The sequence below is a fragment of the Paraburkholderia dipogonis genome, from assembly GCF_042680985.1.
GTDB lineage: Bacteria > Pseudomonadota > Gammaproteobacteria > Burkholderiales > Burkholderiaceae > Paraburkholderia > Paraburkholderia phytofirmans.
This window is the reverse complement of sequence record NZ_JBHUFR010000006.1, coordinates 838,776-894,610: the sequence shown is the minus strand read 5'-3', so window position 1 is coordinate 894,610 and position 55,835 is coordinate 838,776. Positions and strand designations below refer to the sequence as shown.

Sequence of the window (55,835 nt, the reverse complement as noted above, 5' to 3'; positions counted from 1 at the left end):
AACACGCAGCCGATAGAAAGCGCCATGGCGGCAAGACGTAAATGGATCATGATGGTTCTCCGAAAACTAGATGGGGCCGCGGCCTGCGAGTTGCAAGCCGCGCGGCTGAATAGCTACTGGATGCGCATGAACGAAGCAGGCGCCGCACACAAGCCGGCCGGCTTCATGGCGGGCTGTCGCGACCGGCGCCGCGACCGTCGTTGCCGCCGGTCGCCACGTCGAGCCGGCTCACGTCGCAAGACGTTTGACTGAAGCCCGAATAAACCACCGACCAGTTGCCGATAATCGCGGCTTGCGCTTCGGCGAGGCTCAGTTTGCCTTCGCAAACGCAGCGCTTGAGCATGACCGCCGCGCGCGCCTTGCGGCGCTCGCCCTGGTGGCCTGCCCACGGCAAAAGATCGAGATTGGCGGGCGCGTCAGGCGAGCCGCCGAGCACGATCGGCACGCGGCGGTCGAGCGCGAAGGTGGCGCCGTTGTCCGCGTCGATGCCGCGCGCGGCAAGCATGCGGTCTTTGTGCGCCATCAGTTCGTCGAACGGCGGCGCGACTGTGTGCGCGTAACCAGGACGGCAAATCGTGTCGCCGACCGATTGCTGCGTGACGCGTTGGTCGAGCATGCCTGCGTCGTGCGCGCGAGCGTCGCCCATGCGTAGCATCACCAGCGCGGCGAAACCAAGCGCGAGCGCGAACCGCATATTGCCGCGAGGACGCGTAACGCCGCACCGGCGCGCGAGCGCCGGCAAAGCCGTGTCGTACGTACTGCTGGTCGCGTCGCTGGAATACCTGGCGCGACGCCTGTCTGCAATGCCTGCGTTCATTCGTCGGCGCACCGGGAGCGGCACGCAATAGTTCAATTCGCAGACTAATTAAAACACATTCAATATGGTTAAGTAAAAAGCCTGTCTATGCGCGGTGCGCGCATAGGCCGCGTTTAGCGGATTTCGCAGGCTGAGGAAACCGGCGGCGCTACCGTCACGCTTCGTCAGTCCCAAGCGGCTGATTGCCCGCCGACGTCGCGATGCCAGGGCATCCCGCACGCGCACGCGCCGCGTCTGCGACGCGGCGCGATGCGATGCGATGCGATGTGTCAACCCGCAGCTACTGCGCCACACGCGCCTGCAATGCGCGGATGCGAAGCAGCGCCTGCGTGTTGGACACCGTCGTGTCGTACATCTTCGCGAGATCGGCCTTCAGCGCGGTGCGCGATCCGCCGTCGAGATAAACCATGTGCCCCGACGGATAAAAGCGCGCCGACAGGTTCTGCCGGACCTGCTGGCTGAGCAGCGGCATTTGCTGCAGATCGAGCACGGTCTGATAAAACGGCGTGACGAAATCGAAGAAGCCGTTGGCCGACAGCACCTTCAGGTCGGGATTGAGGGCCATCACGGCAGCCAGGTCGCCGGCGGTGTACAGAATGATGTTGCCCTTCGAGTCGACGCCCTTCTGCGCGCCAGTCGGATCGATGTGACTGAAGTCCCAGTACTTGAAGGCCTGGTCGTTCAGATCCGTGAACGATGAATTCGACGTGTACTTCAGCTGCTCGTTCAGATACACGTTCCACATCGTCGTGTAGACGCCGGTCACCGCCGTCATGGTCGGGTCGTTGCCGCCGGAATTCGGGTCGATCTTGCCGGCAATGCCCGTGCCGATCGCCGTCACACGGCCGTCGTATTCGCCGAGCGCAAGACCCTTGGATTTCAGCAGCGTGGTGAGGAACAGCGAATTGCCCCGGCTGTCGTACGAGGCGACATCCAGACTCCATGCAAGCAAGGTCGTTTTGTCGATGCCCGTGTATTCGCTGAGCTTTTCGACCGTTGCGGCATCAGTGGTCGGAAACTTGCGCAGCGCGGCCAGATAGTCCGTGCGCGCGAACTGCGCGACTTCTTCGGCGAACGTGCCGAGGTCGGTCGGCCGCGGCGCGATGCCGAGCTTCTTGTGATACCACGCGTCCGCGGCCGCCGTGGGCAGCGCGCCCACCGGGTTGCCGGCCTGCGCGTAATCGAGGATCGACGATTGCAGCGTAATGCCGTTCAGATCCACGCCATCTTCATGCAAACGGTACGCCAGCACGCAACTGCGCGCCGTGCCATACGACTCGCCGAACAGGTACTTCGGCGAATTCCAGCGGTTGTTCTTCGTCAGAAAACGCTTGATGAACTGCTTGATCGAGTCCGCGTCCTGGTCGACGCCCCAGAAGTCGCGGTTCTTCTTCGGCGCGATCGCCGCCGAGTAGCCGGTGCCGACCGGGTTGATGAAGACGAGGTCGCTCTTGTCGAGCAGGCTGTCCGGATTGTCTTCCATTGCATACGGCGCGGGCGGCGTGAAGCTCGGCATCGACGTCTTGATGCGGCGCGGCGCGAACGAGCCCAGCAGCACGAAGACCGACGACGACCCAGGCCCGCCGTTATAGAAGAACGTGACCGGCCGGGCTTCCTCCTTCTGATTGTCCTGCGTGAACGCCACGTAGAACATGCGGGCTTCCGCCTTTGAACTGCTCGGGTCGACGATCACGAGATGGCCCGCCGTCGCCGTGTAGTCGATCTTGTGTCCGCCGATGGTGACCGAGTGGTGCGTGATCGCCGCGCTTTCATCGGTTTCGGTCACGGAGTCGTCCGGCCCGTTGCCGTAAGCAACCGGGTCGAAGAACGGCTGATCTTTGGTTTTGTGCGGCGCGCTGGCCGGCGCGCCTGAAGCATGCGAATTGTGCGACGGCTGCGGACTAACAGAAGCTGACTCGGTATTCGTCATGATCGCTCCATGGGTTCGTTCACGTCTTTTGTGCCGCCCCGAAGGATTTCCTTCGGGGTGCGTGTTGCAGACTATAGTGCGGCCGCCACCTTCTGACCATTGGGACTGCCGAGCCCCGTGCAGGCATCCCAACCCGCGGATGCCGCGAAACTGCCGTTGTTGCCTTGCGTGATGTCGTTGCACGCGCCCGTCGCCTTATACAGCTTAGGGTTGATAAAGCCGGCCGGCTGCCCTTTCGCCGCGTTGATGCGCGCGATCAGCGCGGCCCACAGCGGCGCGACCGCACTGGTGCCGCCGACCACCGTCTGCGTGCCGTCGATCAGGACACTGTAGCCGGTCACGGGCGATGCGTCGCCCGCCACGTCGGGCACGCCGCGCCCGCCGAGCGCTTTCTTGCCACCCTTCGTCGACGTGGCCGATAAGCCCTTCTGCCACACCGGCACCGTAAAAGCCTGGCTCACACCGCCGCCCGTCGCGCCGCCTTGCGCGCCGTCGTTCCAGACCGCCTCGTGCGAGATCGAGGTGCCCGACGCGGTGAGGCTCGTGCCGCCGCAGGCCAGCACATAGGGGCTCGACGCCGGAAAATCGACCTGATCGCCGCTGCCCGTGCCGTCGCTCGAACCGCTGTCGCCCGAGGCCGCGCAGACCGTCACGCCCAGTGTCGCCGCCGACTGCAGCACGCTGTTGAAGGCCTGCATAGACTGGCTGGTCCAGTTTGACTCCGGCCCGCCCCAGCTGATTGAAATCACCGAGGGTTTGTTGGTCGTGTCGTGCACCGCGCGGCTCACCGCGTCGATGAAGCCGGCGTCGCTGTTCTGCGTGAAATACACAGCGATCTCCACCCCGGGGGCGATCGCGCCGACAATTTCGATGTCGAGCGTGACTTCGCCGTCCGGCCCGTTCGGATCGCCGGTGGGCTGGTTGCTGCCCTGATCGACGCCGACCGACTTCACTTTGGGCGAGGCGACGCCGAGGCTCGCGAAATAGGACTTGAGGTCGCCGGCGTTATACCCGCCGCCCAGCTCGATGATGCCGACGCACTGACCGCCGCCGTCGCCTTGCGGGAAATGGTAGAGCGACGCGAGTTGCGGCGGCGTGAACGAAACCTGATGACCGCGAGCCGGCTGGAACGGCGGCCGGATGCGAAAGTGCGGCCGTGCCTGCGGACGGTTGTCGAGGCCGAGCACGGCCTGCACCACGCCGTGCAGATCGTCGGGCACGCTGATCGTGCCCGTGCGGCCGCGGAACTGGCCGGACGTGTGATGTTCGTAATGTTCGAGCTTGACGGCGAACGCGTCCTGAAACTGGGCAATCGTGCCGCTCAGCAGGACCGTGCGCGCGGCCGGATCTTCGCGCACCACCGTCAAACCGTGTGCGGTGGCGAAGGCCTTGACCTTGGCGATGTCGTCCGGCGCGGCGCCGTAGTCCTTGGCGAGCGTCTCGCGCGACAGCGGCTTGACGCCGGGATCGCCTGCTTCGATCTTGCTCATCAACGCGTCGAACTGCGCCTGCTGCTGACGGCGCAGCATGACGAATACTTCGATCCGCTCCGCCGGATCGCATTGCCCCACGACTTTCGAACCCTGTTCCACTGTTCGTTCACTGCCTGGCAGCGGTTGCTTATTGACCATGGTGTCGACTCTCCAGTTAGCGTGACGGCGGGTTCCACGAGCTGGATCCACGCGCCACGCGCCTCTCACGACCTCAGCGCCTGAAGGCGGCGGCAAGTTTGCTGTTTCAACAACGTCAGTCGGTCCGACCAATCCATTCAAACACAGTTCCGGCGTGGGCGGCAGTTGTCCGAATGGCCAACGCCGCGTCGCCTCGATGCGCATCTCTCGCCGCTCGCGCTATGATGCTGCAGCGGCAATCCAGCCGTTACGTTGCCTCGCGCGCCGTGCGCGCGCACGATCAAAGAATCAGAGGAAGCCCCATGTCAATTTCGATGTATCAAGCATCACTGCCCGTGCTGATCCGCGGCCTGACGAACCTGCAGGTTATTCTGCGTAAGGCGGAGGCGCATGCCGCCCTGAAACAGATCGAGCCCACGGTGTTCACCACCGGCCGGCTCGCACCGGACATGCTGCCGCTGACGCGCCAGGTCTATATCGCGAGCGACACCGCGAAGGGCTGCGCCGCGCGTCTGGCCGACGTCGAAGCGCCGAAGTACGAAGACGTCGAACAGACGTTTGAAGAACTGATTGCCCGCCTTCAAAAGACGATCGATTATCTGAAGGAATTCAATGCGCAGCAGATCGACGGCTCGGAAGAGCGCCCGATCACGCTGAAGCTGCGCTCGGGCCCGGTCGAGTTCACCGGGCAGTCGTATCTGCTCGGTTTCGTGCTGCCGAACTTCTATTTTCACGTCACGACGGCGTATGACATTCTGCGTCACAACGGCGTCGATCTCGGCAAGCTCGACTATCTCGGCGGCATCAAGTAAGGCGCGAGCCAGCGCGGACTCGAGGTTGGCGCGGAGCGGCAATGTGCGCTTAGAAAGAGATGCTTCGGACGCGGCAAAGATCCGGTGCCCGGCCGGCTCAAACGCGCGGCTGGAACGCGATGATCGCCATGCCGGCCAGCGTGAAGGCCACGCCGGCGGCGTCCCACAGCGTGGGCCGCACCTTGTCGACGCACCATAGCCAGGCAATCGCCACCGCCACGTACACACCGCCGTAAGCCGCATATACGCGGCCTGCGGCGGTGCCGTGCAAGGTCAGCAGCCAGGCGAACAGCGCGAGGCTGAGCGCGCCCGGCACCAGCAGCCAGATGGAACCGCCCTCTTTGAGCCAACGCCATGGCAAGTAGCAGCCGACGATTTCAGCAATGGCGGTCACGGCATAGAGCAGAAAAGTTTTCATTGAGCAGGAAAGCGAGTGATTGTGTTGCCACGAATAAGGCATGGCGCTCTATTGGCTTTATTAACACAATCACTTTGCGTGCGGGCATGGCGCATGCGAGAGTCTTCGCACTTACCTTAATTGCCAATCGTCATGAGCATCGCGTCGCCCTGCATCGACATCTGCAAGTTCGACAGCAAAACCGGCTTCTGCATCGGCTGCATGCGCACGCGCGACGAATGCAAAAGCTGGAAGAAGATGAAAGACAAGCATCGCCGGAAAATCATCGAGGACCGCTCGCGGCGCGAGCACAAGCTGAGCAAGTAAGCGGCCGTTTCTGCGCGGTCCAGGCCAAGCGGCGTCAAGGCGCGCAGCTGACGCGCGCCTCCAGCCGGAATCAGTCCAGCGAAAGCCGCAACGCAAAGCCGATCAACGCGGCCGAGAAGGTCCAGCGCTGCAGCGTCTGCGCAAGCGGATGGGCGCGCATCCAGCCGGCGATCCGCGCGGCGCCGATCGCGTACAGCACGTCGAAACAGGCGCCGATCGCGAGCAGCACCAGACCGAGTTCGACCATCTGCAAGGCCACCGGCCCCGCCTCCGGGCGCACGAACTGCGGCAGCAGCACCGAGCAGAACAGCAACGCTTTCGGGTTCAGCAAGTTGGTCAGCAGGCCTTTGACAAAAGCGGCCCGCAGCGGGCGTGACTCGACGCTCGCCGCAGCATCCGCGTTGGCACCCGCGGCGGTAGCGCCAGGCAGCGCAAACACCGGCGAACGAAAAATCTGAATCCCCACCCACGCGAGATAAACCGCGCCGCCGTAGCGCACCGCTTCGTACAACCACGGCGCGCTGCGCAACAGCGCGGCCACGCCGCATGCCGAGAGCGTGACATGCGTGGCGCGCGCGAGACCGAGGCCGCCGGCAGCCGCGAAGCCGCTGCGCACGCCGCGTCCGATACTGGTTTGCAGCACCAGCGCCATGTCCGGTCCCGGCACGGCATACACGACGAAAAGCGCCGCGATATACACGGCCAGCAGATGTGCGGAAATCATCGAATTCTCCTGTTTTCAAGGCTCTATCTTGCTATCGTCGGCGGAGGGTTTGCTGGCGAATTGCTGAGCAGGAGAGCGCACCCTTGGAGGAATGCGCTAATATTGCGGCCCGAGCATTGGCTTTCCTCCAATTCGTCATCAGCATCACTGAGCCATGACAACCGACCTCGATAAAACGGACCGCGCGATCCTCGCCGCGCTGCAGAAAGATGGCCGCATGTCCAACGCGCGGCTGGCCGAAACGGTCGGCCTGAGCGAAACACCCTGCGCGCGCCGCCTCAAGCGCCTCGAAAACGACGGCTACATCGACCAGTACCGCGCAATGCTGTCGCGCTCCGCGCTCGGCTTCGGTGTGGTCGCCTTCGTCTACGTGCGCTTTGCCGTGCACGACCGGGCGGTGGCGACACGTTTCGAGCGCGAGGTGCAGGCCATCCCGCGCATCCTGGCATGTCACAACGTATCGGGCAGCGCGGATTACATCCTGCAGGTGGTGGCGCGCGATCTCGACGACTACGGTACGTTCATGCGCGACGAGATGCGCAGCCTGCCGGGCGTGACGTCGGTAGAATCGGCGCTGTCGTTGCGCGAAGTGAAGGCCAACGGCGGCTTGCCGCTGTCCTGATCGCTGACGTGGCATAGTCACCCCTTTGAAACGGCGCGAGCCGAGAGTTGAATACGGAGTTTTCATGGATCACGAACAGGCGCGAGCCGAAGAAACCGCGGCAATGCAGCGCGTCTTGACCGCGACGCAGCGCGTGCAATCGGCGTTCGCGTCGCTGCAATCGCAATTCCCGCCGGCCGGCAGCGGCAAGCCTTCGCAGTTCGCGCTGCAAACATTCGACGCCGCGCTGCAGGAACTCGAAGACGCGCAAGCCGCGTTCGACGAACTGCTCGGCGATCTGCTCGACGGCAATCGTTGAGACGCCTCGGAGCGTGCTTCGCGGTGTAGCGGACAGCGAAGCGCGACCGAAAATCGACGCCATCGCCCAGGCTCGCTCGCGTGTATTCGCGCGTCACCAACGCGCGCCAAGCGCCTCGTGTTTTCGTCAGTCCGGGCGTCCCATCGAGACAAGTTGCACACGGACTCGCAGCCGTAAAATTCTGGCTAAGCCTCTTCTCCGGCAGCGGCAAAAAACACCCTTCATTAGCCTTTCTTTCCTGTCGCGCCTGAAAGACAAGACGCCTCCCACAACCACAACGTGGCCTAACCCACGCCCCATCGCAGAATATTTGCTTCGTTTAACGAAGCATGTTGACTTCCGCTGGCGGCAGTGCCTAAAATTCGCCGTCTTCACAAACGGGGCCCATGCCTTGGACACCAGCAGTAGTCGACTTTCGAACAGTTTCGCTGCCTGACCGGCCCGACGCCCGCGCTCCCTTTTACTAGCCGCCGTCTTGCCAGCAGGCAGACGGTGCGCGCCGCAGTAACCCTTTCCGTGCACCTTGATTAGCGCCATCCGGTCGCGCCGTGCTTGCGCACGTGCGTTTCGCCGAATGGCATCGCGTCGCGAGCCTGCGCTCGCGGCAGCGTTCGCTCGCGCCGTTTCGATTCGTTCGAAACGCGGCGCGTCCGAACGCGTGGACAAACACGTGCGTACTGAACGCCGATAAGGAGCCGCCATGGACAGTGACAGTTATCCCATATGCCGCCTGGTTGCCGTTCAATTGCCGCTCAGTCACGACCGAGCGGGCCGGCAAACAATCATTTGCAAAAGGAAAGCAGGTAGACCTGATTCGCCGCGCGCCTGATGCGCCGCGCTCCGTGTCTGCCGGCTTTCCGCAATCCGCGTCAAGCCATACGCCCGGAGAAAAAAACATGTACCTCGCTATCCTCGTACCGACACTGCAGCAAACCCACACCCACAGCGACGCCGCTCTCGCATTGCACGGCATCAAGCCGCATTGGCTCACCGTTGCCTGGCACCGAGCCAGGGCGCTCGCTTCGCGTCCTGTCCCGCGGCCCGCTTCGTAAACACACACGCTCAGCGCGTCTTCGCGTTTCCGCCGCAGCGCCGCCGTGTTCGGCCGCGCACACCGGCAGATCCAGAAGACACCCCGCTCAATCCAATCAAACCTACTCAGGCGGCTAGCATGTCCACTCCAATCAACGTCTCACCACCCCGCAGCGCGGTTCTCGACGACGCGCATCTCGGCGACATCAAGGGCGCGCTCGGCACCATCGCCCATCACGACACGGGGGCGCGCAACAGCTGGTGGGCCCGCGTGCGCACGCTGCTCGCGATTCTCGGGCCCGGCCTCATCGTGATGGTCGGCGATAACGATGCCGGCGCCTTCGGCACCTACACGCAAGCGGGACAGAACTACGGCACCACGTTGCTGTGGACCATGCTGCTGCTCGTGCCCGTGCTGTTCGTCAATCAGGAGATGGTGCTGCGTCTTGGCGCGGTGACCGGCGTCGGCCATGCGCGGTTGATCTTCGAGCGCTTCGGCAAGTTCTGGGGCGCCTTCAGCGTCGTGGACCTGTTCATCCTGAACGCATTGACGATCGTGACCGAGTTCATCGGCATTACCTTCGTGCTGCAGTTCTTCGGCATTTCGAAAGTGGCCGGCGTCTGCATCGCCGCGGCGGTGACCATGGCCGCGGTCAGCACGGGCAATTTCCGGCGCTTCGAACGCTTCGCCGTGGTGCTGTGCCTGATGAGCCTGTTGCTGGTGCCCGTGCTGGTGTCGATCCACCCGCCAGTCAGCCAGATGGCGCACGATTTTCTGATTCCGGGCTGGCCCGCCCACTCGAAACTCAGCGACGTGATGCTGCTCGTGATCGGCATTGTCGGCACCACCGTCGCGCCGTGGCAGTTGTTCTTCCAGCAGAGCTACATCGTCGATAAACGCATCACGCCGCGCTTCATGAAGTACGAAAAGGCCGACCTCTGGATCGGGATCGTCTTCGTGATGATCGGCGCCGTGGCCATGATCTCGTTCTGCGCGGCGCTCTACGCGGGCAAGCCCGAATCCGGTCATTTCATCGATGCGGGCGGCGTGATCGCCGACCTCGAAAGTTATGCCGGCCGCACGCCCGCCGTGCTGTTCGCCGTGGCGCTGCTCGACGCGTGCATCATCGGCGCGGCGGCGGTGTCGCTGTCCACCGCCTACGCGATCGGCGACGTTTTCAAGATTCGCCACTCGCTGCATCGCGGCGTGTCGGATGCGAAGGGCTTTTACCTCGTCTACTTCGGCATCGTGGCGGCCGCGGCGACGCTGGTGCTGATTCCGGGCAGCCCGCTCGGCCTGCTGACGGAAGCGGTGCAGACGCTCGCCGGCGTGCTGCTGCCGAGCGCGACCGTGTTTCTGCTGTTGTTGTGCAACGACCGCGCGGTGCTCGGGCCGTGGGTGAACTCGAAGAAGCTCAACGTCTTCACAGGCGCAGTGGTCTGGGTGCTCGTCATGCTGTCCATCATTCTCACGGCTTCCGTCATGTATCCGGACATCACCGGCGAAGCGATGCTCGAAGTGCTCGCTGGCGGCACGCTGATGGCCGTGGCCGGCTATGCGGCGACCGTCGTGGTCCGCAAGCTGCGGCGGGAATCGGGGAACCCGGTGGCTCATGAAAGCGAGCTCAGGCTGTCGAAGGAAACGCGCGCGGCCTGGCGCATGCCGCCTCTGGACGAGTTGCCGGCCCCGCAACTGACGATGTCCAAGCGGGTCTGGATGGGCGTGCTGCGCGGTTATCTGATCGTGGCGGTCGCGCTGGTGATCGTGAAGGTCGTGCAGATGGCGCTGATGCATTGAATGGATAGCACCCGGCCACCGCCCGCGTCTTCGGCAAGTGGCGGCCGGGCCGTGCGTCGCTCAATCAGCAGCCGTTTCAATGACCGGCTCGCACAGAATCGGAAAATTGACCGAGTTCGCGATATAGCACTTCTCATGCGCCACGTGATGCAAGTGCGCGGCGAGTTCGACGTCGCCGCCCGCGCGAATCACGACGCGCGGGCGCAGCACGAACTGTGAAAAACGGCCTTGCCTGGGATCGTCGAGCATGGTGCCTTCGGCGTCGTCGCGATACGCAGTCACCGTGATGCCGGCTTCCGCGCACAGATGCAGATACCAGAGTTTGTGACAGGCGCTGGCCGAGGCGACCAGCAGATCTTCGGGATTCCAGCGGTTGGCGTCGCCGAGAAAGGCCGCGTCCGATGAGCCTGGAATCTCGGGCTTGTTGCCCGCCGCTATCACATGATCGCGCCCGTAATCGCGATAGCCGGAAGTGCCGCTTCCGCGATTGCCGGTCCATTGCACCGATACCTTGTATTTGTGCTCGCCGTACGCCATGCCAATCTCCTTGCTGTCGAATTGGTTCTGCCTGCTGAGGCGTGCATTTTATCCGCGGCGATCATGCGATGGACGCACCTACCTTGCTGACTAATTCCGCGGCGCCGCCATGCCCTTGCCGGCGAAATTCGGCACGCGCGGGTCTGGGTTCGCGTTCAGGCTCGTGCCGTTCGCCCGCATGGTGTTGAGTGCGGGACCCGCCCTTACGCCGCCCACCGTTCCCGCGCCCGGCGCCATCGGGCTCATGCCGGCGGCCGTTCCGGGGCCCGTTCCCGCTGTGGCGCCCGCGTTGTTGGTCATGCCGGAAGGCGCACCATTGACGGCGGCCGCACCGGTGGTGCCCCGCTGCGTGAGCGACTGCCCATTCGCTATGGCGACGGCGCCGATCATCAGTGCCGACGCCACGATACTGCCCCTTGCGATCTTCATAGCCCACTCCGTTACGTCGTCGAATTGCGCGACCGCGAGGTCCGAGTTGCCGGCCGCTCAAATAGTAAGACGACGCGCGGCCCGCTTCGTTCGCCGCCGCCAAGCCGAAGCTCGACGGACGATGCGCGATAATCGACGGCTTTCTTCACAGGCCGCACCGATGACCCAAGCCGCTTTCGCCCCCTTTCAGGACCTTGCCCGCACCCTCCTGCCGCACGCGTACGACGACAACGGCGACGGTTCGCACGACACCTCGCATCTGCAACGCGTCTGGAAAAACGCCGCGGCCATTCAGGCGCAGGAAGGCGGCGACGCGCAGGTGCTGTTCGCCGCCACGCTGCTGCACGATTGCGTAGCGGTCGAAAAGAATTCGCCGCTGCGCGCGCAGGCGTCGCGGCTGTCGGCGGAAAAGGCGGCACGCGTGCTGACCTCGCTTGGCTGGCCGCAAGCGCAAGTCGAAGCCACCGCGCACGCAATCGAGGCGCACAGTTTTTCCGCCAACGTCACGCCGACCACGCTCGAAGCGAAAACGCTGCAGGACGCCGACCGGCTCGACGCGCTCGGCATGCTGGGCGTGGCGCGCTGCTTCTACGTCGCCGGACGCATGGGCCGCGCCTTGTACGATCCGGCCGATCCGCACGCAACCCGGCGTCCATTGGACGACACGCGCTACACCCTCGATCATTTCCGCACCAAGCTGCTGAAACTATCCGCAGGTTTTCAAACGACGGCCGGCGCACGTCTGGCCAGCATCCGCCACGACCGTCTGCAACGTTTCCTCGACGAATTCAGCGACGAAATCTGAACGTGTAACCGCCCGCGCGAAGTCGTACAAATCCTTACAAAGCAGCACGCGACCCGTGTCCACCGGGCGCACTTTGGCGGCGTTATTGCAGGCATCTACCCGCGGAGTCCGCCATGAACACGAACCTCACTTCCAGCCAACCGCAACGCAGCCGTATTCATCCGCTGGTCGCCGGCGCGGCTGTCGCTGTCATCCTGGCGAGCGCAACCGGCATCGCCGCGATGACCGGTCTCCTGCCGGTTTCGCATGCCGTCACCGAACCCGCGCCGCCGGTTACGGCAACGGCGGCACCGGTCGCCAACGCGCCGGTCGCGGCCCCGCAACCGGCTCCGGTCCAGCAGACGGCACAGCAAGCCGCTCCCGCCAGGCCGCCGGTTCATCATCCGCACCGTGCAACCCCGGCGGCCGCGCCGAACTACGCGAACAATCAGGGCTACCAGGCACCTTATGAAGCCGCGCCGCCGCGGCCGGTCGCCGCCGACCCGTACGCGGGCGAAGTCGTCGCCATCAATACGGTGCAGGCTCCCGAACCGACCACGGGACTCGGCGCGCTGGGCGGAGCGGTGGCGGGCGGGCTGGTCGGCAATCAGATCGGCGGCGGCCGCGGCAAGATTCTCACGACCATTGCGGGCGCCGTCGGCGGCGGCCTCGCCGGTAACGGCATCGAGCACGCGGTGCGCAAGCAGACCACCTACCAGGTGCAGGTCCGCATGCAGGACGGCAGCTACCGCAACTTCAGCTACCCGACGCAACCGGCCGTGCAGATCGGCGAACGCGTTCACGTGTCCGGCGATTCGCTTAGCGCTTCGTGAACCCGCGGCCGGCATCCAAAAAGGAATAAGACTGCTCCCTCGCGCGTTATGATCAATCGTTACGCCAGAACGGCTGATCGCGCACGATGGAGCACGCCTACATCCACCTATTGCACCAGTTAGCCGGCCATCCCGGCTGGACGCTCACGGTCATCTTCCTGGCGGCGTTTCTGGAGTCCCTCGCCGTCATCGGCACTTTCATTCCGGGCAGCACCGCCATGTTCCTCGCCGGCGCGCTGATCGGCACGGGTTCGCTGAGCCTCGGCTGGGCACTCGTGTGGGCGATCGCGGGCGCCATCGCCGGCGACGGCATGAGCTTCTGGATCGGCAGCCGCTACAAGGACCGGATCGTCCAGTTCTGGCCGTTCTCCAAACATCCCGAGGTGCTCGAGGCAGGCCACCGCTTCTTCCGCAAACATGGCGCGAAGAGCGTCGTGCTGGCGCGCTTCATCGGCCCCTTGCGGGCGATCGTGCCGGTGGTGGCGGGCATGCTCGGCATGCCGCCGCTGCGCTTTTACGCGATGAACGTGCTGTCGGCGCTGCTCTGGGCGCCCGCCCATATCCTGCCGGGCATGATCTTCGGCGCCTCGGTGCTGCTGGCTGGCGCGGTGTCGTTCCGGCTCGTCGTGATCATCGCGCTGCTGGTGGGCATCGTCTGGCTGAGCTTTCGCGCCGCGCGCTTTCTGCTCTCGCATGCCAATGCGTGGTCGAGCGCGGCGGGTCAGCAATTGGGAAGTTGGGCCTGCCGGCATCCGGGCCCGTTCGGCCGTTTCGCGCGCAAGATGCTCGACCCCAATACACCGGACGCCGGCAGCCTCTTGCTGACGTCGCTGCTGGTGCTCGTGTCGGGCGCGCTGTTTTTCGGCGTGCTCGACGACGTCGCCAGCGGCGATCCGCTGACGCGCGTGGACGCCTCCGTCTATCACTTCCTGCAATCGGTGCGCACGCCCTGGAGCGATACCGTTCTCGCCGGTCTCTCGACGCTCGGCAGCAGCTTCACACTCGCGGTGCTGGTCGTGACGGTCACGGTGTGGATGCTGCTGGAGCGGCGCTGGCGCACCGTCGGCTACTGGCTCGCCGCGGTGGTGTTTTCCCAATTGCTGATCTACGTGCTGCAGTTCGCGATGCGCCGCGCGCCGCCCAATACGTCGATGATCGGCGCCTACGTGTTTCCGAGCAATCACGTCGCCGCAACCGTCATTGTGTACGGCTTCCTGGCATTTCTGCTGGCGCGCCGGGTCGGCAGACTGGAAGGGGTGCTGGTCGCGGCCGCGAGTGCGATCGTGGTGATCCTGGTCGCGCTCGCGGGGCTGTACTTCGGCAGGTACTGGGTGTCCGACGCGATCGGCGGCGCCGCGCTCGCGTACATCTGGGTAGCGATCGTTGCGTTGACAGCGATGTGGCGGCACCCGGAGACGCCGCCCGAACGCGCGTTCATGCCCGTCGTGGTGCTGGTGGTCATGCTGGTCAGCGTGGGCGTGCAGGTCGGCTTCAACATGCCCACGCCGCCGCCGGACAGCGCGTTGCGTCCGCCTCCCGTGCTGGTCTCGCAATCGCAGTGGACGCTCTCCGTATGGAAGCGCCTGCCGTGCTATCGCTCGGACATGGGCGGCGACCGCAAGGAGCCGCTCACCCTGCAGTGGGTCTCGAACCTCGATTCGATCCGCGGACAGTTGCGCGCCCAAGGCTGGGTGGAAGGCACGGACGTCTCGGCGCACAGCCTGCTCTCGCTAGCCTCGCCCAATGTGGCGGCGGTGTCGCTGCCGGTCTTGCCGAAGCTCAACAACGGCGTGCCGTCCTCGGTGGTGTTCATGCGTCCGGGCGATACGCGCGACGAACGCGACGTGCTGCGGTTCTGGCCCAGCGGCTACGCGGTGGGCAACGGCACATCCGTCACGCCGCTGTGGGTCGGCGCTTTCGCGCACGAACGGCTGTCCCGTGCGTCGTGGCCGATCAATATTCTGCGGGTCGACCGGGAGATGACGTCGTTCGATGCGCACGAGAAAACGAGTGCGGGGCTGGGCGCGGCGCTCGTCGCCCGGGTCAGTTGCCGTGGTGTGCCGGTGTCGTTGCTCGCCTCGCCGACGGAGTGAGCGCGTTCGCTGCTCCAGCGAAGAATTCCTACTGCGCTCAATCAGTTATGCCGCTTGGCCGAGAGTTGTCCACAGGGATGTGAACAATTTCTGTGGATAAGGTGGGCACCCGCGACGGGCCGCTCGGCGCGACCCGCCGCCGGAACCATCGCCGGCGAAAGATCAGGCTTTCCCCCGCTCATTGCCATCCGCCGTTCGGCAGGCGCCCGTGATACGGCGTGTCGCGGCAATGACCCCACGGGCCCAGCCAGTAGCCCGGCGGGCACGCATAGGTCGAGACCGGCGGCGGTGCGTAAATCACCGGACGCGGCGCGACATAGACCGGCGGCGCGTAATGGCAATGGCCCCAGGTCCCGCGCCAGCCGTTCGGGCCACAGCCGTCGGCGGCGTGAGCGGTACTCACCGCAAGAGCGGACGCGGCCATCACGGCGCCGGCCAAAGCTGTACGAAGTGTCGACATGATGATTCTCCTTCACCCTGGTTGTTGTCGATTAAGAGTCGTTTCGCGTGCTGCAGGCCACATGATCGGCTCCGACAGTTAGCTGGAAGTGAGCACGGCGACGACGCTCGAATGGCATTACCCCCCTATCGTTTCCCTTGACTCGCGCTGAAAATATAGGCAATATCTTTCCAATGTAAACATTTTGGCACCTGGCTTCGCATGGGCCGCCGTCCGTAGTCCGCGTTTCGCGAAACGCACTGCCGGCCGCCACCACGCGAATCTGCCGCTACTCTGGAGTCCACCATGAACCTCTTGCTGAGCTTTGCCCCATTTCTGGCTTTTGCCGTGATCGAACGCCTTGCCGGTGCGCAGGCCGGACTGATTGCCGGTGCGCTCGTCGCCGCCGCACTGCTCGCGCGCGATATCGTCAGTCCGGCTCGCCACGTCAAGCTGTTGGAGGCGGGCACCGTCCTGCTATTCGGGGCGCTGGCCGTTTATGCGCTGACCAGTGACGTGCACTGGTCGATCGCCGCAGTGCGCCTGCGTGTCGATGCAGGGCTTGCGCTGATCGTGCTGACATCGATCGCCTTGCGCCGGCCGTTCACCCTGCAATACGCACGCGAGAGCGTCGGCCGCGAGCACTGGGACAGCGCGCGCTTCATCCACGTCAACTACGTGATCAGCGCAGCCTGGGCGCTCGCGTTCGGCATGCTGGTGCTGGCCGACATCGCGATGGTTTATGCGCCGGCGCTGCCTCATTCGGTGGGTGTGATGGCGACCGTGGCCACGCTGGTCGCCGCGGTGAAGTTCACGGCGTGGTATCCCGAGCAGCACGCGGTGGCGCGGACATCGCGCTGACAATCGTGTTTCCGAACCCTGCGCCTGGCCATCGCAGGGTTTGGAATACCGGCTAATTTCGCGCTAATTCACGAGGATCACGATGACTCTGTACCGCACGGAAGGACCCTCCGGGATCTCCGCAGATGCGGTCCGATCATCACGAGGATTAGCATCATGGACACGCAAACCGCTCTCTGCACCGAGCTCGATGACACGGCCGACGCAACCGCCGGCGCATCCGCAGCAGCGCTGGAGCCGCCGCCATCGAACGAGGATCTGCTGCCGGTCTATCTGCTCGCCATGGCCGGCGCCTATTGACGGCACCGCAAACCACCCGCATCGCGTGACGTGGCGGCTCGATCCGCCCCATGCGCCAGCGGGATGCCGGCACGCCGCAAGTCCCGGCCACCACCCAGTGCTTCGCGCGCAGCGAAGTTCTCGAATCGTTCCGCGTCCACGCTTGCGTCGGCACGCACAAGACCTCTCATCCGTTCGACCAGATCGGCACGCCGGATCATGCCGCCGCGCGTGCGTCGGTTATCATTCAAACGCTCGCTTGGCGTGGTTCGGCCGCGCGTTCGCGAGCTGCGAGTCAGGCGCAACCCGACTGTTGCCGACAGGACGATCATGAGAATTCTCCTCGTTGAAGACGACCTGCAGATTGGTCAAAGTCTGCTGCGCGCCCTCAAAGACGCCGACTATAGCGTCGACTGGGTGAGGGACGGCGTCGCTGGGCGCGACGCGATGGCCAATGCCGAATACACCGTCGTGCTGCTCGATCTGGGCTTGCCCGGCTTGAGCGGCATCGAGTTGCTGAAGTCGTCGCGCGCGGCGGGCAACGCGGTCCCGGTGCTGATCCTGACCGCACGCGACGATCTCGATTCGCGCGTACAGGGCCTCGATGTCGGCGCCGACGACTACCTGCTCAAACCTTTCGATGTCCCCGAACTGCTCGCCCGCATCCGCGCCGTACTACGGCGCAAAGCGGGCTACGCATCGTCGCGTCTCGGCGACGAATCGCTCAGCCTCGATCTCGACAAGCGCACGCTGACCTGCAACGGCGCAACGACCGTGCTGTCCGCACGCGAATTTGCGCTGATGCTCGCGTTTCTCGAACGCCCCGGCACGATCCTGTCGCGCGAACAGCTCGAAGACCGTTTGTACGGCTGGGGCAAAGAGGTGGAAAGCAACGCGGTGGACGTGCTGATTCATTCGGTGCGCAAGAAATTCGGCCTCTCGGTGATTCGCAATGTGCGCGGACTCGGCTGGACCGTCATGCTCGGCGAAGCCGGCAAGGGACCGACGTCATGACGCGCCTGCGGGCTCTCGTCGGAACGGGTTCACTGGCCGCGCTGGCCGCGCTGTTCAGCGCCACGCAGCCCGCGCCCGTCGAAGCGAAAACCGTCCACTACGCGAACGAGCAGGCCTGCCCTGTCGTTGCCGATCGTCCGGACCACAAGCCGTCGATTCGCGAGCAGATCGCGCATACGGTGAACGGCGACATCGCGTACTTCCGTTTCGGCCGCGGCACGCCGATCGTGCTGCAAACCGGTTTTCGCGCGACGCTCGCCGAATGGGACACGGCCTTTCTGACCGATCTCGCCAAACGCCACGAAGTGATCGTCTTCGACAACCGCGGTATCGGCCGCTCGGAGCCGGCGGCGTCGAGCTTCACGGCGCGGGACATGACGCTCGACGCGGCCGCGCTGATCGACACACTGCGGCTCTCCGACGTCACCTTCGTCGGCTGGTCGATGGGCGGCGCAATTGCCCAGCAACTCGCGCTCGATGCGCCGCTCGCCGTGCGGCGCATCGTCCTCATGAGCGCGCCCGCGCCGGGATCGCTCGGCGTGCCGGTACCGCCCGACGTCGAAGCCACCCTGTCCGGCAATGCGGGCACGACCTTCATGGATGTCATGCGGGTCCTGTTTCCGACCAACGCAGTGGACGCCGCGCAGCGCTGCTTCCGTCAGAATATGTTCCAGCCGGCCGGCTATCGGTCGCCCGCCATTTCGGCGACGGTGACCGAAGGCCAGTCGGCGCTCCTGCACGACTGGTCCAGCGACGAGGCCGCGGTAGCAGCGCTGAAAAACGTGCGCCTCGCCACCCTGATCCTGACGGGCGCCGACGATCAGGTCTTGCCGAAGCAGAACTCGGAAGCGCTCGCCGGGCAGATTCCGCACGCGCAACTGCTCGTGGTGCGCTCGGCGGGCCACGCGATGATGTATCAGTATCCACACGCGCTGGCCACCGCGATCAACACATTCATTGCAACATCGCGACCGCCCGGCGGCGCCGAATAAATCCCTAGCCTCGGCCAGCGCGCTCGTTCAGATGGCCGACGCGCTCAACGCGTCGCCATTTCGGCCGAGGCCTGCATTTCGGCGCGAGCTTCCTGCATCAAGGCAATCGCCCGGCCTGCGTGGCCGCCCATGTCGTAGCCGTTGGCGCGCTGCGCGGCGCGCATCCGCCCGATGGCCTGCTGCGCGTTGAAGTCCGCCGCTTCGATGTTCGGATGACGGCTCATGTAGTAGCCGTAGGTGTAGCCATCGTCGGCGACGGCGCAGCCGGATACGAGTGAAAGCGCCAGCGCGGTAGCGGCGACCAAAGCCAGTTGACGTTGCTTCATGACCGATGATCCTCTTGATCTTTAATCGTTAATTTGATGTTGGTTCGGGGTACTGCCGTTTCGAACCGGCGCCTCAACGGCGCCAGTAGCCATAGCCGTAACCCCAGCCGCCGTAATAGCGCGGATACTGCGGATGCCCGTAGTACCCGATCACGACCGGCGCCGTATACACCGGAGGCGGTGGCGGCGGTGCGTAGTAGACCGGCGGCGGCACGTAAGCGGGCACCACCGGAAACACGGGCCCGCCTACTCCAACCCCGACACCGACGAAGACATGCGCCTGGGCGCAGCTCACCAGGCCGGCGCCGAGCGCCGCGGCGACTATTAGATGGCGAATGACTTTCATGTTCTGTTCCCCTTGTCGATCGGTGCGAGTCGGTTGGCTGCATCGAATGACTGCATTGTGGTCACGCAGAATGAGGGGGAAATTAGCCGCGTGCCAGTCCGGAATTCGCGCAGGGCCAAGGTGTGATTCGCCGCTTTCGAGCGCTCATTTCCGGCTCATTCTTCGCGCCTAAGCTTCATTCCATCGACGGGCAACGCCGGCTCCCGCAGCCGGATCGAAGCACTCGTCGCAACACGGACTGGAGAAAATCATGTTCACCGAACTTGCGAAGAAACTGAGCGCCTTGCTGATCACCACCGAAGACCATGAACGCGAAGCCTATCTGGCGTCGTCGGTCGATCTGGTCGATCTGGAACACCGCATTAACGTTGCCGAAACGCATGCGGATCCGGTCCGCTGGTATGGAGCCAGCACGCCGCATGAAGGGAGGATGTGAAGCACGTCTTGCCGCCCACGCTTTAACGCGTGCTTCACTCAAACGTGTCCACGAGGTGCGGACCGGCTGGCTCACCCTTAAGCCATCGCGTCCGCCTAGCCGAACAACAGCGGCTGGCCGGTACTCCATGCACGTTCAAACGTTCGTCCACACGACCACGTAAGATTTTCCATCGGAAAGATTTCGCCCTCACCGCCCCGTTTGACCAGCACATCTTCTCGCTGGAAAAATCTACCGGACCCGCTCGTCGAAGGTGCCCATTCTCGGCAATGCGAAACAACAGACGCGCACACCGCATCAGTTTTCTCTAGAGTTGAAGGGTCGACCATCTAACACGCCAGTCGACTTTGTCGCGCTGACTGTCCAACGCGAGTTTCAATCAAAGGGAAAATCAAATGAGAACTTCTGTTCACCACGAAGTGAAGACCTATTCCGACGGGCAACGCGGGGTTCGTCAACTTCAAACGGGCGCCTTAAAACTTAAACACACCATCCCCCCGGACGAGATCCGGGATAACCTGCCGGCCGGTCAAGGCGGCGTCGGGTTTCTATTTCACGCTACCGACTGGGAAACACTTTCGTTTTCATTTCACAATGTGAAGCAACGAAATGCGTCATTCGAAGAAGAGCTTTGGAACACCAAGCCTTTCATTGCCTCACCGATCTATTCCGGCTCCCAGATCATCGGCGCCAATATTGCCTGTCCGGTGCCGCTGGAAATGTGGCTCGGCAGCCCGCGCGGCATCAAGCGATTCCGCGAGACGCAGTTTTTCCCGGCCCTGGAGCTGGCAAGACAGGCCGGCCTGAACATGGTGGCAATGGGCGCCTCCACGCCTTACGCGTGCAACTACGGGGCACTGCCGCGCGATACCAAACCGCCGCATATCACCACGGGCCACGCCGCCACCGCCGCGATGCTGAAAGACTGGGCCATGCATTGCTGCAATGAGCTCGACCTCGAATTCGGCAAGACCAGGCTTGCTCTATTCGGCGCGGCCGGCCGGCTCGGCACGACCGTGGCCAAATACGCGCTCTATAAAGATGCACCGCGCGAGCTTGTTCTGATCGATCTGCCGGACAAGGTGAACCTGCTCACGGAGCAAGCCAGGGAGTTGATGGCATCGGACCTGCTCGGTAAAACGCGGGTCTCCGTGCACACCTTCAGCCCGAACACGCCGTTGCCGGACTTCGACGGCGCGATTCTGGCGAGCAGCACCAGCGTGCCCTACCTCACCGCGGCCGATCTCAAGCGCGCGCAGTTCTGGATCGACGACTCCCATCCGCGGGCGGCAAGCGTCGAGGCTGAACTCGCATCACGCGGTCATACGCTATATATTGAGTGCTTCGCCCGTGGCCCTGCCGGACTCGACACCGCGTTCCCGTTCCGGCTGCCGACCACGCGCGATTGCTATACCTGTTTCGCCGAAGGCTACTCCGCCTGGCAGGAAGGCATTGCGTCCGACTTCATCATCGGCAGCCCGCCCGTGTGGTCCGTCTCGTACACGCACAGCCTGCTAAAGAAGTACGGCTTCACGGTCGGCCCTTTCCACGGGAAAGACGGTTCGCCGATCGAGCTGGCGGACGCGCAACTTCGCGGCAAGCAAGAATTGATGGGGTCGTAGAACGTCACTGGAGGCCTGATGTTAATGCCGCGCGAGAGCATGCGGGACGTGCTGGAACGAAGCCGGTTTGCAATACGATGGGGCGGCGCACTCGGCCTCCTGTGCCACCCCATCTACTACGTAGTCTGGACCTATGTCCTGCCGCAGCCTTACGACAATCTCGCCCTTCGGCTGAGCGCGGCGTTCGTTTGCATTCCATTGATTTTCCAGGCACGCTGGCCAAAGCGGTTCAATCATTACCTGCTGATCTACTGGCATTGCTGCCTGATCTACGTCCTGCCATTCGTTTGCACATTTCTCACGATCAGAAATTCATTCTCCACCATGTGGATGATGACCGAGGTCATGATGATCTTCATCATGGCGCTGTGCATCGACAATCCGCTTTTGCTGATGGGTTGCATCGGCATTGGCGTTTTTTCCGGGGCGCTTGCCGCAGTGATCAGTTCGCCGGTGCCGATCGTCGTGACCGCGGCCGATCAGTCGAATCTCGCCTTGCTGCCGGTCGTCGTCCTGTGCAGCATGGCGTTCAGCCATGCGATCAGCAAAGGACGCATCTTCGTCGAAAAGAACCGCGCGTTGCAGGCTCTCGCCGGTTCGATCGCGCATGAAATGCGCAATCCTCTCAGCCAGTTGCGCTACGTGCTGGATCGCGTGGAAGAAGCCCTGCCCGCGACGATGGGACCCAACCGCCCGCTCGCACTCACATACGACAAACACGACCGGCACGACAGGAACGAGAGCGCCGCGGTGCTGTATCGTCATCTCGCCCAAGGGCAGTTGTCGATCGAGCGCGGCCTGCGCATCATTGCCATGACGCTGGACGAGGTCAGCGCCAAACCGATTCGCCCGGACTACCTCACCTATCTGAGCGCGACGGGCACCACGCGTAAGGCGCTGGAAGAATACGGCTTCGGCGACGAAAAGGAACGCAGCAAGGTCAGGCTGGTGGTGCGGGAAGACTTTACCTTCAAGGTCGACGAAACCGTCTATCTGTTCACGCTGTTCAATCTGATCAAGAACGCGCTGCATCACATCGCCACACACCCGGCGGCCACGCTCACACTGACGATCGAACAGCAGTCGGTCATGGTTCGCGACACGGGGCCCGGCATTGCGCCCGAGATGGTGTCGCATCTGTTCGAGCCCTTCCGTACCGCGGGCACTTCGGGCGGCACGGGACTTGGACTCGCCTACTGCCAGCGCGCGATGCGCGCCTTCGGCGGCAGCATCACTTGCCGCTCGGAAGTCGGCAAGTTCACGGAATTCACGCTGCAATTTCCCGTCGTGCCGAAGAGCGAGATCGTTGAACACGAGCAGCGGATTTTTGAACGCGCCACGCCGGTGTTCAAAGACCGGCGCATTCTCGTCGTGGACGACGACGCCGCTCAGCGCGCGCGCGCCTGTCGTGCATTGTCGAAAGTGGGCGCGCACGTGAGCGAAGCGGAGAACGGCGCGCTTGCGTTGACCATGCTCCGCGACGCGGCCCCGTATGACCTCGTGTTGATGGACATCAACATGCCGGTTCTTGACGGCTACACGACCGCCGAGAGAATTCGCGCCGGTCACGACCATCCAGGCTGGAATGTCCTGATTGCCGCCTATACCGCCGAGCCCGGGAGCGTGGTGCGCGTGCTCGCCCGGCGCGCCGGCATGGACGGAATCATCAGCAAATCCTGCAGCGTGATCGAATTGATCACCACGCTGCAGGCGCTCCTCGAAAACGGCAACCGCCACCATCTGAGCCAGAAGTCCGACACGTTCTCCGGCAAATCGATCCTCGTCGCGGACGACGACACCTACAGCCGGCTGGTGGCCAAAGCCTATCTGGAGCGATGCGGCGCGAGCGTCGTGGAGGCCGAGCACGGGCAGGCCGTGCTTGCGCATCTGCAGGCGGACGGTGTGATCGACGCTATCGTCATGGACATGAATATGCCGGGCATGGGCGGCCTGGAAACGACCGCGTCGATTCGCGCGCGCGCCGACTCGTATGCCACCGTGCCGATCATCGCGCTCACCAGCCAATCGGATATCAAGGCCGTGCAGACCTGTCTCGCCGTGGGCATGAACGAAGTCATGATCAAACCGGTGCAAGCCGGTTCGCTATACGCGTGCCTTGCTCGGCAGTTTGCCCAGCAACGCGGCTCGAGCGTGCCGGCAGAAGCCGAACTATCGCCGACGCCGGCCGGCAAACTGCCCATCGTGACGGAGAGCGAACTGCTCGACGAGAAGCATCTTGAAGAGCTTGCATCGCTCGATCTGCTCGACGAATCGTTCCTCAAAGGCATCGAGCAGATTCGCCAGCTGGTGACGCGGCTTGCGAGCAGCGTCGCGGCCGGCGACCTCGAATCGACACACGGCGCGTTGCATGTCCTGCTTGGCGTGAGCGGCAATATCGGCGCTAGGGCGCTGCATCAGTTCGCGCGGCAAATCTATCCGCGCGTGGTGGAAGGCCAATGGCCGGTGGAAGCCGAATGGCTTGCGCGCATCGGCATCCTGAGCGAACGCTCGACCGATGCGTTGCAGACGTATTTCGTTACGGCGAGAGCAAGCCACGAACAGCGGGATTTTTGAGCGATTAGGGGTGGTCCACGTTGCAATGCAGTCCATCTAGTTCATCTCAAAGCCGCCTGACTAGCGGACGGCTCCTCATCATCAGCGCTGTGCATGCGGCTATTGAAACCCGGAAAGCCCATAGTCACCGTAGTCCCCGCGCCGACCGTGGATTCGATCCGCAGGCATCCACCGAACGACTGCATGATGCGGTTGCAAAAGATCATCCCCATGCCGTGCCCGCCGGCGCCCGCGTACGTGGTGACCGGATCCTGCAGCAGACGCGCCTTGACCTCCGGCGCGATCCCCGGGCCATTGTCGCGGATGCGGATCTCGGGCTCAGGGAATGCCACCACTTCGAGCCGCAACACGGGCGCGCTGCCGCCGTCGAGCGCGCGCAGCGCATTGGACAACAGCGAAGACAGCACGAGCGCCACGCAATTGGGCATCGCGTGGACGACGAAATCCTCTTCCACGTCGACCTTCACCCAGTCGCGCTGTGACGCGACAAACGGATAGGTGTCGAGCAGCGTGGCGATCAGGCGCGTCGCCCTGACCGCGCGGGTGCCGCCGCCCGAGGCGGACTTCTGGCCGCCGCTTTTGTGCACGGTCGCCCAGAACGACGAGATCAGCGTCAGGCAATACTGCGCGTTGTTCAACATGGACTTCGCCGCGAGGCCGATCTCCCGCTGGCGCTCGGGATCGTATTGCTCGGCCACGTCGTTCTCGACGGAGCGCGCGAACAGCGAGATCGTGGCCAGCGGCGTGTTCAGTTCGTGAGCGAGGAAGGCGAGCGTCTCGTCCATGGCGAGCAGCCGCTGCTGACGCGTTTCCCGTTCGGTGTAACGCGCGGTGGCGAGGTGCAGCACCTCGCGCACCATGTCCGTTCGCAGCGGCTTTTCGATGATGCGGAACACGTCGCCGGTATTGACCGTTTGCAGCAGCATGTCCTTGTCGGCATAGGCGGTCACGAGAATGCGCACGATTTGCGGATACTCGTGCGCCACCTCGCGCAGCAGATCGTCGCCGTCGCGGCCGGGCATGCGAAAGTCGGTCACCAGCACGGCAATCTCGGAGGCGTGCCTGGCGAGCACCGTTATTGCCTCGTCGGCGCTTTGTGCGACATACACTTTGTAATCGGCGCTCATCGCGCGCGCGAAGTGATTGCGCGACATCTCGTCGTCGTCGACGAAGAGAATGGAAAACGGCGGCTGCATAGGGTCACTCATCGCATTCCCAGGCGGATGGCGGCGGCTCGACATTGAACGAAGCCCGCGTTGCGGATGATAAAAATGGCTTGCCGCGCGGCAAGCACTGGATCGTTTTGGCGTTTGGAAGTATAGGGTATCGCGTCTCTCGAAAAATGGGGAATCACCGCACAGCCTTATCCAATATGCATGAGATCAAACCAGCCCGGTTCGCCGCGTGCAGCGGCACGGTGCTTGCGAGCGGACAAAGCCGGACTGATCCGCTGTCGCCTGCGCCGCGGGATCGCACAGCATGAACGCCCGACACTTCCACTAGGGAAAGCGGTGTCATGGAACTGACCAACGATGGCGATGCAGGCCGGGCCGGGCGCGTGCGCAGACGGCGGCAGTCCCGCGTGCTGTCGCGATACGCCGGGCGGCCGATCCGGCTGATCTGGCGTTACGTGGCGCGCCGCAAGCTGGCGCACGCCGTTGTGCTGGCCAGCGTCGTGGCCGCCGTCGGCTGCGCGCTGGGGTCGCAATACGGGATCCGCAATCTGGTCGACGCGTTGCCGGGCGGCCGCGCGCATCCGCAACACGTGATTCATGCGTTTGCCGTACTGGTCGCGCTGATCGTCGCCGACAATCTGTTCTGGCGCATCGCCGGCTGGGTCTCGGCGCGCGCGTTCGTGGCCGTGACGGGCGACATCCGGCGCGAGATGTTCGACTATCTCACGGTGCACGCCCCCACCTTCTTCTCCGACAAGCAGCCCGGCGTACTGTCCAGCCGGATCTCGGCGACGGCCAACGCGGTGTACGTGATCGAAAACACGGTCGCGTGGACGGCCTTGCCGCCGTGTCTGACCGTGATCGGGGCCATCGTCATGGTCGGCGCGGTCAGCGTTCCCATGAGCCTCACGCTGGTCGGCATTTCGGCCGGACTGGCTTTCTGCCTGTTCCTGCTGGCCCGCAAAGGCACCTCCCGGCACGAGGCGTTCGCCGCGCAGGCTGCCTCGGTCGACGGCGAACTGGTGGACGTGATCGGCAATATGGGGCTGGTCCGCGCGTTCTGCGCGCTGGTGCTCGAGCGGCGCCGCTTCGACACCCTGCTCGCCGCCGAAGGCGATGCCCGCAAGCGCAGCCTGCTTTACCTCGAGAAGCTGCGCCTGTTGCACGCCTTCGCCATCTGCATTCTGTCGGCTGGCGTGCTGGGGTGGACCGTCTGGCTGTGGAGCGTCGGGCGCGCGACGACCGGCGACGTCGTTCTGGTCGGCTCGCTCGGTTTCTCGATCCTGCACGGTTCGCGCGACATTGCCGTGGCGTTCGTCGATCTGACGCAGTATGTCGCCCGGCTCGGCGAAGCCTCGCAGACACTGCTGATCCCGCACGCCATGCCGGAGCCGACCAAAGCGACGCCGCTCGAAGTCCGGCAAGCCACCGTCGACTTCGAAACCGTGACGTTCGCTTATCCGGGCCGCCGCCCGGTGTTGACCGGTCTGAACCTGCATATCGGCGCGGGCGAGCGCGTCGGTCTGATCGGGCCTTCGGGCGCGGGGAAATCGACCATCCTCGCGCTCCTTCAACACTTCTACGAGCCGGACTCCGGCTGCGTGCGCATTTCAGGCCAGAATATCGCGCATGTCACGCTGCAGAGCTTGCAAGGCGCCATCTCGGTCGTGCCGCAGGACGCGTCGCTGTTTCACCGTTCGCTGCTGGACAACATCCGCTACGGTTGCCCCGACGCTACCGAGGCCGACGTGCGCCGCGCGTGCGAGGACGCCTACTGCCTCGATTTCATCAACGCGATGCCCGAAGGGCTCAACACCATCGCGGGCGATCGCGGCGCCAAGCTTTCCGGCGGACAACGGCAGCGCATCGCGATCGCCCGGGCCATTCTGAAAGACTCGCCCATCCTGCTGCTCGACGAAGCGACCTCCGCGCTCGACACGGCATCGGAGATCGCCATTCAGGCCGCGCTCGAACGGCTCATGCAGCACCGCACCGTGGTCGCGATCGCGCACCGGCTGTCGACCTTGCAGTCGTTCGACCGGATCGTGGTGCTCAACCGCGGCCGCGTCGTTCAGCAAGGCACGCCGGCCGAGCTGGCCGCCGTGCCGGGCATCTATCGCGACACGCTGGCGCGGCAGATCAGACGCACGCCCGCACCGCGCCCCGATCTGATGTGAGCGAGACGCCGGCGACGGCGCAAGCTCTTTCCTTCATGCGCCACCACCCTCGCCAAACAGACGGCGCACGAGTTCACGGCCGCGGTTCGTCAGCCGCAGCGTCGACGTGCCGCTCACTATCACGCCCTCCTCGCGCCGGTCTATTTCGATCAGCTCGTATCGGCTCAGCGCGAGCACATCGGAATCGATGGCCTCCGCACGCCGACCCGTGTCGGCGAGACGCAGCAGTGTCGCGAGTTCATGATGGCTCAGCATCGGTCACCTCGTCGGTTGAGACTGGACAATGCCGTCATGCTAGTTCGCGAGCCCGACATTCAGGCTACGGTTCTGTTGCGCCTAGTTACGCGGTTACACGTCGGCAGCAAGCGTATGCCGCTCTTGTTCCCCCGTCACGGCCCGCGTCGTTGCTACTTTTTTCCGCATGACCGCGCTCGCGCCTGGGCGGACGGCACGGCGCCACGCCCGCCCGGTCGTAACAAATCGAAACGCCCGTCAAGGCACGGTCGTGAGAATTAGCTCCACACTCGGATAGACTCTGGTCGTGATTGTCTGGATTCCTGTCGCCGGCAACGGCGATGCCCCATCCTGGGAGTTCTTATGACGCTCTTCGACAGCAATTGGCCGGGCCGTCCATCGACGCCGTTCGCCGGATGCCACGGGTCCGGCGGGAGACCGTCATGAGCGAAGCGCCGGCAATCCAGGTCAAGCATCCGCGGCGCGGCCGCATCGTGCTCGCAATCGTGGTGCTGGCGCTGATCGCGCTGGCGGCGTTTCATGTGCTGCGCTCGAAGCCGGCCAAGCCCGCCGTGGCGCCCCAGGTCGTGACGGTCGCCGCCGCCACCACGGGACCGATGCCGGAGACGCTCAGCGAACTGGGCACCGTGACGCCCGTCGCCACCGTCACCGTACTGCCGCAACTGAGCGGCTACCTGACCGCCGTCGGCTATCGCGAAGGCCAGGACGTGCAGAAAGGCCAGTTCCTCGCGCAGATCGACCCGCGCCAGTACGAAATCAGCAAGCGGCAAGCGGAGGCGCAACTCGCCAAGGACAAGGCGGCGCTCGCCCAGGCGCGTGCCGATCTCGCGCGCTATACGCAACTGAACGAGCATAAGTCGATCGCCGAGCAGACCTACGCGGACCAGAAGTTTCTCGTCCAGCAGGATGAGGCGGCCATCAAGGCCGACGAAGCCAACATCGCCCAATTCGATCTCGACCTGATCTACTGCCACATCACCGCGCCGGTATCGGGCCGGGTCGGGCTGCGTCTCGTCGACCCGGGCAACTACGTGACGGCGTCGAGTCAACCCGGCATCGCGGTCATCACGACGATGAAGCCGACCACCGTCCAGTTCACGGTTCCGCAAACCGCGCTCGATAAGGTGCTGCAGCGCGTCAACGCCGGCGCGCAATTGCCGGTCACGGTGTTCAGCAGCGACAACTCGCGGCAGATCGCGACCGGCACGCTGTACGCGATCAACAACCAGATGGCGACCGCGACCGGCACCGTCACGCTGCGCGCGACCGTCCCCAACGACGACGAGGCGCTCTTTCCCAACGAGTTCGTCAACGTCAGGTTGCTGGTCGACACGCTGCAAAACGCGGTGCTGGTGCCGACGCCCGCGGTGCAGAGCGGCGCGCCCGGCGATTACGTGTATCTGGTCAACGCCGACAATACGGTATCGGTGCGCAAGGTCACGCTGGGGCCGGGCGACGGCCGGCATACGGTGATCACGGCGGGGCTCGCCGCGGGCAACGTGGTCGTCACCGACGGCATGGATCGCTTGAGCGACGGCGTGAAGATCAAGGCGTCGGCGGCGCGGCCGGCTGCAGGTGCTGCGGCTGCTTCGGGTGCAACGCCGGCGGCGCCGTCCGGGTCCGCGTCCGCGGCTAACGCGGCATCCACAGCCTCATAGCACGCCGCCCTGTCGATGAACTTCTCCCGCCTGTTCATCCTGAGACCCGTGGCGACGTCGCTGCTGATGATCGCGCTCGTGCTCGTGGGTCTGGTCGCGGTGCGCTTCCTGCCGGTCTCGTCGCTGCCCGATGTCGATTATCCGACCATCCAGGTCCAGACGTTCTACCCGGGCGCGAGTCCAAACGTGATGGCGACCACCGTCACCGCGCCGCTCGAAGTCCAGCTCGGCGAGATTCCGGGCTTGCAGCAGATGGTGTCTTACAGTTCGGAAGGCGCGTCGGTGATCACGCTGCAATTCGATCTCTCGCTGAATCTGGACATCGCCGAACAGAACGTGCAGCAGGCGATCAACGCCGCCAACAGTTTTCTGCCGGCCGGCCTGCCCGCGCCGCCGACCTACGCGAAGGTCAATCCGGCCGATCAGCCGATCCTCACGCTGGCGGTCACGTCGAAGTCCATGTCGTTGACGCAGTTGCAGGACACCGCCAACAATCGCCTCGCCACCAAGATTTCCGAAGTGCCCGGCGTGGGTCTCGTCACGACTGCCGGCGGCAACGTGCCGGCCGTGCGCGTCGAAGCGGACCCGCAGAAGCTCGCCGCCTACGGCCTGAATCTCGACGATCTGCGCACGCTGCTCGCGAACGTCAACGTCAGCCAGCCGAAAGGCAACTTCGACGGTCCGGAGCTCGACTACACGATCAACGCGAACGATCAGATCGTCGACCCGCAAGATTATCTGGCCACGGTGATCGCGTATCAGAACGGCGCGCCGGTGTATCTGCGCGACGTCGCGCGCGTGAGCCAGGCCGCGCAGGACGTGGAACGCGGCGCGTGGTACAACCGCACGCCGGCCATCGTGCTGAACGTGCAGCGTCAGCCGGGCGCGAACGTGATCGCCACCGTCAACCAGATCATGAAGCAGTTGCCCGCGCTCGAATCGACGCTGCCCGCCGGCCTGCAAGTCACCGTGGTGGCGAACACCACGGGCGTGATCCGCTCCTCAGTCTCGGACGCGGCGTTCGAACTGGTGCTCGCCGTCGTGCTGGTCGTGCTGGTGATTTTCGTGTTCCTGCGCAACGTGCCCGCCACCATCATTCCGAGCATCTCCGTGCCGGTCTCGCTGATCGGCACGCTCGCCGTGATGTACCAGTTCAACTATTCGATCGACAACCTCTCGCTGATGGCGCTGATCATCGCCACGGGTTTCGTCGTGGACGATTCGATCGTGATGATCGAGAACATCGTGCGCTATCTGGAGGAAGGCAAGACGCCGCTCGAAGCCGCGCTCGAAGGCGCCGGCCAGATCGGCTTCACGATCCTCTCGCTGACGGTTTCGCTGATCGCCGTGCTGATTCCGCTGCTGTTCATGGGCGGCGTGATCGGCCGGCTCTTCAGCGAATTCGCCATCACGCTCGCGGTGACCATCGTGATCTCGGCGGTGGTCTCGCTGACCGTCGTGCCGATGCTATGCGCGCGGCTGTTGCGCGCCCAGGCGCAACGTCATCCGAGCCGCTTCGAGCGCATCAGCGAAGGGCTGTTCGACAAAACGCTTGCCGCCTACGGGCGCGGCCTCGTCTGGGTGCTGGATCACCAGTTGCTGACGCTGGTGGTCGCGCTGATTACCGTCGCGCTCACCGCGATCCTGTACATCGTGATTCCAAAGGGACTGTTCCCGGTGCAGGACGTCGGCGTGATTCAGGGCATCAGCGTGGCCGACAACTCGGTGTCGTACACGGCCATGGTCCAGCGTCAAAGCGCCCTCGCCGACGCGATTCTGAAGGATCCCGACGTGGTGTCGCTGACTTCGTACGTCGGCATCGACGGGACCAATCCGACGCTGAACAACGGCCGCTTCCTGATCAATCTGCGCCCGCGCGACGACCGCTCGATCACCGCCGACGAAATCGGCCGCCGCATCCAGCAGGAAGTCGCCGACGTGCCCGGCATTCGCCTCTATCTGCAGCCCGAGCAGGACCTGACGCTCGACACCTCGATCTCGCGCAACCAGTACAACTTCGTGCTGCGCGGGCCGAACCAGCAGGCTTTCAATCAATACGTGCCCGCGCTGATCGCGCGCATGAAGCAGATTTCCGCGATCACGGACGTCACGAGCGATCTGAACACCAACGGCCTGAGCGTGAACGTCGAAGTGAACCGTCAGCTTGCCGCGCGCTACGGCATCACGGCGGCCACGATCGACAACGCGCTGTACGACGCGCTCGGCCAGCGCATCGTCTCGACCATCTTCCAGCAGTCCGATCAGTACCGCGTGATTCTGGTGGCGAAACCCGAGACGATTCCCACGGTGCAATCGATCGGCAATCTGTATTTGCCGAGTCAAACCAGCAGCACCGGGCAGGTGCCGTTGTCGGGCATCGCGAAGATCAGCATCACGCAATCGCCGCTGTTGATCAGCCACCTCGCGCAGTTCCCTTCCGTCACGATCTCGTTCAACCTCGCGCAGGACGCGTCGCTCAGCGCCGCCGTGGCGCAAATCCGCGACGCCGAGAAAGCGGTGCAGTTGCCGCCGTCCATCACGACCTCGTTCCAGGGCGCGGCCCAGGCGTTCGAAGATTCGCTTTCCAGCGAGGTGTATCTGCTGATCGCCGCGCTGGTCGCCGTGTATATCGTGCTCGGCGTGCTGTACGAAAGCTACATTCACCCGGTGACGATTCTCTCGACCCTGCCCTCGGCCGGCATCGGCGCTTTGCTCGCGTTGATGATCGCGGGCAGCGATCTCGACGTGATCGGCATCATCGGTATCGTGCTGCTGATCGGCATCGTCAAGAAGAACGCAATCATGATGGTCGACTTCGCGCTCGAAGCGGAGCGCGTGCACGGCAAGCCGCCTCGCGAAGCGATCTTCGAAGCGTCGCTGCTGCGCTTCCGGCCGATCCTGATGACCACGCTCGCCGCCATGCTCGGCGCGCTGCCGATGCTGCTCGGCACCGGCACCGGCTCCGAACTGCGCCGGCCGCTGGGCCTTGCGATTATCGGCGGGCTCACGCTCAGCCAGGTGCTGACGCTGTTCACGACGCCGGTGATCTATCTGTTCTTCGACCGCCTCGCGCAGCGTGTGAAGAACCGCCGCCACGCCGCGAATGACGGCGCCGCCGCGCCGCCGGAGAACGCGCCGTGAACATCTCGGCGCTCTTCATCCGGCGCCCGGTCGCGACCGCGCTGCTGGCGTTCGCGATCCTGATATCCGGCGCGCTTGCCTATTTCCGCCTGCCGGTGGCGCCGCTGCCGAACATCGCCTTTCCGGTGATCGCGCTGCAGGCGAACATGGCCGGCGCGAGTCCGGAAATCATGGCCGCCACGGTTGCCGAACCGTTGGAGCGGCGCCTCGCCACCATCGCCGACGTGAACCAGCTCACCTCGATCAGCTACGTGGGCTCGTCGCTGATCATCGTGGTATTCGGCCTGAACCGCGACATCAACGGCGCGGCGCGCGACGTGCAGGCCGCCATTCAGGCCGCGCGCGCCGATCTGCCGACCACGCTGCGCAGCAATCCGACGTATCGCCAGTACAACCCGGCCGGCGCGCCGATCATGGTGCTCTCGCTGACCTCCGACACGCTGACCAAAGCCCAGCTCTACGACTCCGCCGATTCCGTGATCCAGCAGCAGTTGTCGCAAATCACCGGCGTCGGGCAGATCACGCTCGGCGGCGGCGCATTGCCCTCGGTGCGCGTCGAGCTGGAGCCGGGCAAGCTGAACAGCTACGGCATCGGCCTCGAAGACGTGCGCGCGGCGATCGGCGCGGCCAATGCGAACAGCGCGAAAGGCCATGTCGATCAGGGCGAACAGCGCTATGTCGTCACGTCGAACGATCAGATCAGCAAGGCCGCGCCGTATCGCGACGTGGTGATCGCCTATCGTGACGGCGCACCCGTGCTGCTGCGCGACGTCGCGCAGGTGCGCGATTCGAATGAAAACATCCGCAATGCCGGGCTCTATAACGGCAAGTCGGCGGTGCTCGTGATCGTTTATCCGACGCCGGGCAGCAACGTCGTGCAGACAGTCGGGCAAATCCGCGCACGTTTGCCGATCATCGAGGCCGCGTTGCCGAGCGCGATTCATGTGAACGTCGCCATCGACCGCTCGGAGTCCGTGAACTCCTCTGTGGCCGATACCGAGCGCACGCTGTTCATCGCGGTGCTGCTGGTAGTGGGCGTGGTGTTCGTGTTCCTGCTGTCGCCGCGCGCCACGCTGATTCCGGCGGTCGCGCTGCCGCTGTCCATCGTCGGCGCGTTCGGACCGATGTATCTGCTCGGCTATAGCATCGACAATCTCTCGCTGATGGCGCTGACCATCGGGACCGGCTTCGTGGTCGACGACGCCGTGGTGGTGCTGGAAAACATCGTGCGTCATCTCGAAGCTGGCCTTGAGCCGAAAGAAGCCGCGCTGCGCGGCAGCGCCGAGGTCGGTTTCACCGTGATCTCGATGAGCCTCTCGCTGATCGCGGTATTCCTGCCGATCCTGTTGATGCCCGGCATTGTCGGGCTGCTGTTCCACGAGTTCGCGGTCACGCTATCCATCGCGATCATTTTGTCGCTGATCATCTCGCTGACCATCACGCCGGTCATGTGCGCCTACCTGCTCAGCCACGAACGCGCGATGCATTCAAAGGCGCGCTGGGCCCGCTGGATCGAGGCGCAGTTCGAGCGCTTCAAGCAGGCCTATTCCCGCTCGCTCGCGACGGCGCTCGACCATGCGCTCGCGGTCGTCCTGCTGCTGATCGGCCTGCTCGTGGCCAACGTGTTTCTGGCGCGGCTTCTGTCCGGGACGTTCTTTCCGGAGCAGGACACCGGCATTCTGATCGGGCAGATCATCGCCGATCAAAGCGTCTCGTTCAGCGCCATGGAAAAAAAGCTCGCGCAATTGCAGTCGATCGTGAAGCAGGATCCGGCGGTGGCCTCGGTCGCGGGCTTCACCGGCGGTCGTGCGCTGAATACCGCGAACGTGTTCATCGAACTCAAGCCGCTCGCGCAACGCCATCTATCGGCGACCGAAGTGGTCAACCGCTTGCGGCCAAAGCTCAACGCCGTTTCCGGAGCACGGCTCTTCCTGCAGGCGCAGCAGGATCTGCAAATCGGCGGACGCCAGGCCGCAGCCGAATATCAGTACACGCTCACCAGTGACGACGCGAACGCGCTCTTCACGTGGGTGCCGAAACTCGTGACCGAACTGGGCAAATATCGCAGCAAGATGGAAGACGTGAACTCGGACCTGCAACAGAACGGCTTGCAGACCTATGTGAACTTCAGCCGCGCGACCGCCACGCGCTATGGCTTTCAGCCGAACCAGATCGACAACGTGCTGTACGACGCTTTCGGCCAGCGCACCGTGTCGACCATTTACAACCCGCTCAATCAGTACTTCGTGGTGATGGAAGTCGCGCCGGCCTATTGGCAGTATCCACAAGCGCTCAATCAGATCTACCTGAGCGCCGCCGCCGGCAATGCGAACGGCACGCAGCAGACGCAGATGTCGCGCGCTACCGTCAAAGCCGTGCAGCAGCCGGCGGCGCTCAGCAGCGCGTCGAGCGCCAGCGCGAACACGAATTCGCTGAACGCCGATGCCGAAGCGAACCAGCAGACCAACAGCATCTCCAACAGCAAGGGCGGCAATTCGAGCGGCAGCGCGGACAGTACCGCGGCCGAAACCATGGTGCCGCTCGCCGCGCTAATGACCTTCTCGAACAGCCACACCGCGACGCAGGTGAACCACCAGAGCGGACTCGTCGCCGGCACCGTCTCGTTCAATCTGCCCGCGGGCGGATCGCTGAGCGAAGCCGGCCAGATCATTACGCAGGCCGAGCGCGACATCGGCATGCCCGCATCGGTGCATGGCGCGTTCGCGGGCGCCGCGCAAGCGTATGCGCAGTCGATGGGCGCCGTGCCGCTACTGATTCTCGCCGCGCTGGTCGTGGTGTATCTCGTGCTCGGCGTACTGTACGAGAACACGGTGCACCCGCTCACGATCCTGTCGACGCTGCCGTCGGCGGGCATCGGCGCAACGCTGGCCTTGCTGATCTTCGGCACGCCCTTTTCGGTGATCGCGATGATCGGCATCATTCTGCTGATCGGCATCGTCAAGAAAAACGGCATCATGATGGTCGATGTCGCGATCCAGTTGCAGCGCCACGAAGGCATGAACGCGCGCGATGCGATTCACGAGGCCGCGGTCGTGCGTCTGCGCCCGATCATGATGACGACGGCCGCCGCTGTGCTGGGCGCCGTGCCGCTCGCGATCGGCATCGGCCAGGGCGCGTCGCTGCGCCAGCCGCTCGGCGTGACGGTCATGGGCGGCCTGCTGGTCAGCCAGGTTTTTACGTTGTACACGACGCCGGTGATTTATCTGTATCTCGACCGGCTGCGCGCAAGACTGGCAAGATGGTCCGCGCGCCTGCCGTGGAATCGCCGCGGCGAAGCACCGGATACGAGCGCATGATGAAGACGATCTCCCCCACCCGACTGGCCGGCGCGACGCTGGTGTTATCGACTGTGTTAGCGGCTGTGTTGACAGGCGGCTGCACGGTCGGCCCCGACTATCATCGCCCGCCCGTCGCGACGCCGGCCGCGTGGAAAGAACTGCCCGGCTGGACCGAGGCGCAGCCCGCCGCCGAGGCGCCAAAAGGCGACTGGTGGACAGGCTTCAACGATCCGCTCATGGATGAGTTCGAACCGCTCGTGTCGGTCTCGAACCAGACCGTGCGCCAAAGCTATGCGAACTACCAGCAGGCACTGGCCGAAGTGCGGCTTGCGCGCAGCGCCCTGTTTCCGACGATCGGCGTGACCGGATCGGCGACCCGCTCACGTTCGTCGACCGGCAATTTCAGCAACTCGCTTGGCGGCCTTGCGGGCGCGAGCAGTTTTCAGCGCATCAACAACGCCGGCTCGCTCGAAGCCAACGCCAGCTGGGCGCCCGACCTGTGGGGCCTCGTGCGCCGCAATATCGAGGAGAGCGCCGCCACCGCGCAAGCGAGTCAGGCGACGCTCGCGAACGCCACGCTCTCGGAACAGATCGCGCTGGCGAACGCGATCATCGATCTGCGCGTGACGGATGCGAATATCGATCTGCTCACTCACACGGTCGACGCGTTCCAGCAATCGCTGCGCGTCGTCGCCGAACAGGACCGAGCCGGCACGGTGCCGCCGTCCGATCTGGTGAGCGCGCAGACACAACTGGAGTCGGCGCAATCGAGTCTGATCGCGCTGGGCGTCGCGCGCGCGCAGAACGTTCATGCGATCGCCGTGCTGGTCGGCAAGAATCCGGAAGAGCTCGACATCGCCCAGAACACCACGCTGCCGACGCTGCCGTCCATTCCGGTCAGCGTGCCGTCCACGCTGCTGCAGCGCCGGCCCGACATTGCCGCCGCCGAGCGCCAGATGGCGGCGCAGAACGCCGCGATCGGCGTGGCCGTCGCCGCCTATTACCCGACGATTTCGCTGTCGGCGCTCGACGGCTTCACGCAGTCGCCGTTGGCCGGCCTGCTGCATATCGGCAACTATGTGTGGTCGTTGGGCGGCCAGGCGAGCGAGACGCTGTTCGATGGCGGGCAGCGCAGCGCGCAGGTCGATGCGGCAAAAGCTTCGTATGAAGCGGCAGTGGCCAGTTATCGCGGCACTGTTTTGACGGCGTTTCAGGGCGTGGAGAACGACCTGGCCGGCTTGCGCATCCTCGCGCAGCAATCCGAGGTGCTGGAGCGCGCGGTGCGCGACGCGACGCGCGGCACCGAGATCGCGCGCAATGAATATCAGGCGGGGACGGTGGACTTTACGACGGTCGCGACTGCGCAAGCCACTCAACTGAATCTCCAGCAAACCGCGTTGAACGTGCAGCAAACGCGCTTGCTCGATGCGGCGTCGTTGATCGGCGATCTGGGAGGCGGCTGGTCGGACAGCGAATTGAAAGACCCACGCAAGCCGGGGCAACAGAATGCATCGCCCTAAGCCCTGATTCGCCGATCTGTTCGCTTGCGACGCTAGTCGTTTTCTTTCGCCACCACCGCGCCGGCGATCTGATGCCGCGCCAGCGACGCCGCGACGAAGCCGGACGCCTTCATGTCGTCGACGAATTTCGACAGGTACGCCGCGGCGTCATCGCCTTTTGCTTTGGGCACGCCCATCGCCTGACGGATCACCATGAAGCGCTGATCCAGTATGCGCAGCCCGTTTTCGCCAGCCGCGTCTTTCTCGAGTTGTTGCTTGACGCCGGCGGCTACGTCCAGATGCTGGTCTAGAAAGCCCTGCACGACCGCGGGTGAAGTCGGAATGCGGACCAGTGTCGCGTGGTGCAACTCGCGCGTCAGAAACAGATCGTAGGCACTGCCCTTGCCGACCGCGACCGTCACGCCGGTTTGATCGACCTGCTCGTTCGTGGTGATGGGTGAACCGTCGCGCACGAGATAAAAGCCTTCTATCAGCACGTACGGCTTCGTGAAAGCGATTTCCTGTCCACGCTTCGGATCGACGGCGAAGAAGCCGATGTCGGCCTTGCCCTGCTCGACATTCTCAACCGATGCGCCCGCCGATTTCACCGCCACCAGTTGCAGCGGCACGCCGAGCCGTTTGGCGAATTCGGTGGCGAGATCGACGGATACGCCGACGGGTTGGCCCGTCGCCGGATCGAGCGCGGCCAGCACGGGGTTGCCGAGATTGATCGACGCGCGCAGTGTGCCGCTTGGAGCGAATACGGCGGCCATCGATGCGCCGGCGGGTTTTGACGTGGCGGCTTGCACGGCGTTCGTGTCGATGGGTCGCGCGAATGCGGGCAAGACCGCACTGGATACCAGGAGGGATGTGAGTAGTCTAAGCATGCTGCTGTGTCGCTCCGTACTTTAGAAGTTTGTTATAGGGCATGCAGGCATTCCCGGACCATCCCCCGTCTCCTCAGGATAGCGAAGCAAGCATATTCGACAGCCGTCTGATGTGAGCCTTGAACGCGTCGCTCGCCTCGCGGTCGGTGGTGGGATTCAGATGCGAGGTCTCTGCGAGTTGCGCCTGCTCGTGGAAATCGTTGGCGACCGCGCGTCGCACGTCCGGTGGCAACGCTCGCACGATGGAGACCAGCAATGCCTCTTCGGCGTGGATCATGCCCAGAATCGAATGCGTATCCATGGCAACAACTCCGTTGATGGCGCGATAAGTTCAATCTAGCACGCTGTGCGCCGAATATTCCGGTTACTTCCGCATACCTCTCGTTACAAAACGCCGGCGGGCTGTTGGTTATCATGTGCGATCGCATCGCTTCGAGCACCCGTTGGCTAATTATGAGGAATATCGGAAAAGCATTGGTAGTCGGTCTGGTGCTGGCAGAAGTCGCATTCGCCGTTTACCTACTGTCCCCCAAAAGTGATCCGTCGACCCGCGATCCCGCAGCCGTTGCGGACGGCTCCGCCGCGCTGGCTTCGGACAAGGTTCAGTCCGGCACGCTGCAGGTGAATGCCAGCAATGCAAACGGCGCGCCGTCTCCGGGTGCAAACGCGGATGACACCGCGCGCGTCGCCGCGCAAATCCCCGCTCAATCCGCGCAGGGACACATCACGTCTGCACCTGCCTCCGCACCAGCACCTGCACCAGCGCCCGAACCGTCGACGCAGCGCGTCGCGCAATTACCGCAGCAGCCGGCGCAACCAGCACAACCGCGCCCGCAAACCGTGCAAACGCCCGCAGTGGCCACCGTCCTGGCCGGCAACGATTCAAAAACAGCCACCGTCGTGCAACCCACTCGCGGCAGTGACAGTCTGCACCGTCGCGATTCGAGTTCGGTCTCGTCCCCGGCAACGGACGAACTCGTCAGGGAATCCGCCAAGCTCGATCCGGCGCTGCCACCGCCCGGTCCCCAGGCTTTCGTGCACGACGATCAGCCGCATCGCGGCTCGAACGCGGTCGGGGCCGCGATGACGGAACAACTCGTGAGAGAGTCCGCCAAGCTCGATCCGGCATTGCCGCCGCCGAATCCGTCGGGCGTGCACTAAACGGGTGAATCGCCACTCGTTCGCGCACGATGATCGTCGTGCTCACGCGCGCGTTCCATCCTGACGCTATCATGATGCGTTCGATTGCGCCGTAGTCTACGATGTAGTGCACATCCATGCGCTCTAGCAGCAGAACGACCTCTATCCCGGCGCAGACTTGGACGCAATCCCATCGCAGCGACCCTTGATGGAGGACGAGCATGGCCAACGACTCCCCCGACATGGCAGAACGCGGCACCGGCTGGATCGACCAGCCCGACAATGCTCAGGCGATCGCACTGCTCGTCGAAAAAATCAAGGCACAGCAGGCGACGATTGCCGCGAGCAGCGCGACTCATCTTGACGGACGCATCGACCGCGGCCAGCATCAGAAGCAAACGCTCGGCGCCTTCGGCACGCTGCGCATCTTCGAAACGATACCCACTGCGCTCAAGCATGGCCCTTTCGCGAAACAGGATGAGTTGGAACGCTCGCTTTGCTATCGGGTCGCCTGCCGTTTTTCGAACGGACAGCCTTGTCCTTTTTCCGACCAGGCCGCCGACGTTCGCGGCGTCGCCATCAAGTTCTTCACCGCCCAAGGCATTGAAACCGACCTCCTCATGACCAACGAGGGCGGCCGCTCGCACGCGCGAAACGCGGTGCAGTTCATGGATTTCGCCGATATCCTCGTCGCCCAGATCGCGAGGGGCGCGTTTGGGGCTCTGGAGCAGGCGTCGATCGAACTGTTGAGCGGCAAGCTGGGCCCCGTCGAAACGGCGCGTATCGTTGCGATCCTGGCGAAGGAAACGACGCTGCACTCCGTCGAAAGCCTGACGACCGAGCGCTTCTGGGGCTCGGTCGTGAAGCTCGGACCCGCGGCCATCAAGTACTCGCTGCAACCCGAAGACGCGACGCCGCCAGGCACCGAGGGCGAACGTCACGGCGACGACTATCTGCGCGAAGACCTGCTGAACCGCCTGAAAAAAGCGCCGCTCAAGTGGCAACTCTGCGCGCAGTTTTTCGTGGATGAAGAAAGCACGCCGGTCAACGATGCATCGGTGGTATGGGCGGGGACGCCGATTGCGATCGGCGTGCTGGAGATTGCGTCGCTGCCTTCCGCCGACGACGAAGCGCGCATCAACCAGATGGCATTCAACCCGGCCAACGGCTTCGAACCGCTCGGCATCACGCACGCCCGCAAGGACGTCTACGCGGCCAGCGCCGCGAATCGCAAGGACCGCGGCGTCTTGTCGAGCGAGGAAGCGCGCCGGTGCATCGGGCCGGTGTGAAAGCCGCAAGCAACGAAGTGGACCATCGCGAAGCTTCGCGACAAGACCGCGCGCCGCTGCCTTGTCAAAAGCTCGTACGCAAACCAATGCGCGCAAGCGTCTGCGACAGGTTGCTCGCCGCGCCTTCCGGTTGCAGCAACCCGTTGATCCATGCCCGCGTCACAGTTGCGTCGCCACTGGCGCGCTGATAGATCGTCCACGACGCGCCGGGCAATATTGCCAACGCCGCGGCGAAAGCACGCAACCGGTCGCTGTCGCGCCCGCCGCCGCCAACGCATGGGTTATGCCAGGCCGGATGCGCTTACGCTCTCAGCGCTCCTAACCATGTGAAAATAAACTGGCTTTGATCTTTAACACGAAAGTGTTTAGTGAAATCGATGAGCGGCGATGTCTGACTGTATCGAACACTTTTTCGGGTCTTTGTTCGCCGTGATCCAACAAGACAAGATCGCTCGTCGAGCAGCGTGCACAACCCGCCTTTGCAATGAAACAGCTGCAGAATTTTTACGGGATGTTTTTGTGCACACGCATACGCTCTCGATTTGATCCTGGAGCAAAATCCGTGCGCAAAAAAGTGTCAGAATTTCGCGACAAACTTTTCGTTTTTGCTTCGGTATCCGAAGGTGTGGGGTTACGCTCAGTTTCGCAACGGCACACTAATCGTCTGCGTGGAGAAATCGATGAAACGAATCGCTCTATCTACCTTCTCGCTTGCACTGCTCAGCGCAACCGGCGCAGTACATGCACAAAGCAGCGTTACCCTCTACGGCGTCATCGACGAGGCGTTCCAGTTCGTGCACAACGCCAATCCTCAGGGCAAGAACCTGTACCAGTTGGCCGGCGGCAACCTGCAGGGCAACCGCTGGGGCTTAAAGGGTACGGAAGATCTCGGTGGCGGCCTGAAGGCGATCTTCCAGTTGGAAAACGGCTTTGACATCAACAACGGCACCCTGGGTCAGGGCGGCCGCATGTTCGGCCGTCAGGCGTACGTCGGCCTGGCGCATCAAGCTTACGGTACCGTGACGCTTGGCCGTCAATATGACCCGCTCGTCGATCTGGTTCAGCCCCTAACGGCTGACAACTACTTTGGCAGCACATTCACGACTCCGGGCGACGTCGACAACAACGACAACAGTTCGCGCACGAATAGCGCGGTCAAGTACACCTCGCCGACGTGGTCGGGTTTCCAGTTCGAAGGCATGTACGCGTTCGGCGGCGTGGCAGGCCAGACGGGTTCGCAGCAAACGTGGTCCGGCGCGGCAACTTACGGAACGGGTCCGTTCAGCGTGGCAGCAGGCTACATCCGCATGAACAACGCCAACTCGGGCGTCATACGGCCGAACAATTCCTTCACGAGCACGTCTGACGGCACGATCGATTCCATCGTCAACGGCGCATACGCAACGGCGAAGTCGATCGGCATCGCTTCGGTTGCCGTGCAATTCGTCACCGGCCCGTTCACGGCGAGCGCGCGTTACAGCAATGCGCAATACAAACCGGACGGCGCGTCGACCTTCGCCTCCACCGAGCGCTACAACGTAGCCGGCGGCTATTTGGGCTACCAGGTGACACCGGCTGCATTGCTAGGTCTCGGCTATACCTATACGCACGGCTCGGGCGACACGTCCGCATCGTATAACCAGGTTTCGCTGGGCGGAGACTACAACCTGTCGAAGCGCACGGACCTCTACCTGGTCGGTGCCTGGCAGCGCGCGAGCGGCACGCAGCGCAATCCGCGCAGTTCGCCGCCGCAGCAGCTGCAACCCGCGGTGGCGTCGGTGGCTGACTACGGCTTCACGGGAGATTCGCGCACGCAGGAAATCGTCAGCCTCGGCATTCGTCATAAGTTCTAGCGTGACGAACACCAGCGTGATCGCCAGCGGCCCGGCGCCGAACAGATAGCTCGATGGAATGAAGCGCGCGTTCGTGAAACGCGCCACCATCGAGATACAGGACGGCGCCACCCGCCAAACAGCATGACCGAGGTGTTATACGAATCGCCGTGCCGGTGGAACGGCCCTGCACGGTGAATTTCTTGGTCAACGTCCCGAATGCGCGGCGCCTTGCAGCGTCACGAACAGCGTACCGATCATGAAACGGCTGACAGTGGGCTCAGCCGGCAAATACCTGAACGGCGCAAACACACACCTCTGGCTCGTATGAATTCGAGCGGCAGCCACTGGCCGCCGCGATCGCTAAGAATCAATTACGCGCGGCACTGGCCAAACAACGCCCACCCACTCGCACCCACACCCGCTAATTCTCCGCTCATTCTGCAAACGCACAATCCGTCACAGCACAGCCTGATTCGCATATCGAATCACGCATCACTGGAACGGAGCAATCATGCAAAACGACGGAAAATCAGCGTTTCGGCCCTATGTCGACGCCTTGCTCGATCAACTGGAAACACAATCCGATCGGGCGGTACTGCGCTATTTCGACCATGACGTAACGGGCAGGACCCTGCGAACGGCAATATTCCGCTATGCGCGGGCGCTTGCGGTGCTTGGCATCGGCAGGGGCTCTCTGGTCGCGCTGCTCGCCCCCAATTGTCCGGACGCGCTTGCGATTCGCTACGCCGCAAACCTGCTCGGTTCGGCTGCGATGTTCATGCCTGCATCGACGAACGCGGAACGGCGCGCAGCCTTGCTGGCCCGCGTCCAACCGACGCTTCTCGTAGCCTTCCCGGAAACCCTTCACCATCTCCCCGTTGCGGTCGAGAGCCACGTGCTCTTCGTCGGCGTCGGTCCCGTGTCTACACGCCTGGACAAGCTCGCGCAAACGCAGTCGGATTTGCCGTTGCGCGGACAACTGAGCGCCGACGATCTCGCGGTCCTCGTCTCGTCGGGCGGCACGACGGGTGTGCCGAAATGCAGCCGACGGTCCTTCGCGGCTTATTCGGCGATGGTCTGCGCGGCGGACGATAAAGACCGGCGTCAGCTTATCAACGGCCCGCTCGCCTACCTGTCGCAAGTGCTCGTCGACACCACGCTCATCGGCGGCGGTACGGTCGTGCTGAAGCGCCGATACGATCCCGCGGAGACGCTCGCGACGATCGAATCGGAACGTATCACCGACGTGCTTCTCGTCGAGCCTCAACTGTTCGAGACAATGGACCACCCGGACGTGGGCCGGCGCAACCTGTCGTCGTTGCGCTCCATTGCGCACATCGGCGGGTCAGCGCCCGCGGTACTGCGGCAACGCGCGATCGCGCGTCTGGGTCCCGTGCTCACGCATCTTTACGGCGCAAGCGAAACCGGTGTCGTCAGCATTCTGCCGCCATCCACCTACGAGGCAAATCCGCAACTGTTGGCCTGCGCGGGCCCTGTTCGACCCGGCGTCGAGGTACGTTTGCGCCGCGCCGACGGAACGCTGGCGCATGCGGGACAGTGCGGAAACATCGAAGTGAAGTCGGCCGCTGTGGCGGATGGTTACTACCATCAGCCGGTCGAAGAGACACACAAGTTTCAGCATGGCTGGTGTCTGACCGGCGACGTCGGTTTCATCGACAAAGCAGCGAATCTGCATGTTCTCGGCCGCGCGGCCGACGTCGCGGAAATCGATGGACTGACGATTGGCCCAACCCTGATCGAAGACGTCTTGTGCCGCTTACCGGACGTTCGCTACGCGGTGGCGCTGGCCGCAAACGAGACTGCCCTCGAACACCGATGGAATGCGTTGATCGAACCATGGCTCGCCGGGCAGGTGGACGTCGCGCGGTGCATGCGCAGACTGGAAATCGTATTAGGCCGTTCGGTTGCGAGGCGGATTCGTATCGTCGTGGCCGATCGCGTGCCGCTGACTGAACAGGGAAAAGCAGACCGCACCGCGATCGAAATGGTCATGCAAGGCGACTCGCAGTCGAGCCATGCCTCGCGCCAACTGGCCGGCAATGTCGTCGCTGACCGGCGCACGGACGGCCGCCGCAATGCCCCAGCCAACGCCAACCCGCCACATGACACACCCCTCATTCGTTTTCCTCAGCAAGTAAGTGCGTGAGGTAAACCGAATCGTCACGGCGATTAGCCCGCCTCATCTCAGGGTTCATTTCGCCGCCCCGTTCTTGCCGATATGGAAAGGAGTAGCAAATGCGTCACTATCAATGCAACAGTCCCGAGGCGGCAGGCCGCATCCTGGCGGCTTGCCTGCTAGTCGATGGACACCTCAGCCTCACCGAACTCGACGCGCTCGATCGCGGCGGCATGGAAAGGCGCCTGTTGTTGAACCGACACCGATTGCTCTCGATCGTGCAAACGCTGTACGAAGACCTGACGCGCTCAGGCTATCTGAACTGGAGCGACATGTGTCAGGTCGATTCCACGACGCTTGCCTGGCTCGCGGCTGACGTGCAGGACCGGCAACTGCGTCGCGACATCCTGGAGTTGTGCAGCGAAGCCGTCATGGCGGACCGTGGCCACTGCGATCGTGAAGCCGAGTTCCTGAGACTGCTGCGCGACGCGTGGCAACTCCCGGCCCGTCCTGTTCGGCAAGTTGCGCTTGCGGGCACGCCCGCTTCGTAACGCGTGGCCTCTCGCGCCTCAGACATATAATCTGCAGCATGGCTGCGAGGATGACTCGACATAAGTGTCATAGCGCGCGCGATAAAAGGAGACCCGCTCGATATGGATCACTCTGTCTTTTCCGCCATCGTGCCTGGGCCCTTCGTTTCGAGTGCGGCGGCGTAGATGACGCTCGCCGGCACGCTTGCTCAACTCTGCCGCACGGCCGTCTTCGGGCTCGGGCGTGAACTGGCGGCCTGGAAGGCTTCCCGAGCGCGCACGACATTCGCGGCTCAGGCGATGCTCTCGGTCGCGCTCTCTGTCGCGCTTGCCAACGCGTTGGGCCTATCGGACACGTGGTGGGCCGCAATCAGCGGCTTCGCGGTCATGCAGACGAGTTTTGCCGGCTCCGTGCAGCGTGCCGCACACCGCATCATCGGCACGGTGACAGGCGCCGCGCTGGGAGGCGTCGCCGGGCCCTGGATCGGTGACCGACCATGGGTGTTTGTGCCCGCGCTGGGGGCGATCGGCGCTGTCGCGGTATATCGGGCCAATGGATCGAAAGCCACCTACGCCTGGGTTCTGGGCGGCGTGACGGCCCTGATGGTGACGTACGAAGCGCACAAGTTCGCATCCTTCCGGGCGACCGCTCTATTCGCGGCGTTGCGCGTCGCCGAAGTCGCGGTTGGAACACTTGCCTGCCTGCTGGTGGCGAGTGTGTTTCATTTCGGGCCGAAGTGGTATCGAAGAAACAGAACGCCATCGGATGCCACAACCGCTCACGCGGCGGGTGAGTCTGCGGGTCTGCCTGGCGCTGCGGAATTGACGCCGCCACTGGAGTCGGCGCGCTCGACTCGCATGCTGTTGTGCTTGCAGGCCGCGCTGTCCATCACAATCCTTGCATCCCTGACCTATGTTCTGCATCTGCCGGGTTTCGCGCAAGCAATGGTCACGGCGGTCGCGGTGCTGGTCGTACCGCCGGCTTTGACAGCGGACAGAACGCGGCAGCCGGTCATGGAAAAGATGGTGCAGCGGGTGGCCGGCTGCCTGCTGGCCGGTGTGATCGGTGTGGCGCTGCTTCCTCTGATGCAAGGGCAAGCAATCCTGTGCATGCTCGCGCTTTCCATCGGCGTGTGGGCAGGATGTCACGTGCAAACAGGACGGCAAGGCGCAAGCTACGTGGGCCGCCAATTCACCATCGCGTTCATCATGGTGTTTGTCCAGGACCACCATTGGTCGTCCGATCCAATACCTGCGCTCATGCGGCTATCCGGCATTCTCACCGGGATTGTCGTGTTGGCGGTGGTAATGGTCGTGACCAGCCGGCTGTATATGCCGCCCGTGCCTCAGGATGCGAGTCGTTAAGACAGGCAGGCACTTGGCACTATCACTGCGGTTCTTTTCGACTGCGGTCGTTTACCTAGTGGTGAATCAGCGAGGCATAAGCGGCACCGCAATAGATGGTCATGCCGCGAACAAAGACTGCGCCGGGAATAAAGTCACCCCGTACCCGCCAGGAAACCATGAATCTGCCCCACCACGGCCGCGCCCTCACCCACCGCCGACGCGACACGCTTGGTCGATCCTGATCGCACGTCGCCGATCGCAAAGATACCCTCGACGCTCGTCTGCAGCGGCATCGAATGGACGCCCGCTTCCCTGAGGTCGGTGCCCGTCAGGACGAACCCTTTGCTGTCGAGCGACACACTGCATGTCTTGAGCCATTCCGTATTCGGTTCCGCACCGATGAATACGAACAGATGATGTGCCGTCATGCTTCCTTCAATGCCGCCGGCACCGCGGTAGTGCACGCGCTCGAGGCGCGCCGCCCCTTCGAGTGCGGTTAGTTCGATATGCGTATGAAGCGTCACATTCGGCAGCGACGCGACACGCTCCGCCAGATAATGCGACATGCTGCGCGCGAGGCTCGCGCCGCGAATGAACATATGCACATGCTCGGCATGTGAAGCGAGAAACACCGCCGCCTGCCCCGCGGAATTGCCCCCGCCGAGCAGCAACACCGGCTCCTTGCGGCACAGTCTCGCCTCGATCGGCGTCGCCCAGTAATAGACGCCACAGCGTTCGAAGCGCGGCAGGTCCTCGACGACAGGCCGCCGATACTCCGCACCGCTGGCGATAACCACAGTGCGCGTCGTAATGCGGCGGCCATCGGCAAGCTCCAGGACCGGCGGCTGCTTGTGGCAATACAACGCCTTGACCTCGCACGGGATGCCGATATGCGCGCCGAACTTCTGCGCCTGGACGAACGCGCGGCCCGCAAGCGCCTGCCCGGTAATGCCGGTAGGAAAGCCCAGATAGTTTTCGATGCGCGCGCTCGTACCGGCCTGGCCGCCGGGTGCGCGGCAGTCGAGCGCCGCCACCGACAGTCCCTCGGATGCCGCGTAGACAGCCGCGGCGAGTCCTGCGGGACCCGCGCCGACGATCGCCACATCGTAGACGTGCGCCGGATCGAACTCGGGAATCAGTCCTAGGCACGATGCGAGTTGCCCCTCGTCGGGATTTCTCAACACAGTGCCGTTCGGACAAACGACAAGCGGGAAGTCATTGGGCTGCGGCGTCAGGAGTTGGAGCAAAGCAATGGCTTCAGGGTCTCGCTGCGCATCGAGCGTCATATTCGGAAAAGCATTACGGCGCAGGAAATTCTGCAAAGAGAGCAGTTGTGGGTGATTGGACGAGCCCACGAGAATGACCCCTTGGCCGCGCTCGATCACGAGGACACGCCGCAGAATCAGTGCGCGCATGATCTTTTCGCCGAGATCGGCTTCACTGATCATCATGGCGCTGAGTTCGTCGGGCCGCACCAATACCGCTTCGACATCTTCGACGACATGCGCGTCGACAACCGCGGGCTTGCTGGAGAGCTGGGTGACATCCGAGGTGAACTCGCCGCGCTGCGTATAGGTGTGAATGATCCGTTCGTGGCCGAGGCCATCACGGCCGACTATCCGGACTTTGCCCGACAGCAGAACGAACATGCCGGGGCAGAGACTTCCCGCGCGATAGAGCAATTCGCCTTTGACGTAGCGGGACAAGCTGCCGAAGCGGCGCACCCGGTCGACTTCAGCATCCGTGAGGACCGGAAACATCTGCTGGTAACGCGGATGATCGCGCACCGCCGGGTCATCGGCGAGCGCGCCGTCGATACGGCTTTCATCCGCCGGCGGCAGAAGAGCGGGCGTATCGCCTTGCGGCCCTGACTCGTTGCTCATCGCGGCCCCTCCTTCAATGCAAAGTTTGCGGCGCCGTCGCGTGGCCGGCGGCCTACGCGATTGCAATGAAAAGAGTAATCGAGTTGTAGCCGCCGCCCAAGATTTCTTCTGTTTGTTCTTCGGGTCCGCGCCGGACTCGAGCGATGCGCGCCAGGCGTAAACCAGGATGGCGGGCCGCTACGCCCGCGCGTTGGTTAAGGAAGACTATTGAACGCTCAGCGGCTATACATTGCATTCCAGTCCGCAGCCGACACGCCGCCACCTGATTGTGACGTGCTCGATGCGCCGCCGTAGTTGCTCGTCGATGCGTCGCGCGCCGCCAGCTTCGCTTCGGCGGCCTGGATTGCATCTGGATAGTGCGTCGGATCGCCGTCACCGACGTGATAACCCACGCTCTCCAGCTGCACGAGTTCCGCGCGAACCTGCGCACGTGTCGTGTGTTCGGTCGACTGAGCGAACGACGCAACGGGAATCACGAGCGCGCTGGCAATAAGTACTCCACGGATAATCGATTTCATGGCAAAAACCTCGATAAATAATGGACCTGCGTGCAACAAACTCACTTGTCTGCATCCACATTGCTTTTCTGCGGTAGCATCACCACCACAACCCGGAGGTTCGAAATGACTGCGAAACCGCTGACACTTGGCATCGATCACATCGGCTTGACCGTTCGCGATCTGAATCTCACTCGCGACTTTTTCATCAATTGTTTGGGATGGACGCAAGTTGGCGAGAAGCCAGACTATCCGGCTGCGTTCGTGTCCGACGGACAGGTCGTGCTGACGCTGTGGGAAGTCCAGAATCAAGCGGGCCGCGTGGAATTCGACCGCAAAACGAACGTGGGCCTGCACCACCTCGCGCTGCGCGTCGGCAGTGAAGCCGCGCTCGACGACGTGTTCTCGAAAGTGTCCAAATGGCACGGCGTCGAGGTTCAATTTGCACCAGAGACCTTGGGTGCCGGCCCGAAGCGGCACACGATGATTTTCGAACCGGGCGGCATCCGGCTCGAGTTCGACTTCGATCCGCGAGTCGCGGCTGCCTGAGCACCTAGTCCGCTACCGGAAGCAGACTCAGTGCGGCAAGCGATCCGCGACTTTCGCTACGCCCGCCGCCGCGCACACTTCGTCCTTGTCGCCGCCGGGTGCGCCACCAATACCGAGTGCGCCCACCATCTCTCCATTCACCTTGAACGCAACCGCGCCCGGCAACGCCATGACGTTGTGCACGGTCGCGAGTTGCGGTGCGTATGGACTCGTCTTCATCAATTCGAAAAATCCACTCGACCGGTCGAAGCCGAATTCCGGCCCCAGTGTCACAACGGTGAAGGCTTTACGCATGCTCGATTCGGCGGTGTGGACCGTGCTCCTGTCTCCGCGCAGTACCACCTGCGGCACGCCATCCATGTCGAGCACCGTAGCGGTGACCCAGTAATGCTTCGCTTCGCACACGCGAATCGCTTCTTTCGCCGCGTCGAGCGCGACGTCGAGCGGCAAGGTGTAGTGGTAGCCGGACGGCTGCGGTTCTTGCGCCTGACTCGCCGGCGACATGAGCGACGCAATGCATAGCGACGCGGTCAGACTGAAACGTTTCATGATTACACCGTGCGGGCGCCGCCATGCCGCCGTTGGAACAGATCGTTAAAGGGCAGTAGTGCGCACATAAAGTCCCGGCGCATGTCGACTGATAAGACCGGCTTGCGGTCCAAGCGAACTATAGGAGTCGCGGCGGCTATTTGGCACGGCCTGTCGTTGAACAACAGTTTTTCTCCGATGGAATAAGTGCTTTCGGGAATGTATTGGTTGGTTTGCGTACGCCACGCGTTGCCAATATCGGCGCACTTTCTTGACTCCATGTATCAAGTGTTGTTTGTACGACTGCGTTCTTCACCGACGAGAAAGTGCGTAATCTCGTGCCACGCTCTGAGGAAACGCCATGGATATGTCCGTCACGCTTGCCCCCACCGACACAACCGCGAGCACGATTCGACTCGAATCGCATCCGGGGTACAACCGCGTATTCCGGCCGCGCGAACTCACTGTGGGACTGATTCTGCCGCTGGAAACGCACCCCGGCATGCCGTACCCCACCATGCGCGACCACATATCGATGGCGCAGCGCGCGGAGAGGCTTGGCGTCGCAGCATTATGGGCACGCGACATTCCATTTTTCGATCCCGCTTATGGCGACGCCGGGCAGATCTTCGAGCCGCTGATCTATATCGCGCAACTCGCTGCCGCAACGCGCAACATCACACTCGGCACGACGGGCATCGTGCTGCCGATGCGCGAACCGCTGCTGTTGGCGAAACAGGTCAATTCGCTGGATCAACTGACGAACGGCCGCGTGGTGATCGGCATGTCGAGCGGCGACCGGCCGTCGGAATATCCCGTCTTCGGCATCGACTTCGAAACACGCGGCGAACGGTTCAGAGACGTCTACGGTGTTTACCGGAATGTCAGCGAACGCGCGTTCCCGCAGTTCGCCTCTGCGCGCTTCGGACAGTCGCCCGGTGGGCTGGATATGCTTCCCAAGCCGCCGTATGGGCGAACGCCCGCCATTGCCGTCGGCCGTTCACAGCAGACCTTGCAGTGGATCGCCGAGAACATGGATGGTTATCTCGGGTTCGTTCCGGATCCATCCGGGTTGCGCAGCTTCGCAGACGAATGGCGAAGCCTCACACAGTCCGCCACCAATACGGCCGCATTCAAACCACTGGCCTTTGGTGGATTCCTTTATTTGCATCCGAAGCCCGATCATCCATTTACACGGATTCGCGGCGGGTTCGGCATGGGCAGCCGTGCGTTGAGGGACTTCCTCGAGCAGGCGCGAGACGCCGGCGTCAATCACGTGGCGCTCAACCCTCGGGTCACGCCGCGCCCGTATGGCGAGATACTCGATGAACTCGGCTCGATCGTACTATCCGCTTTCCCTCCTCAATGAAGGCGGTGAGCCGATGCCTTCGTGCAATGCGGTTGCCATTGAATGGGACACATCGACCTTGAAGCGGGAGTTCTGCAGCGGGCTTGCGCAACCTCGACGAAAATCTTCATATTACGGAACGTATCCATATGCGCGACTCCGCCATGCACAAGTACGTTTCCAGTTTGCCATCTCATCGCCACACGCGCCGCTCTATAGACTGCTATTGATGTGCTACGCGATGTTTCACCGCTATTTTCCCGTCCGAACGTTGAGCAACATCTCACACTGAAAAGGATCGATCATGAAACTCATGCGTGTAGGTTCGCAACCGTCGGTGAAAGGCTCCGAAGCGAACTTCACCGGTACTGTTCGCATTGACCCGTTGAATATGCCGCCGGAGCCGGCGCGCGTTTCCGTGGTCAGCGTGACGTTTGAACCCGGTGCGCGGAGCGCCTGGCACACCCATCCTCTCGGACAGACGCTGATCGTCACAGCAGGCTGCGGATGGACTCAGTGCGAAGGTGAACCCATCGTCGAAATTCGGGCTGGCGACGTGATCTGGTGCCCGCCGGGTCACAAGCATTGGCATGGCGCATCCGCTACGACCTCGATGACCCACATTGGCGTTCAGGAAGCGCTGGACGGCGTAAGCGTCGTCTGGATGGAGAAGGTGACGGACGCGGAATATCAGGTCGGGCCTGCTGGCGGCGGGCACGGCCACGACCATTGATAGCGCGGCTTTGAAAGGGCATCTTCTAGATGCCCGATCTGGCCACGGGCGGCCGGGCGTTACTCCGGCTGCTATGTCCGCATCACTGTGTCGGGCGATTTTCCGACCCTACGCTGGCGAGTGACGCGCACCTTCACACCTGCGATGCAGGCGCCCGTGGTTGTTCATTGTGCGCTCATAGTCGCCGGCGTGGCAGGGACGCGGATTGCAAGCCGTTTCCGGGCAACGACGGGGCCAATGGCACGCAGCAGAAGTATCAGCGAACCAAGGCTCGCCTCATCTATCGCACTCACGCTCGACCCTTCGCGCTGCGTGATGAGCCGGTCGCGTCGACGCTTGTCGCCCAGCGGCGAGCCACGCTACTTGCCATCGCCGGCGCCAGACTCCCGCAAAGGCGCCGGTGGCACGACGGTCTCGATCCGGCCGGTCTTGGTGTCATAGACCAGACCCGACACGATCAACCCGTCGGGGAGGTCCCTGTTTGCTTTAAGCGCTGCGACATCGAGGGCCACCGCCTCGTAAGGCTCCGTAACTGCGAGCTTGTCGAGCTCCGCCGGCTCGACACCCAGATGCCTCGCGAGCAATCGAGGTGCGTGCTTATGGCAGCCAATGATCCCGCAATCCGTATGCTGTAGCAGGACGAGATTGCGCGCACCATCCGGGCGTCCCGCCGCTTTCGCGACGACGGCGAGGACCGCCAGCGTCTCGAGCAAAGACCGGTTGACGCGGCCACCGACGTTACGGATCACCGCCGCCTCACCTTGTTTCAATCCCAGCACGCTCGTGGGATCGACGCGGGGATCAACGCAGCCGACGACAATCGTTCCCGTCGACGGCATCATTTTCAGATAAGGTGTGAACCCGGTGCTGGCGAAGTCGGCGTTGCGCTCCAGCATGACATCATTGAAGTCCATTTTTTGCTCCAGCGTATTGAGGGGCAAAATTGCCCCATGAATTCCGTGGGTGAAATGACGATGACCGTATTGCCTGATACGACACGCCTTCAGGCAAGTACTTCGAGATCCCTTACTGCCTCTTCGCCTGGCGCGCGCAGCGTTCGCTCCAGTACGTGTGTTTTCGGCGTGCGGTCGATCACCAGCCCGAGGACGTCCGGTCGGCTGTAATGACCGCGCGAATCCATCATGCGTTTGCGCTTGTCGATCTGCCAGAAATCCAGGTCCGCAATGATCTCGCCCTCTCCTTCACGCAGCGGCTGGCCGCCCATGTACTCTCCCTCGGGCGAAACAATCGCGGTGAAACAGCCGCTGGAAATCGGGCCCACCTGGCTGGTATTCGTATCGTGCAGAATCTGCTGTTGCTGTTCGGGGGTCAGCCACGCGGTCGCGTTGACAACAAAGGCCCCAGCCTCCAGCGCGTGCTGCCGGATATTGACGGAGATCTGCTCCGAGAACAGGTCGCCCGCGAACGAGCCCGGGTACATCGCCGAATGGATTTCCTCGCCGTCAGCCATCAGCGCATAGCGCGCAAGCGGGTTGTAGTGCTCCCAGCAGGCCAGCTGACCGACACGGCCCACGGCGGTATCGACTGCGCGCAAGCCTGAGCCGTCGCCCATTCCCCAGACCATTCGCTCGTGATAAGTCGGCGAGAGTTTGCGGCGGCGCTGCACCAGCGTGCCGTCGGCGTCGAACAGAAGCTGGGTGTTGTAGATCGTGCCGCCATCGCGTTCGTTGACACCGATCGACACCACCGTGCCGGCCTGGCGCGCCGCCTCGCCAATCGCACGGGTAGCCTCCGACGGCACAGTGACTGCCTGATCGAGCAGCTTGTAATGCTCGGCTCCCATGGCGAATGGCGATTCGATGAACGAGAAGTACGGGTAATAGGGCACGACAGTCTCGGGGAAGGTCGCGAACTGAACGCCCTGCTTGCCGAGCTCCAGAATTTTCCTGACGACCTTGTCGACCGTGCCTTCCCGGCTGTAGAGGACGGGCGCGATCTGGACGGCTGCGGCACGAATGATTTTCGACATGACGGTGATCCTTTCGTTGACTGCGAGGCGGATGAGAGAAGTGCTTGTACCTTAACGTCTCGGGCCATTACGATGGATGTCGTTGTTGCCACCTTTCATGACATCTGTGATTCGAGCGCGGCAAACTCACTGATCGGGCTTATTGGCCCGACATCCGGGAATGCGACTTGAACAGCACGGGTTCACTTTCCATTGCAGACGGCAGGAACAGATATGCATCGGATCGGCTTCATCGTGCCGCCAAGATTTCAGCTAATGAGCCTCGCGGCCCTGACGGTGTTCGAGATCGCGAACATGCCCCCAACAGGCCGGTGCTACGACGTCCATTTGCTGTCCGAACATGGCGGTCCCGTCGAATCATCGGGTGGCATGACATTGCAAACCGAGGCATTCGGCGATACGGGATTCGACACCCTTATCGTGGGCTCGATCACCGAAATGAAAATGCCGTCGTCCGGTGCAACGATGATTGCGTTCGTGAAAGAAGCAGCCAAAGTCTCGCGACGAATAACCTCCATCTGCAGCGGCGCATTCGTGCTTGCCGAGGCCGGGCTTCTGGACGGCCGGCGCGCGACCATGCATTGGGTCCATGCAGCTGAATTCAGAGCGCGCTTTCCGAACGTCATAACGGAAGAAGATCGGATTTTCGTCAACGACGGTCCAATCTGGACTTCAGCGGGAATGACGGCCGGCATCGACCTTGCGCTGGCGCTGCTCGATAACGACCTCGGTCCCGATACCGCGAAAATGGTCGCGAGGCTTCTCGTCATGAATCAGCGTCGGCTAGGCGGGCAGAAGCAGCATTCCGCACTGCTCGACATGACGCCGAAGTCCGATCGGATCGAAGCGGTGCTCGCACATATCCGCCGAAATCTGCGCAATCCGCTGACCGTCGAGGAGCTTGCGGATGTGGCCAACCTCAGCCCTCGTCAGTTCAGCCGCGCCTTTGTGGCCGAGACCGGTCAGTCGCCGGCCAAGGCGGTGGAACAGCTTCGGCTGGAAGCAGCCCGCTTCATGATCGAGCAAGGCCGGCACACGATTAACGTGGTGGCGCAGGAAACGGGCTTTGCGGACCGCGAACGCATGCGCCGCGCGTTCCTCCGAACGTTCGGCGTGCCCGCCGATTTCCTGCGCAGGAGCGCCCGGCGGGAAGCGGTCGCCGGTGGCTGAAATGTGTCAGGCTGGCTCAATCACGAATCAATCCCCGCAACGAACCATGCAAAATCGCCGCCTTCAACCTGGAACCCTGTGGCCCGCCATGCTGCGCCAGGCAGAGCACGCGCTACGCTGCGGCGCGCTGCAACGGATCGAGACCTCCCAGACAGTGCTCGAAAGCGACGGCATCCGCTTTGTCGTGCGGCAGGTCTCGAGCCTGATCCGCAAGGAGCGGCAGCGCCGGCAAACGCAACAGCGTCATGATGAGGCGCGCCCATCGGCGAATCCATTCCTGCCCTACGAGCCGGATCTCTTCGTCGCGGATATCTCCGACACGCATCTGGCTTTGCTCAACAAGTTCAATGTCATCGACAATCATCTGCTGATCGTTACCCGTAACTTCCAATCGCAGAACGCGCTCCTCAACCTCGCGGACTTCGAGTCGCTGATTGTCTGCATGGCTGAATTCGACGGCATCGGTTTTTACAATGCGGGCGCTGCCGCGGGCGCGAGTCAGGCGCACAAGCATCTGCAAATCGTGCCGTTGCCGTTGGGCGTGTCTGAAACGCCGGTTCCCATCGAGCCGATTCTGACAACCACGCTCCTCGATGGTCTCGCGCAAGCCGTACCAGGCTTGCCATTCCGGCACGCGTTCGCGCGACTCGAGCCCGGCGCCGCGATCTTCGTGGATGCGGCGCAGTCGCTCCACTCCTGCTATCGCGCAATGCTCGAAGCCGTCGGCATCCAGCCAGTCGAGGTCGACGGTGAACTTCAGCAATCGGCGCCGTACAACCTGCTCGTTACACGTCGATGGATGCTGCTCGTGCCGA

The 55,835-nt window shown here is 63.3% G+C and carries 51 protein-coding genes (1 of these 51 only partly in view); 31 read left to right on the top strand and 20 right to left on the bottom strand.

Features of this window, described 5'->3' with window-relative positions; all coding sequences use genetic code 11:
* The 4 genes from ACFSNN_RS08670 to ACFSNN_RS08655 all read right to left on the bottom strand — a co-directional run.
* A protein-coding gene (locus ACFSNN_RS08670; protein ID WP_134465349.1) for a hypothetical protein crosses the window boundary here: on the bottom strand, positions 1–50 show its 5' portion. 301 nt of this gene lie to the left of the window's left edge; only the first 50 of its 351 coding nucleotides appear in the window; its start codon is at positions 48–50; its stop codon lies off the left edge, out of view.
* 113 nt (positions 51–163) lie between these two features.
* The gene (locus ACFSNN_RS08665) at positions 164–817 is read right to left on the bottom strand and encodes a hypothetical protein (RefSeq protein ID WP_134465350.1); all 654 of its coding nucleotides are present in this window, start codon (positions 815–817) and stop codon (positions 164–166) included.
* Positions 818–1,097: 280 nt separating this feature from the next.
* On the bottom strand, positions 1,098–2,747 hold the full coding sequence (locus ACFSNN_RS08660) for a S10 family peptidase (protein ID WP_134465351.1): 1,650 nt from the start codon (positions 2,745–2,747) through the stop codon (positions 1,098–1,100).
* Between the two features lie 71 nt (positions 2,748–2,818).
* Positions 2,819–4,378 (bottom strand): S53 family peptidase, encoded by a 1,560-nt coding sequence (locus tag ACFSNN_RS08655; RefSeq protein WP_134465352.1) that lies wholly within the window; start codon positions 4,376–4,378, stop codon positions 2,819–2,821.
* Positions 4,379–4,680: 302 nt separating this feature from the next.
* On the opposite strand from ACFSNN_RS08655, the gene ACFSNN_RS08650 reads away from it, so the two are divergent.
* Entirely contained in the window at positions 4,681–5,190 is a 510-nt protein-coding gene (locus ACFSNN_RS08650) for a DUF1993 domain-containing protein (RefSeq protein WP_134465353.1), read from the top strand.
* Between the two features lie 97 nt (positions 5,191–5,287).
* Here the strand turns inward: ACFSNN_RS08650 and ACFSNN_RS08645 are convergent, their stop codons facing one another.
* The gene (locus ACFSNN_RS08645; protein WP_116121219.1) at positions 5,288–5,608 is read right to left on the bottom strand and encodes a YnfA family protein; all 321 of its coding nucleotides are present in this window, start codon (positions 5,606–5,608) and stop codon (positions 5,288–5,290) included.
* Positions 5,609–5,740: 132 nt separating this feature from the next.
* Here ACFSNN_RS08645 and ACFSNN_RS08640 point away from each other — a divergent pair, with 132 nt between their 5' ends.
* Entirely contained in the window at positions 5,741–5,914 is a 174-nt protein-coding gene (locus tag ACFSNN_RS08640; RefSeq protein WP_106301649.1) for a DUF1289 domain-containing protein, read from the top strand.
* A gap of 70 nt (positions 5,915–5,984) precedes the next feature.
* Here the strand turns inward: ACFSNN_RS08640 and ACFSNN_RS08635 are convergent, their stop codons facing one another.
* Entirely contained in the window at positions 5,985–6,638 is a 654-nt protein-coding gene (locus tag ACFSNN_RS08635; protein ID WP_134465354.1) for a LysE family translocator, read from the bottom strand.
* A gap of 154 nt (positions 6,639–6,792) precedes the next feature.
* Between ACFSNN_RS08635 and ACFSNN_RS08630 the strand changes: the two genes are divergently transcribed.
* The 3 genes from ACFSNN_RS08630 (at position 6,793) to ACFSNN_RS08620 (ending at position 10,388) form a co-directional block, all read left to right on the top strand.
* On the top strand, positions 6,793–7,260 hold the full coding sequence (locus ACFSNN_RS08630) for an Lrp/AsnC family transcriptional regulator (protein WP_012426651.1): 468 nt from the start codon (positions 6,793–6,795) through the stop codon (positions 7,258–7,260).
* A 64-nt stretch (positions 7,261–7,324) separates the two neighbouring features.
* On the top strand, positions 7,325–7,558 hold the full coding sequence (locus ACFSNN_RS08625; RefSeq protein ID WP_012426650.1) for a hypothetical protein: 234 nt from the start codon (positions 7,325–7,327) through the stop codon (positions 7,556–7,558).
* 1,171 nt (positions 7,559–8,729) lie between these two features.
* On the top strand, positions 8,730–10,388 hold the full coding sequence (locus ACFSNN_RS08620) for an NRAMP family divalent metal transporter (RefSeq protein ID WP_134465356.1): 1,659 nt from the start codon (positions 8,730–8,732) through the stop codon (positions 10,386–10,388).
* 60 nt (positions 10,389–10,448) lie between these two features.
* Here the strand turns inward: ACFSNN_RS08620 and ACFSNN_RS08615 are convergent, their stop codons facing one another.
* Both ACFSNN_RS08615 and ACFSNN_RS08610 read right to left on the bottom strand, forming a co-directional pair.
* Positions 10,449–10,925 (bottom strand): OsmC family protein, encoded by a 477-nt coding sequence (locus tag ACFSNN_RS08615; RefSeq protein ID WP_134465357.1) that lies wholly within the window; start codon positions 10,923–10,925, stop codon positions 10,449–10,451.
* A gap of 90 nt (positions 10,926–11,015) precedes the next feature.
* A complete protein-coding gene (locus ACFSNN_RS08610) occupies positions 11,016–11,354 on the bottom strand; it encodes a hypothetical protein (protein ID WP_134465358.1) in 339 nt (112 codons plus the stop codon).
* Positions 11,355–11,514: 160 nt separating this feature from the next.
* Between ACFSNN_RS08610 and ACFSNN_RS08605 the strand changes: the two genes are divergently transcribed.
* From ACFSNN_RS08605 to ACFSNN_RS08595, 3 genes are all read left to right on the top strand, one after another.
* Positions 11,515–12,159: an HD domain-containing protein gene (locus ACFSNN_RS08605; RefSeq protein ID WP_134465359.1), complete on the top strand. Its 645-nt coding sequence runs from the start codon at positions 11,515–11,517 to the stop codon at positions 12,157–12,159.
* 113 nt (positions 12,160–12,272) lie between these two features.
* Entirely contained in the window at positions 12,273–12,971 is a 699-nt protein-coding gene (locus ACFSNN_RS08600; RefSeq protein WP_134465360.1) for a glycine zipper 2TM domain-containing protein, read from the top strand.
* 86 nt (positions 12,972–13,057) lie between these two features.
* Positions 13,058–15,064, top strand: a complete 2,007-nt coding sequence (locus ACFSNN_RS08595) for a bifunctional DedA family/phosphatase PAP2 family protein (protein ID WP_134465361.1) — start codon at positions 13,058–13,060, stop codon at positions 15,062–15,064.
* Between the two features lie 178 nt (positions 15,065–15,242).
* On the opposite strand, the gene ACFSNN_RS08590 is transcribed toward ACFSNN_RS08595, so the two are convergent.
* Positions 15,243–15,524: a GCG_CRPN prefix-to-repeats domain-containing protein gene (locus ACFSNN_RS08590; protein WP_208949603.1), complete on the bottom strand. Its 282-nt coding sequence runs from the start codon at positions 15,522–15,524 to the stop codon at positions 15,243–15,245.
* A 285-nt stretch (positions 15,525–15,809) separates the two neighbouring features.
* Between ACFSNN_RS08590 and ACFSNN_RS08585 the strand changes: the two genes are divergently transcribed.
* The 4 genes from ACFSNN_RS08585 (at position 15,810) to ACFSNN_RS08570 (ending at position 18,649) form a co-directional block, all read left to right on the top strand.
* The gene (locus tag ACFSNN_RS08585; protein WP_134465362.1) at positions 15,810–16,364 is read left to right on the top strand and encodes a hypothetical protein; all 555 of its coding nucleotides are present in this window, start codon (positions 15,810–15,812) and stop codon (positions 16,362–16,364) included.
* Between the two features lie 156 nt (positions 16,365–16,520).
* Positions 16,521–16,664, top strand: coding sequence for a hypothetical protein (locus tag ACFSNN_RS08580; protein WP_166799390.1), 144 nt, complete (start codon positions 16,521–16,523; stop codon positions 16,662–16,664).
* A gap of 309 nt (positions 16,665–16,973) precedes the next feature.
* Positions 16,974–17,657, top strand: a complete 684-nt coding sequence (locus ACFSNN_RS08575) for a response regulator transcription factor (protein ID WP_134465363.1) — start codon at positions 16,974–16,976, stop codon at positions 17,655–17,657.
* The gene (locus tag ACFSNN_RS08570; protein ID WP_134465364.1) at positions 17,654–18,649 is read left to right on the top strand and encodes an alpha/beta fold hydrolase; all 996 of its coding nucleotides are present in this window, start codon (positions 17,654–17,656) and stop codon (positions 18,647–18,649) included. Before ACFSNN_RS08575 ends, ACFSNN_RS08570 begins: the two co-directional genes overlap by 4 nt.
* Before the next feature lie 44 nt (positions 18,650–18,693).
* On the opposite strand, the gene ACFSNN_RS08565 is transcribed toward ACFSNN_RS08570, so the two are convergent.
* Positions 18,694–18,975, bottom strand: a complete 282-nt coding sequence (locus tag ACFSNN_RS08565; protein ID WP_134465365.1) for a hypothetical protein — start codon at positions 18,973–18,975, stop codon at positions 18,694–18,696.
* Between the two features lie 73 nt (positions 18,976–19,048).
* Positions 19,049–19,321 (bottom strand): hypothetical protein, encoded by a 273-nt coding sequence (locus ACFSNN_RS08560; RefSeq protein ID WP_134465366.1) that lies wholly within the window; start codon positions 19,319–19,321, stop codon positions 19,049–19,051.
* Between the two features lie 250 nt (positions 19,322–19,571).
* Between ACFSNN_RS08560 and ACFSNN_RS08555 the strand changes: the two genes are divergently transcribed.
* The 3 genes from ACFSNN_RS08555 to ACFSNN_RS08545 all read left to right on the top strand — a co-directional run bounded on the left by ACFSNN_RS08555 (position 19,572) and on the right by ACFSNN_RS08545 (position 23,953).
* A complete protein-coding gene (locus tag ACFSNN_RS08555) occupies positions 19,572–19,757 on the top strand; it encodes a DUF3563 family protein (RefSeq protein WP_244323023.1) in 186 nt (61 codons plus the stop codon).
* Positions 19,758–20,152: 395 nt separating this feature from the next.
* On the top strand, positions 20,153–21,379 hold the full coding sequence (locus ACFSNN_RS08550) for a hypothetical protein (RefSeq protein ID WP_377689951.1): 1,227 nt from the start codon (positions 20,153–20,155) through the stop codon (positions 21,377–21,379).
* Between the two features lie 18 nt (positions 21,380–21,397).
* Positions 21,398–23,953 (top strand): ATP-binding response regulator, encoded by a 2,556-nt coding sequence (locus ACFSNN_RS08545; RefSeq protein ID WP_134465369.1) that lies wholly within the window; start codon positions 21,398–21,400, stop codon positions 23,951–23,953.
* Positions 23,954–23,994: 41 nt separating this feature from the next.
* Here ACFSNN_RS08545 and ACFSNN_RS08540 read toward each other — a convergent pair whose 3' ends face one another.
* Complete coding sequence (locus tag ACFSNN_RS08540) at positions 23,995–25,161, bottom strand: hybrid sensor histidine kinase/response regulator (RefSeq protein ID WP_134465370.1); 1,167 nt, start codon at positions 25,159–25,161, stop codon at positions 23,995–23,997.
* Between the two features lie 308 nt (positions 25,162–25,469).
* Here ACFSNN_RS08540 and ACFSNN_RS08535 point away from each other — a divergent pair, with 308 nt between their 5' ends.
* Positions 25,470–27,305: an ABC transporter ATP-binding protein gene (locus tag ACFSNN_RS08535; protein ID WP_134465371.1), complete on the top strand. Its 1,836-nt coding sequence runs from the start codon at positions 25,470–25,472 to the stop codon at positions 27,303–27,305.
* Positions 27,306–27,338: 33 nt separating this feature from the next.
* Here the strand turns inward: ACFSNN_RS08535 and ACFSNN_RS08530 are convergent, their stop codons facing one another.
* A complete protein-coding gene (locus ACFSNN_RS08530; RefSeq protein WP_134465372.1) occupies positions 27,339–27,560 on the bottom strand; it encodes a hypothetical protein in 222 nt (73 codons plus the stop codon).
* A 422-nt stretch (positions 27,561–27,982) separates the two neighbouring features.
* Between ACFSNN_RS08530 and ACFSNN_RS08525 the strand changes: the two genes are divergently transcribed.
* From ACFSNN_RS08525 to ACFSNN_RS08510, 4 genes are read left to right on the top strand one after another with little or no spacing between them, the layout of a single operon-like run.
* Positions 27,983–29,218, top strand: a complete 1,236-nt coding sequence (locus ACFSNN_RS08525) for an efflux RND transporter periplasmic adaptor subunit (protein ID WP_134465373.1) — start codon at positions 27,983–27,985, stop codon at positions 29,216–29,218.
* 15 nt (positions 29,219–29,233) lie between these two features.
* On the top strand, positions 29,234–32,359 hold the full coding sequence (locus ACFSNN_RS08520) for an efflux RND transporter permease subunit (RefSeq protein WP_134465374.1): 3,126 nt from the start codon (positions 29,234–29,236) through the stop codon (positions 32,357–32,359).
* Positions 32,356–35,676, top strand: coding sequence for an efflux RND transporter permease subunit (locus tag ACFSNN_RS08515; protein WP_134465375.1), 3,321 nt, complete (start codon positions 32,356–32,358; stop codon positions 35,674–35,676). The genes ACFSNN_RS08520 and ACFSNN_RS08515 overlap by 4 nt, the downstream gene beginning before the upstream one ends.
* Positions 35,673–37,178 carry an efflux transporter outer membrane subunit gene (locus ACFSNN_RS08510; protein WP_134465376.1) on the top strand — a complete coding sequence of 502 codons (1,506 nt, stop codon included), beginning with the start codon at positions 35,673–35,675 and terminating at the stop codon, positions 37,176–37,178. The genes ACFSNN_RS08515 and ACFSNN_RS08510 overlap by 4 nt, the downstream gene beginning before the upstream one ends.
* A gap of 32 nt (positions 37,179–37,210) precedes the next feature.
* Here the strand turns inward: ACFSNN_RS08510 and ACFSNN_RS08505 are convergent, their stop codons facing one another.
* Positions 37,211–38,044 (bottom strand): ABC transporter substrate-binding protein, encoded by an 834-nt coding sequence (locus ACFSNN_RS08505; protein WP_134465377.1) that lies wholly within the window; start codon positions 38,042–38,044, stop codon positions 37,211–37,213.
* 73 nt (positions 38,045–38,117) lie between these two features.
* Complete coding sequence (locus ACFSNN_RS08500) at positions 38,118–38,345, bottom strand: hypothetical protein (RefSeq protein ID WP_134465378.1); 228 nt, start codon at positions 38,343–38,345, stop codon at positions 38,118–38,120.
* Positions 38,346–38,518: 173 nt separating this feature from the next.
* Between ACFSNN_RS08500 and ACFSNN_RS08495 the strand changes: the two genes are divergently transcribed.
* The 6 genes from ACFSNN_RS08495 to ACFSNN_RS08470 all read left to right on the top strand — a co-directional run bounded on the left by ACFSNN_RS08495 (position 38,519) and on the right by ACFSNN_RS08470 (position 46,340).
* Positions 38,519–39,205 (top strand): hypothetical protein, encoded by a 687-nt coding sequence (locus tag ACFSNN_RS08495; RefSeq protein ID WP_134465379.1) that lies wholly within the window; start codon positions 38,519–38,521, stop codon positions 39,203–39,205.
* 200 nt (positions 39,206–39,405) lie between these two features.
* Entirely contained in the window at positions 39,406–40,473 is a 1,068-nt protein-coding gene (locus ACFSNN_RS08490) for a catalase family protein (protein ID WP_134465380.1), read from the top strand.
* A gap of 680 nt (positions 40,474–41,153) precedes the next feature.
* A complete protein-coding gene (locus tag ACFSNN_RS08485) occupies positions 41,154–42,326 on the top strand; it encodes a porin (RefSeq protein ID WP_134465381.1) in 1,173 nt (390 codons plus the stop codon).
* A gap of 493 nt (positions 42,327–42,819) precedes the next feature.
* Positions 42,820–44,475, top strand: a complete 1,656-nt coding sequence (locus tag ACFSNN_RS08480; protein ID WP_134465382.1) for a class I adenylate-forming enzyme family protein — start codon at positions 42,820–42,822, stop codon at positions 44,473–44,475.
* 89 nt (positions 44,476–44,564) lie between these two features.
* The gene (locus ACFSNN_RS08475) at positions 44,565–44,996 is read left to right on the top strand and encodes a TerB family tellurite resistance protein (protein WP_134465383.1); all 432 of its coding nucleotides are present in this window, start codon (positions 44,565–44,567) and stop codon (positions 44,994–44,996) included.
* A gap of 165 nt (positions 44,997–45,161) precedes the next feature.
* The gene (locus tag ACFSNN_RS08470; RefSeq protein ID WP_134465384.1) at positions 45,162–46,340 is read left to right on the top strand and encodes an FUSC family protein; all 1,179 of its coding nucleotides are present in this window, start codon (positions 45,162–45,164) and stop codon (positions 46,338–46,340) included.
* A gap of 134 nt (positions 46,341–46,474) precedes the next feature.
* Here ACFSNN_RS08470 and ACFSNN_RS08465 read toward each other — a convergent pair whose 3' ends face one another.
* Complete coding sequence (locus tag ACFSNN_RS08465) at positions 46,475–48,205, bottom strand: FAD-dependent oxidoreductase (RefSeq protein WP_134465385.1); 1,731 nt, start codon at positions 48,203–48,205, stop codon at positions 46,475–46,477.
* A 215-nt stretch (positions 48,206–48,420) separates the two neighbouring features.
* On the bottom strand, positions 48,421–48,723 hold the full coding sequence (locus ACFSNN_RS08460) for a DUF4148 domain-containing protein (protein WP_134465386.1): 303 nt from the start codon (positions 48,721–48,723) through the stop codon (positions 48,421–48,423).
* Positions 48,724–48,828: 105 nt separating this feature from the next.
* Here ACFSNN_RS08460 and ACFSNN_RS08455 point away from each other — a divergent pair, with 105 nt between their 5' ends.
* Positions 48,829–49,251, top strand: a complete 423-nt coding sequence (locus tag ACFSNN_RS08455; protein WP_134465387.1) for a VOC family protein — start codon at positions 48,829–48,831, stop codon at positions 49,249–49,251.
* A 27-nt stretch (positions 49,252–49,278) separates the two neighbouring features.
* On the opposite strand, the gene ACFSNN_RS08450 is transcribed toward ACFSNN_RS08455, so the two are convergent.
* Entirely contained in the window at positions 49,279–49,800 is a 522-nt protein-coding gene (locus ACFSNN_RS08450; protein WP_134465388.1) for a GlcG/HbpS family heme-binding protein, read from the bottom strand.
* Positions 49,801–50,140: 340 nt separating this feature from the next.
* Between ACFSNN_RS08450 and ACFSNN_RS08445 the strand changes: the two genes are divergently transcribed.
* Complete coding sequence (locus tag ACFSNN_RS08445) at positions 50,141–51,148, top strand: TIGR03571 family LLM class oxidoreductase (RefSeq protein WP_134465389.1); 1,008 nt, start codon at positions 50,141–50,143, stop codon at positions 51,146–51,148.
* Positions 51,149–51,431: 283 nt separating this feature from the next.
* Positions 51,432–51,860 carry a (R)-mandelonitrile lyase gene (locus ACFSNN_RS08440; protein WP_134465390.1) on the top strand — a complete coding sequence of 143 codons (429 nt, stop codon included), beginning with the start codon at positions 51,432–51,434 and terminating at the stop codon, positions 51,858–51,860.
* A gap of 359 nt (positions 51,861–52,219) precedes the next feature.
* Here the strand turns inward: ACFSNN_RS08440 and ACFSNN_RS08435 are convergent, their stop codons facing one another.
* The gene (locus ACFSNN_RS08435) at positions 52,220–52,774 is read right to left on the bottom strand and encodes a carbonic anhydrase (RefSeq protein WP_134465391.1); all 555 of its coding nucleotides are present in this window, start codon (positions 52,772–52,774) and stop codon (positions 52,220–52,222) included.
* An 89-nt stretch (positions 52,775–52,863) separates the two neighbouring features.
* Positions 52,864–53,850 carry a nitrilase-related carbon-nitrogen hydrolase gene (locus ACFSNN_RS08430; RefSeq protein WP_134465392.1) on the bottom strand — a complete coding sequence of 329 codons (987 nt, stop codon included), beginning with the start codon at positions 53,848–53,850 and terminating at the stop codon, positions 52,864–52,866.
* 213 nt (positions 53,851–54,063) lie between these two features.
* On the opposite strand from ACFSNN_RS08430, the gene ACFSNN_RS08425 reads away from it, so the two are divergent.
* On the top strand, positions 54,064–55,020 hold the full coding sequence (locus tag ACFSNN_RS08425) for a GlxA family transcriptional regulator (RefSeq protein WP_134465393.1): 957 nt from the start codon (positions 54,064–54,066) through the stop codon (positions 55,018–55,020).
* 46 nt (positions 55,021–55,066) lie between these two features.
* Positions 55,067–55,835, top strand: a 769-nt coding sequence (locus tag ACFSNN_RS08420; RefSeq protein ID WP_377779165.1) for an ATP adenylyltransferase family protein, incomplete at its 3' end; no start/stop codon positions are given.

Excerpts from the sequence above, each read along its gene's own strand:
- ACFSNN_RS08665 (WP_134465350.1), bottom strand. The coding sequence starts at position 817 with ATGAACGCAGGCATTGCAGACAGGCGTCGCGCCAGGTATTCCAGCGAC.
- ACFSNN_RS08660 (WP_134465351.1), bottom strand. The coding sequence starts at position 2,747 with ATGACGAATACCGAGTCAGCTTCTGTTAGTCCGCAGCCGTCGCACAAT.
- ACFSNN_RS08655 (WP_134465352.1), bottom strand. The coding sequence starts at position 4,378 with ATGGTCAATAAGCAACCGCTGCCAGGCAGTGAACGAACAGTGGAACAG.
- ACFSNN_RS08650 (WP_134465353.1), top strand. The coding sequence starts at position 4,681 with ATGTCAATTTCGATGTATCAAGCATCACTGCCCGTGCTGATCCGCGGC.
- ACFSNN_RS08645 (WP_116121219.1), bottom strand. The coding sequence starts at position 5,608 with ATGAAAACTTTTCTGCTCTATGCCGTGACCGCCATTGCTGAAATCGTC.
- ACFSNN_RS08640 (WP_106301649.1), top strand. The coding sequence starts at position 5,741 with ATGAGCATCGCGTCGCCCTGCATCGACATCTGCAAGTTCGACAGCAAA.
- ACFSNN_RS08635 (WP_134465354.1), bottom strand. The coding sequence starts at position 6,638 with ATGATTTCCGCACATCTGCTGGCCGTGTATATCGCGGCGCTTTTCGTC.
- ACFSNN_RS08630 (WP_012426651.1), top strand. The coding sequence starts at position 6,793 with ATGACAACCGACCTCGATAAAACGGACCGCGCGATCCTCGCCGCGCTG.
- ACFSNN_RS08625 (WP_012426650.1), top strand. The coding sequence starts at position 7,325 with ATGGATCACGAACAGGCGCGAGCCGAAGAAACCGCGGCAATGCAGCGC.
- ACFSNN_RS08620 (WP_134465356.1), top strand. The coding sequence starts at position 8,730 with ATGTCCACTCCAATCAACGTCTCACCACCCCGCAGCGCGGTTCTCGAC.
- ACFSNN_RS08615 (WP_134465357.1), bottom strand. The coding sequence starts at position 10,925 with ATGGCGTACGGCGAGCACAAATACAAGGTATCGGTGCAATGGACCGGC.
- ACFSNN_RS08610 (WP_134465358.1), bottom strand. The coding sequence starts at position 11,354 with ATGAAGATCGCAAGGGGCAGTATCGTGGCGTCGGCACTGATGATCGGC.
- ACFSNN_RS08605 (WP_134465359.1), top strand. The coding sequence starts at position 11,515 with ATGACCCAAGCCGCTTTCGCCCCCTTTCAGGACCTTGCCCGCACCCTC.
- ACFSNN_RS08600 (WP_134465360.1), top strand. The coding sequence starts at position 12,273 with ATGAACACGAACCTCACTTCCAGCCAACCGCAACGCAGCCGTATTCAT.
- ACFSNN_RS08595 (WP_134465361.1), top strand. The coding sequence starts at position 13,058 with ATGGAGCACGCCTACATCCACCTATTGCACCAGTTAGCCGGCCATCCC.
- ACFSNN_RS08590 (WP_208949603.1), bottom strand. The coding sequence starts at position 15,524 with ATGTCGACACTTCGTACAGCTTTGGCCGGCGCCGTGATGGCCGCGTCC.
- ACFSNN_RS08585 (WP_134465362.1), top strand. The coding sequence starts at position 15,810 with ATGAACCTCTTGCTGAGCTTTGCCCCATTTCTGGCTTTTGCCGTGATC.
- ACFSNN_RS08580 (WP_166799390.1), top strand. The coding sequence starts at position 16,521 with ATGGACACGCAAACCGCTCTCTGCACCGAGCTCGATGACACGGCCGAC.
- ACFSNN_RS08575 (WP_134465363.1), top strand. The coding sequence starts at position 16,974 with ATGAGAATTCTCCTCGTTGAAGACGACCTGCAGATTGGTCAAAGTCTG.
- ACFSNN_RS08570 (WP_134465364.1), top strand. The coding sequence starts at position 17,654 with ATGACGCGCCTGCGGGCTCTCGTCGGAACGGGTTCACTGGCCGCGCTG.
- ACFSNN_RS08565 (WP_134465365.1), bottom strand. The coding sequence starts at position 18,975 with ATGAAGCAACGTCAACTGGCTTTGGTCGCCGCTACCGCGCTGGCGCTT.
- ACFSNN_RS08560 (WP_134465366.1), bottom strand. The coding sequence starts at position 19,321 with ATGAAAGTCATTCGCCATCTAATAGTCGCCGCGGCGCTCGGCGCCGGC.
- ACFSNN_RS08555 (WP_244323023.1), top strand. The coding sequence starts at position 19,572 with ATGTTCACCGAACTTGCGAAGAAACTGAGCGCCTTGCTGATCACCACC.
- ACFSNN_RS08550 (WP_377689951.1), top strand. The coding sequence starts at position 20,153 with ATGAGAACTTCTGTTCACCACGAAGTGAAGACCTATTCCGACGGGCAA.
- ACFSNN_RS08545 (WP_134465369.1), top strand. The coding sequence starts at position 21,398 with ATGTTAATGCCGCGCGAGAGCATGCGGGACGTGCTGGAACGAAGCCGG.
- ACFSNN_RS08540 (WP_134465370.1), bottom strand. The coding sequence starts at position 25,161 with ATGAGTGACCCTATGCAGCCGCCGTTTTCCATTCTCTTCGTCGACGAC.
- ACFSNN_RS08535 (WP_134465371.1), top strand. The coding sequence starts at position 25,470 with ATGGAACTGACCAACGATGGCGATGCAGGCCGGGCCGGGCGCGTGCGC.
- ACFSNN_RS08530 (WP_134465372.1), bottom strand. The coding sequence starts at position 27,560 with ATGCTGAGCCATCATGAACTCGCGACACTGCTGCGTCTCGCCGACACG.
- ACFSNN_RS08525 (WP_134465373.1), top strand. The coding sequence starts at position 27,983 with ATGAGCGAAGCGCCGGCAATCCAGGTCAAGCATCCGCGGCGCGGCCGC.
- ACFSNN_RS08520 (WP_134465374.1), top strand. The coding sequence starts at position 29,234 with ATGAACTTCTCCCGCCTGTTCATCCTGAGACCCGTGGCGACGTCGCTG.
- ACFSNN_RS08510 (WP_134465376.1), top strand. The coding sequence starts at position 35,673 with ATGATGAAGACGATCTCCCCCACCCGACTGGCCGGCGCGACGCTGGTG.
- ACFSNN_RS08505 (WP_134465377.1), bottom strand. The coding sequence starts at position 38,044 with ATGCTTAGACTACTCACATCCCTCCTGGTATCCAGTGCGGTCTTGCCC.
- ACFSNN_RS08500 (WP_134465378.1), bottom strand. The coding sequence starts at position 38,345 with ATGGATACGCATTCGATTCTGGGCATGATCCACGCCGAAGAGGCATTG.
- ACFSNN_RS08490 (WP_134465380.1), top strand. The coding sequence starts at position 39,406 with ATGGCCAACGACTCCCCCGACATGGCAGAACGCGGCACCGGCTGGATC.
- ACFSNN_RS08485 (WP_134465381.1), top strand. The coding sequence starts at position 41,154 with ATGAAACGAATCGCTCTATCTACCTTCTCGCTTGCACTGCTCAGCGCA.
- ACFSNN_RS08480 (WP_134465382.1), top strand. The coding sequence starts at position 42,820 with ATGCAAAACGACGGAAAATCAGCGTTTCGGCCCTATGTCGACGCCTTG.
- ACFSNN_RS08475 (WP_134465383.1), top strand. The coding sequence starts at position 44,565 with ATGCGTCACTATCAATGCAACAGTCCCGAGGCGGCAGGCCGCATCCTG.
- ACFSNN_RS08470 (WP_134465384.1), top strand. The coding sequence starts at position 45,162 with ATGACGCTCGCCGGCACGCTTGCTCAACTCTGCCGCACGGCCGTCTTC.
- ACFSNN_RS08465 (WP_134465385.1), bottom strand. The coding sequence starts at position 48,205 with ATGAGCAACGAGTCAGGGCCGCAAGGCGATACGCCCGCTCTTCTGCCG.
- ACFSNN_RS08460 (WP_134465386.1), bottom strand. The coding sequence starts at position 48,723 with ATGAAATCGATTATCCGTGGAGTACTTATTGCCAGCGCGCTCGTGATT.
- ACFSNN_RS08455 (WP_134465387.1), top strand. The coding sequence starts at position 48,829 with ATGACTGCGAAACCGCTGACACTTGGCATCGATCACATCGGCTTGACC.
- ACFSNN_RS08450 (WP_134465388.1), bottom strand. The coding sequence starts at position 49,800 with ATGAAACGTTTCAGTCTGACCGCGTCGCTATGCATTGCGTCGCTCATG.
- ACFSNN_RS08445 (WP_134465389.1), top strand. The coding sequence starts at position 50,141 with ATGGATATGTCCGTCACGCTTGCCCCCACCGACACAACCGCGAGCACG.
- ACFSNN_RS08440 (WP_134465390.1), top strand. The coding sequence starts at position 51,432 with ATGAAACTCATGCGTGTAGGTTCGCAACCGTCGGTGAAAGGCTCCGAA.
- ACFSNN_RS08435 (WP_134465391.1), bottom strand. The coding sequence starts at position 52,774 with ATGGACTTCAATGATGTCATGCTGGAGCGCAACGCCGACTTCGCCAGC.
- ACFSNN_RS08430 (WP_134465392.1), bottom strand. The coding sequence starts at position 53,850 with ATGTCGAAAATCATTCGTGCCGCAGCCGTCCAGATCGCGCCCGTCCTC.
- ACFSNN_RS08425 (WP_134465393.1), top strand. The coding sequence starts at position 54,064 with ATGCATCGGATCGGCTTCATCGTGCCGCCAAGATTTCAGCTAATGAGC.